Origin of the sequence: Paenibacillus jiangxiensis (assembly GCF_046098255.1) — a bacterium.
GTDB lineage: Bacteria > Bacillota > Bacilli > Paenibacillales > Paenibacillaceae > Paenibacillus > Paenibacillus jiagnxiensis.
The window spans coordinates 230,686-288,356 of the sequence record NZ_JBJURI010000004.1 but is presented as its reverse complement, the minus strand read 5'-3'; the positions used below and the strand labels follow the sequence as shown (position 1 = coordinate 288,356).

The 57,671-nt window shown below is 48.1% G+C and carries 54 protein-coding genes and 2 pseudogenes (2 of these 56 only partly in view); 11 read left to right on the top strand and 45 right to left on the bottom strand.

Annotated features, from left to right (window positions below; translation table 11 throughout):
- Positions 1 to 557, bottom strand: part of the annotated coding region (locus ACI1P2_RS06455; protein ID WP_355317941.1) for an RNA-guided endonuclease InsQ/TnpB family protein (this coding region is incomplete at its 3' end). The annotated region extends 258 nt beyond the left edge of the window; 557 of its 815 annotated nt are in view.
- Between the two features lie 214 nt (positions 558 to 771).
- Between ACI1P2_RS06455 and ACI1P2_RS06450 the strand changes: the two are divergent.
- Positions 772 to 1,275, top strand: a pseudogene (locus tag ACI1P2_RS06450) (EamA family transporter); the annotation flags it as partial.
- Positions 1,276 to 1,464: 189 nt separating this feature from the next.
- On the opposite strand, the gene ACI1P2_RS06445 reads toward ACI1P2_RS06450, so the two are convergent.
- From ACI1P2_RS06445 to ACI1P2_RS06335, 23 genes are all read right to left on the bottom strand, one after another.
- Positions 1,465 to 2,859: a glycoside-pentoside-hexuronide (GPH):cation symporter gene (locus tag ACI1P2_RS06445; protein ID WP_355317940.1), complete on the bottom strand. Its 1,395-nt coding sequence runs from the start codon at positions 2,857 to 2,859 to the stop codon at positions 1,465 to 1,467.
- A 276-nt stretch (positions 2,860 to 3,135) separates the two neighbouring features.
- Positions 3,136 to 3,789 carry a GntR family transcriptional regulator gene (locus ACI1P2_RS06440; protein ID WP_355317938.1) on the bottom strand — a complete coding sequence of 218 codons (654 nt, stop codon included), beginning with the start codon at positions 3,787 to 3,789 and terminating at the stop codon, positions 3,136 to 3,138.
- A 36-nt stretch (positions 3,790 to 3,825) separates the two neighbouring features.
- The gene (locus tag ACI1P2_RS06435; protein ID WP_355317936.1) at positions 3,826 to 4,482 is read right to left on the bottom strand and encodes a class II aldolase/adducin family protein; all 657 of its coding nucleotides are present in this window, start codon (positions 4,480 to 4,482) and stop codon (positions 3,826 to 3,828) included.
- A 19-nt stretch (positions 4,483 to 4,501) separates the two neighbouring features.
- Positions 4,502 to 5,875, bottom strand: coding sequence for a four-carbon acid sugar kinase family protein (locus tag ACI1P2_RS06430; RefSeq protein ID WP_355317934.1), 1,374 nt, complete (start codon positions 5,873 to 5,875; stop codon positions 4,502 to 4,504).
- Complete coding sequence (locus ACI1P2_RS06425; RefSeq protein WP_355317933.1) at positions 5,872 to 6,810, bottom strand: sugar phosphate isomerase/epimerase family protein; 939 nt, start codon at positions 6,808 to 6,810, stop codon at positions 5,872 to 5,874. The genes ACI1P2_RS06430 and ACI1P2_RS06425 overlap by 4 nt, the downstream gene beginning before the upstream one ends.
- Positions 6,811 to 6,819: 9 nt before the next feature.
- Positions 6,820 to 7,848 carry a Gfo/Idh/MocA family protein gene (locus ACI1P2_RS06420; protein WP_355317931.1) on the bottom strand — a complete coding sequence of 343 codons (1,029 nt, stop codon included), beginning with the start codon at positions 7,846 to 7,848 and terminating at the stop codon, positions 6,820 to 6,822.
- Entirely contained in the window at positions 7,824 to 8,960 is a 1,137-nt protein-coding gene (locus ACI1P2_RS06415) for an isocitrate/isopropylmalate dehydrogenase family protein (RefSeq protein WP_355317929.1), read from the bottom strand. The genes ACI1P2_RS06420 and ACI1P2_RS06415 overlap by 25 nt, the downstream gene beginning before the upstream one ends.
- A gap of 55 nt (positions 8,961 to 9,015) precedes the next feature.
- Complete coding sequence (locus ACI1P2_RS06410; protein WP_355317927.1) at positions 9,016 to 10,272, bottom strand: hypothetical protein; 1,257 nt, start codon at positions 10,270 to 10,272, stop codon at positions 9,016 to 9,018.
- 113 nt (positions 10,273 to 10,385) lie between these two features.
- Entirely contained in the window at positions 10,386 to 11,111 is a 726-nt protein-coding gene (locus ACI1P2_RS06405; protein WP_355317925.1) for an amidohydrolase family protein, read from the bottom strand.
- 241 nt (positions 11,112 to 11,352) lie between these two features.
- On the bottom strand, positions 11,353 to 12,957 hold the full coding sequence (locus ACI1P2_RS06400; protein ID WP_355317924.1) for a response regulator: 1,605 nt from the start codon (positions 12,955 to 12,957) through the stop codon (positions 11,353 to 11,355).
- Between the two features lie 154 nt (positions 12,958 to 13,111).
- Positions 13,112 to 14,215: an IS200/IS605 family element RNA-guided endonuclease TnpB gene (tnpB, locus tag ACI1P2_RS06395; RefSeq protein WP_408976150.1), complete on the bottom strand. Its 1,104-nt coding sequence runs from the start codon at positions 14,213 to 14,215 to the stop codon at positions 13,112 to 13,114.
- A 4-nt stretch (positions 14,216 to 14,219) separates the two neighbouring features.
- Complete coding sequence (gene tnpA, locus ACI1P2_RS06390; protein ID WP_355317922.1) at positions 14,220 to 14,621, bottom strand: IS200/IS605 family transposase; 402 nt, start codon at positions 14,619 to 14,621, stop codon at positions 14,220 to 14,222.
- Positions 14,622 to 14,763: 142 nt separating this feature from the next.
- A complete protein-coding gene (locus ACI1P2_RS06385) occupies positions 14,764 to 16,614 on the bottom strand; it encodes a sensor histidine kinase (protein WP_355317921.1) in 1,851 nt (616 codons plus the stop codon).
- 26 nt (positions 16,615 to 16,640) lie between these two features.
- The gene (locus ACI1P2_RS06380; RefSeq protein ID WP_355317919.1) at positions 16,641 to 17,489 is read right to left on the bottom strand and encodes a carbohydrate ABC transporter permease; all 849 of its coding nucleotides are present in this window, start codon (positions 17,487 to 17,489) and stop codon (positions 16,641 to 16,643) included.
- Complete coding sequence (locus ACI1P2_RS06375; RefSeq protein WP_355317917.1) at positions 17,486 to 18,436, bottom strand: carbohydrate ABC transporter permease; 951 nt, start codon at positions 18,434 to 18,436, stop codon at positions 17,486 to 17,488. The genes ACI1P2_RS06380 and ACI1P2_RS06375 overlap by 4 nt, the downstream gene beginning before the upstream one ends.
- A 44-nt stretch (positions 18,437 to 18,480) precedes the next feature.
- The gene (locus tag ACI1P2_RS06370) at positions 18,481 to 19,815 is read right to left on the bottom strand and encodes an ABC transporter substrate-binding protein (protein ID WP_355317970.1); all 1,335 of its coding nucleotides are present in this window, start codon (positions 19,813 to 19,815) and stop codon (positions 18,481 to 18,483) included.
- Between the two features lie 113 nt (positions 19,816 to 19,928).
- Positions 19,929 to 21,665 (bottom strand): hypothetical protein, encoded by a 1,737-nt coding sequence (locus tag ACI1P2_RS06365; RefSeq protein ID WP_355317915.1) that lies wholly within the window; start codon positions 21,663 to 21,665, stop codon positions 19,929 to 19,931.
- Between the two features lie 24 nt (positions 21,666 to 21,689).
- Positions 21,690 to 22,562, bottom strand: coding sequence for a carbohydrate ABC transporter permease (locus ACI1P2_RS06360; RefSeq protein ID WP_355317913.1), 873 nt, complete (start codon positions 22,560 to 22,562; stop codon positions 21,690 to 21,692).
- A gap of 20 nt (positions 22,563 to 22,582) precedes the next feature.
- Positions 22,583 to 23,485, bottom strand: coding sequence for an ABC transporter permease (locus tag ACI1P2_RS06355; protein ID WP_355317911.1), 903 nt, complete (start codon positions 23,483 to 23,485; stop codon positions 22,583 to 22,585).
- A gap of 71 nt (positions 23,486 to 23,556) precedes the next feature.
- Complete coding sequence (locus ACI1P2_RS06350; RefSeq protein ID WP_355317909.1) at positions 23,557 to 25,140, bottom strand: extracellular solute-binding protein; 1,584 nt, start codon at positions 25,138 to 25,140, stop codon at positions 23,557 to 23,559.
- A gap of 279 nt (positions 25,141 to 25,419) precedes the next feature.
- Positions 25,420 to 27,672: a helix-turn-helix domain-containing protein gene (locus ACI1P2_RS06345; protein ID WP_355317907.1), complete on the bottom strand. Its 2,253-nt coding sequence runs from the start codon at positions 27,670 to 27,672 to the stop codon at positions 25,420 to 25,422.
- A 45-nt stretch (positions 27,673 to 27,717) separates the two neighbouring features.
- Positions 27,718 to 27,900: a hypothetical protein gene (locus ACI1P2_RS06340; RefSeq protein ID WP_355317905.1), complete on the bottom strand. Its 183-nt coding sequence runs from the start codon at positions 27,898 to 27,900 to the stop codon at positions 27,718 to 27,720.
- Positions 27,893 to 28,762 (bottom strand): AraC family transcriptional regulator, encoded by an 870-nt coding sequence (locus ACI1P2_RS06335; protein WP_355317903.1) that lies wholly within the window; start codon positions 28,760 to 28,762, stop codon positions 27,893 to 27,895. Before ACI1P2_RS06335 ends, ACI1P2_RS06340 begins: the two co-directional genes overlap by 8 nt.
- Before the next feature lie 136 nt (positions 28,763 to 28,898).
- Between ACI1P2_RS06335 and ACI1P2_RS06330 the strand changes: the two genes are divergently transcribed.
- A complete protein-coding gene (locus ACI1P2_RS06330; protein WP_355317901.1) occupies positions 28,899 to 29,996 on the top strand; it encodes a glycoside hydrolase family 88/105 protein in 1,098 nt (365 codons plus the stop codon).
- 98 nt (positions 29,997 to 30,094) lie between these two features.
- Here the strand turns inward: ACI1P2_RS06330 and ACI1P2_RS06325 are convergent, their stop codons facing one another.
- The 10 genes from ACI1P2_RS06325 to ACI1P2_RS06280 all read right to left on the bottom strand — a co-directional run bounded on the left by ACI1P2_RS06325 (position 30,095) and on the right by ACI1P2_RS06280 (position 41,993).
- Positions 30,095 to 31,588 (bottom strand): MDR family MFS transporter, encoded by a 1,494-nt coding sequence (locus ACI1P2_RS06325; RefSeq protein WP_355317899.1) that lies wholly within the window; start codon positions 31,586 to 31,588, stop codon positions 30,095 to 30,097.
- 61 nt (positions 31,589 to 31,649) lie between these two features.
- A complete protein-coding gene (gene helD / locus ACI1P2_RS06320; RefSeq protein WP_355317897.1) occupies positions 31,650 to 34,067 on the bottom strand; it encodes an RNA polymerase recycling motor HelD in 2,418 nt (805 codons plus the stop codon).
- Between the two features lie 678 nt (positions 34,068 to 34,745).
- On the bottom strand, positions 34,746 to 35,405 hold the full coding sequence (locus ACI1P2_RS06315; RefSeq protein WP_408976153.1) for a glycosyltransferase: 660 nt from the start codon (positions 35,403 to 35,405) through the stop codon (positions 34,746 to 34,748).
- 88 nt (positions 35,406 to 35,493) lie between these two features.
- Positions 35,494 to 36,315 (bottom strand): energy-coupling factor ABC transporter ATP-binding protein, encoded by an 822-nt coding sequence (locus ACI1P2_RS06310; RefSeq protein WP_355317893.1) that lies wholly within the window; start codon positions 36,313 to 36,315, stop codon positions 35,494 to 35,496.
- Positions 36,315 to 37,169, bottom strand: coding sequence for an energy-coupling factor ABC transporter ATP-binding protein (locus tag ACI1P2_RS06305; protein ID WP_408976149.1), 855 nt, complete (start codon positions 37,167 to 37,169; stop codon positions 36,315 to 36,317). The genes ACI1P2_RS06310 and ACI1P2_RS06305 overlap by 1 nt, the downstream gene beginning before the upstream one ends.
- Positions 37,166 to 37,909 (bottom strand): energy-coupling factor transporter transmembrane component T, encoded by a 744-nt coding sequence (locus ACI1P2_RS06300; RefSeq protein WP_355317889.1) that lies wholly within the window; start codon positions 37,907 to 37,909, stop codon positions 37,166 to 37,168. Before ACI1P2_RS06300 ends, ACI1P2_RS06305 begins: the two co-directional genes overlap by 4 nt.
- Complete coding sequence (locus ACI1P2_RS06295; RefSeq protein ID WP_007432050.1) at positions 37,906 to 38,529, bottom strand: ECF transporter S component; 624 nt, start codon at positions 38,527 to 38,529, stop codon at positions 37,906 to 37,908. The genes ACI1P2_RS06300 and ACI1P2_RS06295 overlap by 4 nt, the downstream gene beginning before the upstream one ends.
- A gap of 14 nt (positions 38,530 to 38,543) precedes the next feature.
- Positions 38,544 to 40,679 carry an ADP-ribosylglycohydrolase family protein gene (locus ACI1P2_RS06290; protein WP_355317886.1) on the bottom strand — a complete coding sequence of 712 codons (2,136 nt, stop codon included), beginning with the start codon at positions 40,677 to 40,679 and terminating at the stop codon, positions 38,544 to 38,546.
- Positions 40,680 to 40,805: 126 nt separating this feature from the next.
- The gene (locus tag ACI1P2_RS06285) at positions 40,806 to 41,702 is read right to left on the bottom strand and encodes an AraC family transcriptional regulator (RefSeq protein WP_355317884.1); all 897 of its coding nucleotides are present in this window, start codon (positions 41,700 to 41,702) and stop codon (positions 40,806 to 40,808) included.
- Between the two features lie 129 nt (positions 41,703 to 41,831).
- Positions 41,832 to 41,993: a hypothetical protein gene (locus ACI1P2_RS06280; protein WP_355317972.1), complete on the bottom strand. Its 162-nt coding sequence runs from the start codon at positions 41,991 to 41,993 to the stop codon at positions 41,832 to 41,834.
- A gap of 605 nt (positions 41,994 to 42,598) precedes the next feature.
- Here ACI1P2_RS06280 and ACI1P2_RS06275 point away from each other — a divergent pair.
- Positions 42,599 to 43,396, top strand: coding sequence for a WG repeat-containing protein (locus ACI1P2_RS06275; protein ID WP_355317882.1), 798 nt, complete (start codon positions 42,599 to 42,601; stop codon positions 43,394 to 43,396).
- 21 nt (positions 43,397 to 43,417) lie between these two features.
- Here the strand turns inward: ACI1P2_RS06275 and ACI1P2_RS06270 are convergent, their stop codons facing one another.
- Positions 43,418 to 44,617, bottom strand: coding sequence for a macrolide family glycosyltransferase (locus ACI1P2_RS06270; protein ID WP_355317968.1), 1,200 nt, complete (start codon positions 44,615 to 44,617; stop codon positions 43,418 to 43,420).
- Positions 44,618 to 44,764: 147 nt separating this feature from the next.
- Positions 44,765 to 44,974 (bottom strand): hypothetical protein, encoded by a 210-nt coding sequence (locus tag ACI1P2_RS06265; RefSeq protein WP_355317880.1) that lies wholly within the window; start codon positions 44,972 to 44,974, stop codon positions 44,765 to 44,767.
- A 12-nt stretch (positions 44,975 to 44,986) separates the two neighbouring features.
- Here ACI1P2_RS06265 and ACI1P2_RS06260 point away from each other — a divergent pair, with 12 nt between their 5' ends.
- Complete coding sequence (locus ACI1P2_RS06260; RefSeq protein ID WP_408976152.1) at positions 44,987 to 45,298, top strand: TetR-like C-terminal domain-containing protein; 312 nt, start codon at positions 44,987 to 44,989, stop codon at positions 45,296 to 45,298.
- 103 nt (positions 45,299 to 45,401) lie between these two features.
- Here the strand turns inward: ACI1P2_RS06260 and ACI1P2_RS06255 are convergent.
- Positions 45,402 to 45,652: pseudogene (locus ACI1P2_RS06255) on the bottom strand (transposase); the annotation flags it as partial.
- Between the two features lie 152 nt (positions 45,653 to 45,804).
- Complete coding sequence (gap, locus tag ACI1P2_RS06250) at positions 45,805 to 46,806, bottom strand: type I glyceraldehyde-3-phosphate dehydrogenase (protein WP_355317964.1); 1,002 nt, start codon at positions 46,804 to 46,806, stop codon at positions 45,805 to 45,807.
- 107 nt (positions 46,807 to 46,913) lie between these two features.
- Between gap and ACI1P2_RS06245 the strand changes: the two genes are divergently transcribed.
- A complete protein-coding gene (locus ACI1P2_RS06245; RefSeq protein WP_355317878.1) occupies positions 46,914 to 47,768 on the top strand; it encodes an AraC family transcriptional regulator in 855 nt (284 codons plus the stop codon).
- Between the two features lie 177 nt (positions 47,769 to 47,945).
- Here the strand turns inward: ACI1P2_RS06245 and ACI1P2_RS06240 are convergent, their stop codons facing one another.
- On the bottom strand, positions 47,946 to 48,356 hold the full coding sequence (locus ACI1P2_RS06240; RefSeq protein WP_355317876.1) for a MerR family transcriptional regulator: 411 nt from the start codon (positions 48,354 to 48,356) through the stop codon (positions 47,946 to 47,948).
- 302 nt (positions 48,357 to 48,658) lie between these two features.
- Between ACI1P2_RS06240 and ACI1P2_RS06235 the strand changes: the two genes are divergently transcribed.
- The gene (locus tag ACI1P2_RS06235) at positions 48,659 to 48,994 is read left to right on the top strand and encodes a YciI family protein (protein WP_355317874.1); all 336 of its coding nucleotides are present in this window, start codon (positions 48,659 to 48,661) and stop codon (positions 48,992 to 48,994) included.
- A gap of 162 nt (positions 48,995 to 49,156) precedes the next feature.
- On the opposite strand, the gene ACI1P2_RS06230 is transcribed toward ACI1P2_RS06235, so the two are convergent.
- A complete protein-coding gene (locus ACI1P2_RS06230) occupies positions 49,157 to 49,540 on the bottom strand; it encodes a RidA family protein (RefSeq protein ID WP_355317872.1) in 384 nt (127 codons plus the stop codon).
- Between the two features lie 105 nt (positions 49,541 to 49,645).
- On the opposite strand from ACI1P2_RS06230, the gene ACI1P2_RS06225 reads away from it, so the two are divergent.
- Positions 49,646 to 49,984 (top strand): winged helix-turn-helix transcriptional regulator, encoded by a 339-nt coding sequence (locus ACI1P2_RS06225; protein ID WP_355317870.1) that lies wholly within the window; start codon positions 49,646 to 49,648, stop codon positions 49,982 to 49,984.
- Between the two features lie 53 nt (positions 49,985 to 50,037).
- On the opposite strand, the gene ACI1P2_RS06220 is transcribed toward ACI1P2_RS06225, so the two are convergent.
- Both ACI1P2_RS06220 and ACI1P2_RS06215 read right to left on the bottom strand, forming a co-directional pair.
- A complete protein-coding gene (locus ACI1P2_RS06220) occupies positions 50,038 to 50,520 on the bottom strand; it encodes an anthrone oxygenase family protein (RefSeq protein ID WP_355317869.1) in 483 nt (160 codons plus the stop codon).
- A gap of 18 nt (positions 50,521 to 50,538) precedes the next feature.
- Positions 50,539 to 50,769, bottom strand: a complete 231-nt coding sequence (locus ACI1P2_RS06215; protein WP_355317867.1) for a DUF6597 domain-containing transcriptional factor — start codon at positions 50,767 to 50,769, stop codon at positions 50,539 to 50,541.
- A 203-nt stretch (positions 50,770 to 50,972) separates the two neighbouring features.
- On the opposite strand from ACI1P2_RS06215, the gene ACI1P2_RS06210 reads away from it, so the two are divergent.
- Together ACI1P2_RS06210 and ACI1P2_RS06205 are read left to right on the top strand one after the other, a co-directional pair.
- Positions 50,973 to 51,419: a VOC family protein gene (locus ACI1P2_RS06210; protein WP_355317865.1), complete on the top strand. Its 447-nt coding sequence runs from the start codon at positions 50,973 to 50,975 to the stop codon at positions 51,417 to 51,419.
- A gap of 1 nt (position 51,420) precedes the next feature.
- A complete protein-coding gene (locus ACI1P2_RS06205) occupies positions 51,421 to 52,026 on the top strand; it encodes a TetR/AcrR family transcriptional regulator (protein WP_355317863.1) in 606 nt (201 codons plus the stop codon).
- Between the two features lie 104 nt (positions 52,027 to 52,130).
- On the opposite strand, the gene ACI1P2_RS06200 is transcribed toward ACI1P2_RS06205, so the two are convergent.
- Positions 52,131 to 54,434 carry a beta-L-arabinofuranosidase domain-containing protein gene (locus tag ACI1P2_RS06200; RefSeq protein ID WP_355317862.1) on the bottom strand — a complete coding sequence of 768 codons (2,304 nt, stop codon included), beginning with the start codon at positions 54,432 to 54,434 and terminating at the stop codon, positions 52,131 to 52,133.
- A gap of 21 nt (positions 54,435 to 54,455) precedes the next feature.
- Positions 54,456 to 55,685, bottom strand: a complete 1,230-nt coding sequence (locus ACI1P2_RS06195; protein ID WP_355317860.1) for a dicarboxylate/amino acid:cation symporter — start codon at positions 55,683 to 55,685, stop codon at positions 54,456 to 54,458.
- 363 nt (positions 55,686 to 56,048) lie between these two features.
- Between ACI1P2_RS06195 and ACI1P2_RS06190 the strand changes: the two genes are divergently transcribed.
- Positions 56,049 to 56,891: an AraC family transcriptional regulator gene (locus ACI1P2_RS06190; protein WP_355317858.1), complete on the top strand. Its 843-nt coding sequence runs from the start codon at positions 56,049 to 56,051 to the stop codon at positions 56,889 to 56,891.
- 161 nt (positions 56,892 to 57,052) lie between these two features.
- Positions 57,053 to 57,283: a hypothetical protein gene (locus tag ACI1P2_RS06185; RefSeq protein ID WP_355317856.1), complete on the top strand. Its 231-nt coding sequence runs from the start codon at positions 57,053 to 57,055 to the stop codon at positions 57,281 to 57,283.
- Between the two features lie 256 nt (positions 57,284 to 57,539).
- On the opposite strand, the gene ACI1P2_RS06180 is transcribed toward ACI1P2_RS06185, so the two are convergent.
- On the bottom strand, positions 57,540 to 57,671 hold the 3' portion of the coding sequence (locus tag ACI1P2_RS06180; protein WP_355317854.1) for a hypothetical protein. 90 nt of this gene lie beyond the right edge of the window; the window shows 132 of its 222 coding nt (coding positions 91-222); its start codon lies beyond the right edge, outside the window; the stop codon is at positions 57,540 to 57,542.

The window sequence follows — 57,671 nt, the reverse complement described above, 5'->3', positions numbered from 1 at the left end:
AGATGCCGCGGGTTGTCCACCTTCGTCTCATCGGACAGCGCCGCAAACGTGCGTAGCCCAACGTCGATGCCCACGGCTGTTTCCGCCGTCTGGCCTGCTTCCGCTGCCTCTATGCTCACGCCGATCCCCACGATCCATCCGTCTGCATGCCGTTTTACGTTGATTTGGGTCACATTTGCCCGGTCGAACGGACGATGTGTACGCAGGCGGACAAAGCCGATTTTGGACAGATAGACGTATCCATCCCGGGCGAAAGTCTTGTCTACCGCACCAGGCTGAGGGTACGTAAAGGAGAGATATCGGTCGGCTGACTTATAGTGAGGAAAACCCGCATCGCCGCGAAAGAACCGCTGATAGGCATCATCCAAACGACGCAGGCAATCTTGTAACACTTGCGAATGAACTTCTTTATATTCGGGAAATTCCTTCTTGAAGGCGGGCAATTCATTTTGCTGCTTGGCGTAGGTGACGGTTTTGCCCTCTTGGTTGTAGACGGTATCCCGTTGCTCCTTCGCCCGATTGTACAGCTTCCGGCACAAGTTCAACGTTCGAATCATGAGTTCTTCTTGTTCGAGGGTCGGGTAGAGGCGAAATTGATACGTGATTTGCACGAAGGGTCACCGCCTTAATAAGAACGTATATTCCCATCATACCACACAAAGATTCGACTAGGAAAGCGCGCGCCTCATACAATAGACAGGTGCATGTAGGCTTCGCCTAACCGAGATTCATCCCCTACCTGCAGAGGAAGGGGACTTCTCACGGAAACATGTTAAATTTGCGTATGCAGCAGGTTTTACAGTGTCAGCAGTAACTGGAGGCCAGTATTTTATCGGAGCTGTGCTTACTTGGCTTGTTGTTTTATTTACCAAAAAGAAAAAGCTAACCCTTATACAAATTTCAAAACTGATTCTATCTGGAATTCCATTCGGGTTAACAGGTATATTCTATTATCAAGCCTTACAAACCCTAAACGCTTCGCTGGCCATTGTTTTTTTGTTTCAATTTGTCTGGATCGGAGCTCTGCTGGAGTGGGTATTCCATAAGAAAAAGCCGACAAAGAGTAAGCTTATTTCCATTGCGTTGCTTCTCATGGGTTCCATTTTGGCTGCCAATGTACTGTTTCAGGAACACATGGCGTTATCGTGGCTGGGAAGCTTCTGGGGATTGCTTGCGGCATTAACCTTTTCCACATTCATACTTTTAAGCAGCTCTGTCGAAAAAGAAACTCCGCCCATTTTAAAAAGTGCCCTTCTTTCCACAGGGGGAGTTTTAGGTGGGATTGTTAGCAGCAACATTCGAACAAAAGATCTGTAAATATTCAGAAGACAGCCAGTTAGGGGGGATGATTTTTCCCGTGAAAAAATCCCTTCCGGGAGGCAGCGTTAGAGACACCTTGCCAGATGTCTTTTTCGTTCTCTACCGTGAAGGGATATCACCAGACTGATGGTTTGCTATTGTGTGTTATTTATTGTTGTTGACTCTTCTTGCTTCCAACTCCGATACAATGACATCATGCGGCTTTTCCCACTTATAGACAAAAGCCATAATAAGGATGGCTACTACACCCAAAATAATAGGCAGCCAGATGTAGCTTAATGATATCATTTGCAATGCTGCAGAGGTTTGCTGTTGGTTGGCGATATAACCACCAGCAGCAAGCAGCCAAACCGGAATGGCTGCCCCAAGACCTGAACCTAATTTATTGGCAATCCCTGAAGCGGACATAAGAATTCCTGGAGCACGGACACCAGACTTCCACTCACCATAGTCAACCGTATCAGCCTTCAAAACAAACAGCAATCCTGCGGGAAAGCCCATACCAATCGACCCGATGATTGTGCCCGCAATGATTAAAGATACATTTGCGCCAGCCATATAGATAATTAACTGGCCCACGATATTTATAGCAATCCCGGTAATCACCAAGGCTTTTTTACTATATTTCTTCGTTAAGAAAGGGATAGCCAATATACCCACAAGTGAACTCATCGCAAGCGTATTGACGATAGAAATGATGTCAGGCTTGTTGATATAATACGTCATATAATAAATACCTGCTGACAATTTCATAATATACATGGTGTAAAAAGTAATCCCGAATAAGGAGACGCCTATCCACGGGAAGTTTCCTTTAATCGCTTTTAGCCCTTCTTTTACAGGAATGGACTCATTTCCGGATACGCTCTGTACGCGTTCTCTGGTGTTGAAGAAGGTGACTAAGAATAGGACTAACGCGGTTAGCGAGAACAGTGTCATTGCATAGAAAAAACCTTTTTGCTGATCGCCGGCGCCAAAGTAAGCTACAAGCGGCAGCAGAGTCAAGTTTACAATTAATCCGCCGATTTGTCCCCCGAACATCCTGAAGGTATTGGCAACGGTTCTTTCCTGAATGTTGCTTGTCATACTGGGCAGCATGGTCTGTAACGGGTTATTCACTGCTGCATATAACACGTTGGCTGCAATATAGAAGATATAGACATAGGCCATTTTACCGGAGGCGCTTAACTCAGGGCCCATGAACAGAAGAATGGAAACGATGGAGAATGGAATACATGACCATAAGATCCAGGGCCGGGATTTCCCCCATCTTGTGTTTGTTTTGTCAATCAGGATTCCCAGAATCGGGCTGTCGATCATATCAACAATTCTTGCAATCAGCATAAGAGTACCGACTGCAGCGGCACCAATTCCATAAATATCTGTAAAGTAAAAGGTTAAATACGTAGTAATAACGGTATAGATTAAGTTGGAACCGGTATCCCCCAGACCGTAACTGATTTTTTCCAGCAAGGGGATCTTTTGATTATTGCCAATCCCCCGTGACTCGGCCAGCTCATCCTTTATCTTTACTTCCATTATGTTCACTCCCTGAATTATGATTAAAGCGTTTACATTTTAGGTGAATATGAATACCTTTAAAAGGCTCTCGGGATAGGAGATCAGCATGTTCCTGCGCTCTTATTTTGGTTGTTATCTGACGTTATTCAAGATTTGCCTGTTGCATTGAAAGGTTAGCGTGGGACGATCGATTCCAAACAACAAATAAGGATGGATAGTAATGTAATATTTCGCACCTGTTTGTTGCTTGGAATAATGACCGCAGAATCCATTCGTACCCTTTTCTGCCTGAATTTAAAAGTAGATGGAGGAATCCCCTGATTTCAATACGGCGATTGTCGCCCGAATATGATTTCTCATCAATTCTTCAGCCAAGTCGCCGTCCCTCTTCTCGATTGCGTCAATGATCGCCATATGCTCAGGATATGTCTCATCAGGCGAACGATATAGACCCTTCGTAAGGCTGGTTTGGATAACTTTGCATGACTCCAATGACTTGGATAAATGAAAATCTTTGGTTTCCGATGCGATTAAATTGTGAAATTTCTTGTCGGCTAAATAATAGGCATCTTTGTCATGTTCCTGCCTCTTTTGATAGGCACTTTGAAAGATGGCCCGCATATAGACAATTTTATCGTCTTCAATGACAGGCGCCAACAGTCGGCAGGCCAAACCTTCCAACACTGCACGCAGCTCGAATACGGATATCATGTCCTCGAGAGTAAATTTTTTCGCATACCAGCCCTTCGACGTCCTGTATAGAAGCCCCTCCATCTCCAACTCCGCCATTGCTTTGCGCAGAGGTGTACGGCTGACACCCAGTGTCTCAGTCAGTTGGTTCTGGATAATCAACTGATCTGGAGGAAATTCGCCATTTATAATCATTTCTCGCAGTCGCAAGTACACGGTTTGATCCAGGGTATCCTTAACTATCCCTATATTGTTCATGCTCTCATCCTTCTATATTTTATGGTTGCACTCATATTACCATAAACGGGGAGGCTTGTATCCGGAATGATCGAGAAAATCCTTTGCTGTGTCCGAGCCTAGAACAGCAGGATTCAAGCCTGTCATTTTAGTAATGGCAGCCATTTTGCAGGTCATTTCAATGGTCTCAAGACACATCCGGGCTTCCTGCATAGAAGTATCAAATACGATAACCCCGTGGTTTTTCAGAATAATCACGTTAGCTTCTTTGGCTTTTTCCCCAACAGCTGCCCCCAATTCCCTGCTTCCGGGATGATAATAGTCCACATAAACGATGCGTTCAGCATAATACATGCTCTCGATAAACAGCTTGCTTTCGATCTGTAAGTCTGAGCACGCAGCCAAAGTTGTCCAGAATGGAGAAGAGTGAATCACGAACCCGGCATCGGGACGTGCTTTATAAATTGCAGCATGCATCGGGATTTCCTTGGATGGCCGCTTCCCGCCCCCATCATACCATCCTGAAGATATCGTCACTTTAACCAGATCCGCTTCATCCAGATGTCCCATGTACGTGCCAGATCCCGTTATTAGCATCGTGTAATCATCAATGCGCTTGCTTATATTGCCCGAATTTCCCCAAGCCAGCCGGTAGTTCATCATATACTGTCCAACATCAATAATCTCTTGCCATGACGTACTGATCGTTCTCACCCCCTTCTCATCTTTTCCTTTATAGAAGTTCTTTCTTCACTCTTAAAAAATAATCTTCTTGTCCAAGCTGTCCCCCTTTGAGAGCAAGCTCTAATCCGTCTACAAGGGGATCGCTGGAATAGCATCGGTTTAAAGGCGCGCCAGGCGCGACCGGAGCAGCTATTTCCATTGCAGAGACTCCAAGCTCCTTTGTTGCGAATCCGGAAGTATCCCCGCCGGCAACGACAAATCTTCGTGTGCATTTCCGCGTAATAATGCCCTTCATGATTCGCCCCAGTAGTTGTCCAAGCAACTTCCCGCTTTTATCTGCCTGGACTCCTGTGGATCTCAGAATTTCTCTCATCTCCGGAATTGAAGGATCATGAGGACCTTTCGCGGTATACAGAATGACGTCTTTGCCTGCACTCAGCAGTTTCTCCGTTGTGTCCAATATGCTTTCCAGGGCAATCTCGCCAGTATCCATATTCAAAAGGTCCTTTAACGGGAGACGTATGGAAACGAACCCTTCCTTCTCTGCCGCTTCAATCTGCTTTTTCGTAATGTCAGAGGCGCTGCCAGAGAGTACTGCTATTGGATCGGATTCATCCGTGGTTGCATGATTGACAGTATAGTCTGGGACACGACGCTTTAAACCGAGTATTGACTCCCATATTCCGGTCAACGCATGTTCTATCCCGGAGGAACCGACTACAAAGAGTGGCGTGTCGGCCTGGGCCAGTCTCCATAGAATCTTCCCGGCAGCCATGGTATCACTTTGTTTCAGCGAGTCGAACAATATGACAGGGTCCTGCTTGACGGTAAAGCGCTGCCAAACCTCTTCATCATCGCCTTCCAGATCAAGAACGGACATCAATCCGATCGGCAGATCCGTTTGTTTCCCAAGGTGAAGCCGAAGATCTGCCTCATCCATGGGAGTAGCCGGATGAACGGACATGATGGGATGACGGTCCAATCGATGGATGGCATCTCCGGCCGCCGCGAAGTGCTGACCAAATACCGTATACCGGGCTAGTGGAGGTGCGCCGGCCAAAACTGGCGTAACCTGTTGATGAGTGAAATAACTTCTCCCGATGTCTATGACGCGCCCGATGCTTCCGATCTGTGGCGCAGAGTCAAACGTTGAACAGACTTTGTAGTGAACAACAGAGGGCCGATAAGCCAGCAAACGCTCAAAGATCGGAACAAGCTCTTCCTCTAGCTCTTCACTTTGCAAGGAACGGCTTATTCCCGCAATGCCAATGCAATCAATATCCGGATAATTTCTCTTCAGTTCTTCCGGATCAGGCGGATCAAGGAACAATACCGTGCGGTATCCTCGTGTTGCCAGCATTTCCATGGCATCTGTGGATCCGGTAAAATCGTCGCCATAAAAAGCCAGCAGCAACGAACTCATATCATCTCACCAACCTTCCGGGCATCGACTTTAATATTTTGCAAGGCTTGGATCAGCGTACGCTTCGCGCCTACGATCAACAGTCCGGGTTCTTCATCAGCCGCTGCCATGATCTCTATGCCCAATCCAGCTTTACGTTCAAGGGTTAAATAGCCGACATCATGGAGTGCTTGCAGGAATCGGGTTACCTCGGTTACATGATGACAACCATTGGGATAACCGAAATACGGATGTTTGTCTCCATACCGCGCATCATCCCGTTTAGTGGAGCAATTGCCAATATGCACGTGCCCCATCCATGCCTTTGTATTGAAGACAGTATCCTCAATGGTTTCCCCCAGCAGCGGCACATGACTCAAATCAACAAGCAGTGAAAGGTTTGTTGTTTGTTTTTCAAGTTGCCCCATCAATTTTGCTGCCATCATGCTGTCACCAAACAACCTTTTTTTGTCTACATCAGTATCGAATAATTCCAAATCAAGCTGAAGCTTTCGCTCTGCAGCTGCCTGATCCAGAAGCAGCAGCGAATCGCAAAGCCGATTCAATTGATCCTCGGTTTCTTCTTGTGGAGCTTTCGGACCGCTGATCACGGCTACGCGATCTGCCCCCGATTCAACTGCTTCATCCATGGCCTCAATGATTCGGTTAACCGCAAGCATTTTCTCCGCGGTATCCGAAGATTGAAGATCGTATCCGTTACCGAAAATAAGAGGCTGCAGCAAATAGCTGGCTTTCATATTGGTAATGCGCAACCATTCGTTAAATTGCTGTCTGCGCTGCTGATCGGCAATGGGAGCTATTTCAATTCGTTCGAAGAATGGATCTTCCAGCACCGAACGAACAGAGTGTTCCCATTCTTTTACATCCGAAGCGGAAGCCGGCCACAGCCCGGGATGAACGATGCTGATTTCCAGCTTTTCTCTCCAATTTCCCATGGATACCTCCTAAGAAATAGAAACGACTCGCCGTTCACTAGCCGATTGATAACATGCGTAAACGATCCGTTGGGAGATCATATATTTCTCGCCTTCTGTCTCAAAATAATCGTTATCTGCTGAGAGCAAGCCGTCGATAAAATGCTGATGAGCAGAAATTACGCTGCCGCCTTTCCATCCGTCCGGAATGGCATAAGCATGCTCTTGCTCTGTCTCGCCGCGTAATGTAATGAAAATACGGCCGTTTTCATCAAGCCTCAAATTGCCAAGCTCGCCCTCCAGGTTCATCCAGCCATAAGTTGGCGGGCGAACCTCTGCCGTATAAACCACCCGGTTGGCATCATAAATGCCTGTCATCCCATTGACGAAATTGAACAGCACCATCGCATCATCCTCACCTTTTATCAAAGGATTCCAAGTTCTCATCTGGCAGTACACGCTCTCGATATCTCCGAATAAATACCTGAAAGTGTCGATCCAATGTACCCCGGTTTCATATAAGAGAAACTTCTCCATGTCTTTAAAATAAGGCTGCAGCGGATAAGGAGATGGGCCGAAGCCATCCCCGGGACGCATCGAAAAATAAACCCGAAAGAGGCGTCCAAGCTGTCCTGAATCAATGATCTTGCGTATTTCTCTATACCAACCTTGCCAGCGCCAATTCTCATTAATCATGACTGGTACGCCTTTATCTCTACAGTAGCGCACCAATTGCTCACTTTCTTCCTGACTGGGAGCAACAGGCTTTTGGCACAAAACTGGAATCCCTTGATCTGCAGCGATTTTGGCATATTTAAAATGAGAATCCGGTGGAGTACAGATATCCAGAAAATCCGGTTTTAGCTTATGAATCAGCTCATCAATATCCGAGTCTGCTCCCCAATGGGGAATCTGATGAGCCTCTGCCAGCCTTCTCGCTCCTTCCGTATCCTGGCTGACAACTGCTATGATCGCGCCGCCCTTAACTTGTGCCCATGCGTCCATTTGAATTTGAGCAAAATGTCCTGAGCCTACTATGATTCCTTGGAGACGCTCCACGGCTGTGCCTCCTCATGCTGCTTGATTAATTCCCGAACAACCGCATCTCCCACTTCCGACGTCGAGGATTTGCCCCCAATATCTCCAGTGCGAATAACGCCTTCCTTCAATACCGCTGCCACTGCCGCCTCGATGTCTTTCCCCGCTTGCATTAAGCTGTTATCCTGATGCTGTTCGCCCAGCCAATCCAGCATCATCCCGCCAGACAGGATGGTGGCAATGGGGTTGGCTATTTGCTTGCCTGCGATTCCTGGCGCCGAGCCATGCGAGGGCTGGAACATTGCATGACGATCCCCAATGTCACCCGAAGGCGCAAGTCCGAGTCCGCCAATGGTCGCCGAAGAAAGATCGGACAGGATATCTGCAAACATATTTTCGGCAACCAGCACGTCGTATTGGGAAGGCTGAATAACTTGATAGAAAGCCATGGCATCCACATAAGCATAGTCTTTTTCGATACCGGGATAATTTGCCGCAACCTCGTCGTAAATTTTGCGGAAGTAGGCATAAGAGCTCAACACATTGGCTTTATCCACACAGGTTACCATCGATTTGCCGTCCACCGGCCGGCCTTGCCGTTTGGATGCCAGGCGGAACGCATAGTCGACAATCTTCTTCGTGCCGGTCTTTGTAATGATAATGGTATCGGTTGCTATCTCGTCACGGACATTACAACCTCCGGTTCGCGATGCGTACAAACCTTCGATATTTTCTCGAACCACCACGTAATCGATTCCATTTCCCTGATCGCGAAGGGGGCCGGGTACTCCTTCATAGAGCTTCACAGGACGAACGCCTGCATACAGATCCAGGTCGAATCGCAGCCGGAAAATCACGTCCCCATTGACTTCCCTGCCATCCGGATGGCGGGCTTCGAACAATCCTATTGCCCCCATCAGCATGGCATCGGCTGATTTGCATTGAGCAAACTGCTCTTCGGTCATGGCTTTCCCCATCTTCAGAAATTGACCGGAGCTCGCTCCGTTATTTTCAAATTCAAGATCAAATGTGCCATGCATCTGCTGTACAGCGCGTAATACCTTTAATGCCTCCTCCGTTACTTCAGGGCCAATACCATCTCCTGCCAGCACGGAAATATTGTATCTGCTCATTTTTCTATTTCTCCTCGTCTCCAAGTATGGTTTGTTATCCAAGCTTGTGCCTGTTCTATTTAAGAAGCACTTTCTTTTCGAGCACGTCTCCGGATTTTAGATGTATAACGGCCTTCCATTCCGTATCCTCCGGTTTTTCGAGCGTAGGGCTTTGATACCAATTGAATACAAAGTTCATCAAAAACGGCTCATCGTAACTTTGATATTCCAATTGACCGTTCCGGAAAAATTCTACATAATCGATCGTTTCCGGATATAAGCTGGCCAATCGTATCCACCGCTTTCCATCGAGGGTGATCTCCTTTTCCAGACCTTGCAAATAAAACTGCTCCTCAAAAGGGATCTCCGGCAGCGAAATTCCAATGATATTGGCCATACGGTGTGCGAAAAAACGATCTTCTCCATCTGTAATCCGCCAGTCTGTCGGCGGCTCCTGTTTGGTCAAGTTGTTATAATAGCCCCATGATGTATGCAGGCGAGCTGCCACTTCCATATTGCCTACAGCCTGAGAGTCCTCATTACAGACAATCGGAGCATTCGGGGCCCATTTCCTAAGCTGGCAAACATCATTATAGTACTGCTGCCTGGTTCGGCCATTTCCGTGGTAGAATACAACATCACTCTCTTTTGCCACTTCTTCGCTGATAAAACTGGCGGTTGAACTGCACCCTACAGGAAGTCCGCCAGATTCATGTCGCGCTATTTCCATTAGAGCTACGATCCCCTCGGGATATTCAAGCAATGAATGCTTCTTGGTCAGATCATGCTCATTGGCAATCTCGATGATCACATTCGTATATCCGCCTTCCCTGAGGAAGCGTGATGCTGTACGGGTTGCTTCCAATACGGCACGCCCATTCTTCAACTTTTCCGCCTGAAAAAAATAGAAGAAGCTTACGATAACCACCATCCCAATCTCATCAGCTGCACGGATTAAGCGGTCCAACCGATTGGCGTATGCAGGATCCAGGCTAGTGCCGTCTTCGCCAAAGGGATTATTGTGTAACATCTCGTTGAACAATGTAAAACAAGGTCCACCGCCTTGCAGGCCTACCGTAAATGCGCGTAGACCGTGCGTGTACCATTCCGGAAGAGCCGCGATCAAATCATCTGTGTTCCGCTCCGGATCAAACGTCCGCCCGAAACGATGGAAGCGGCTTGGATCTTCACTGTCATCGAAGATTCCCTGAATAAATCTGGCGTTCATTAACAAGCCATGTGCTTCCGGCCGGCTGCCCTTGATTTCTTCATACACTTTTTTGCCATTGATATAAAAATCCGTTCCTTCGATGCTTAGTACGGTTTTACCCATGTTGATTACTCCCTTCTGGCGAAACAAAACTTAGTGCGAAGATATCCGTTTCCCCTCTAATCATTCGACTCACTTCCTCAAAATAATCATTATGCCGGTTTTTCCTGTTATCTCTATTCCAGGCCATGCAGTCTAAAGATCCGTTTGGGATTTTCGTAAAAAATGGCTTCCAACTGCTGATCCGTTAATCCAATATGGTGGTACTTGGCCAGCTCCACTGGAATATTGCTGATATGATCGGAGCCCATAATAATTTTTTCTACCCCTACTTGGTCAATCATCTTTCGCGTCATATAAGTTTGGCACCATGACGGCTCAAGATAGATGTTCTCACAATGCTTTGCCGTGACCAGTGCTTCATCCGCATACACAGCAAATCCCGCATGACAGAGAATAAAAGAGACATTTGGATAACGCTTAGCCGGATCCATCATCAGCGACGGCAGAGAAAAAGGATTTCCTGTTCCGGTATGAACCAAAACTGGAACCTGGTATTGATCGGCCATTTCGTAAATTTTATCGCAATGTTTGGATAGCGGGCTGATGTTGTGTCCTAACGGATGCAGTTTGATTGCGACAAATCCAAATTGCTTGATACAGCGCTCTACTTCTTTTACATAGACCTCTTCTTCCAGCCAAGGGTCCGGACTGGCCATTCCGTAAATTCGCTTTGGATACTTTTCCATCATGTCAGCAATGCGAGTATGGACATCGAAAACATTCTCCAATGTTGGTTGAGGCATGACGAAACCGATTGCAATTTCGAACTGATCCATTGCTTTTATCAGATCCTCTTCCGTTGTACTCACTCCCGAAAACTTGGAAAGACCCAAATGCATGTGAGTATCAATGATCTTAATCAGGAATCATCCCTTCGCATATTTTTTGTGTATACGTTGTATACAATGTATACAGTGATTCTAATCGCTTACATTTTCGTTGTCAAACATATTTTTTAAACCCTTTACATTATTTATGAAATCTAAACATGATGAAGCGCTTAATCCTTCTAAGCTTAAAGCTTCTCCTGAAGGTTAAGCGCTTCATTTCATAATAAACAGTATCCTCCATAAACCATGCCTAACAGACTTCGGATGGGCTTTTTCCGGTAAGCATTTTGAACACCTGGCTGAAATAGGTGGCGTTCCGAAATCCCGTCATCTCGCTCACCTCATACACCATGTAATGTCCCGACTCCAGCAGCTCCATCGCCCTTTGAATCCGGTATTTATTGAGATAGCTTACGAAGTTCTCTCCCGTTACCCGTTTGAAGAGCTGACTCAAATATTTGGGATGAACATATAATCCCCGCGCGATGGCCTCAAAGCTGATTTCTTCCGCATAGTGCTCTTCCACATACTGTTTCGCTCGGGCCACGAGCCTGTTGTTTTTCTTCTCGGCCGTCTCTTTCCGTGTCTGCTCCAGCCAGCATTGGATAATGCCGTCCATCCAGCATATCAGATCCGGCAGCGCGTATTTAAGCTGAATACCTCTCAGAAATTCACCCATTGCCAGCGGAGGGTCAAGTCTGGGGTAGCGGCGGTTCCAGCTATGAATCAGTGTGTCGAACAGGCTCACGGCCACCACCTGTACATCCTGAATGCTGGTACATCCCCCTTCCTCTATCAAGGCACGAATCCTCTGCCATATCTTTTCTGCCAGATCAGGCCGCATATCGGCCCATGCTTCATTCCACTGACGTAGGTGCATGGAATAGTCGGGAGCTGACGGCTCCGTCCACCCGGACGCCTCATAGCAGTACACACGGCTTCCTCCCTGGAATTCAGCCGCTTCAAGCGCCTCCCGGCTCTCCAGATAGGAATCCATCAGCTCGCACAGATGAGTCTTGCGGGTTCCGATACCTGCGCTCATCTCCATTTTTAAATACGTAAATACTTGGTCGATCATGCGCTGAAGCAGCGGCTCCAAAGGCTGCGTCGCATGCTCATCCTCAAGCAGCACAAGCACGAACACCCGGTCCGAGTAATCGAGCACCTCGATTTGGCCACCTGCCATCGTGTGCACGAATGTCTGTACGGTCTCCCGGATGATGTCCGCTGCCCCATAGCGAAGCAGCTGCCAGTCCCGCTCCTTCATCCGTGTCAGAAATTCGGGACGGTTAAGCTGGAGGCTGACAGCACGTACGCGCTCAGGCCTGCGGAGCCCCACGTAATCCATGCGTTCGGGGGACAGCTCCTCCTGACGATAGCGCGTGGTGAGCAGCTCGTGCAGAATCTGTTTTCTCAAATAGGGAAGCACACGTCCAATCTCCTGCCTATAGTTCTGCTCCAGCCGCTCGTGCCGCTCACGCACATCCAGCTCCAGCAGCACCTCGCGCAGTACGGCCTCAATCTCTTCCACTTCGGCAGGCTTCAGCAAAAAATGATTCACCCCCCAGCGCATCGCCGCACGGGCATTCTCGAACTCATCATATCCGCTCAGGATGATAATTGGCAGATGCGGATGATCACGCCTCAGCGTCTGCGTAATCTCAAGCCCTGTCATGCCGGGCAAATATACGTCCGTCATAACCAGATCAGGCCGCACATGGCGGAACAGCTCCAGCGCATCGGTACCGCTTGAAGGCGTGCCTGCGATGCGCAATCCAAGAGATGACCAGTCAATGTGGTCAGTCAGCGCCCGGATCATATGCGGATCATCATCCACCAGCATGATGGTTTTCATGCGCTCTCACCACCCAGCCAAAGATTCAACTTCTCCTCATTTTGAAACCTCTCATGGCTAAAGCCATGAGATTCCTGGGTAATCCATTCTACTGAACAGAATTAGCATGTGATATGCCGCCAGGCTATCCCCGCAGTCCCTGCGGTTCTTGCAACTATTCATTCAGAAGTCTTTTGCCTTCGGCAAGAATGTTTCTGCTTGCATTGACATCCCGGTCATGGTGGCTGTGGCATGCTGGACATTCCCACTCCCGTAGACGAAGATCCTTGACCTCTTTATGTTGGTAGCCGCAACACGAACAGATTTGAGACGAGGCGAAGGTTTTACCTACGGCTACAAACCTGCGTCCGTACCATTTAGCCTTATATTCAAGCATTTTCCCAAATCGCTTCCAAGATACTTCGCTAATGGCTTTGGCCAGTTTGTGATTCTTCATCAGGTTAGATACCTGCAAATCTTCAATCGCAATCAGGTCGTGGCTTTTGACGATATGTGTTGAAATTTTTTGCAGGTAGTCTGTTCGGGCATTGGTAATACGTTCATGGATGCGTGCCACCTTCACCCGTTGTTTATTACAGTTGGCGGAACCTCCCACCCGTCTGGAAAGAATGCGTTGTTCACGAATGAGTTTTTGCTCCATCTTCCGTAGAAATTTCGGATTCTCAAACACTTCACCGTTAGATAGAACTGCGAAATCTTTAATCCCCACGTCAATCCCGACTTCCCGGTTGGTTTTTCGCAGGGGCTCTATGTCGGTTTCCACTAACAGCGAAACAAAGTATTTTCCTGAAGGATTGCGCCTAATCGTTGCACTGATGATGCGACCTTCGACTTCTCTGGACTTCGCAAATTTCACGAGCCCTAATTTGGGTAGTTTCACTTTATTACCTGTGATCGAAATATTGCCATTGGTGTAGTTGGTTTGATACGACTGCACCGGATTCTTTTTACTCTTAAATCTTGGCGCATCATTCTGTTTTCTGAAAAATTTCTCAAAGGAATCGGCCAGATGCTTCAAAGCATTTTGCAAAGAAAATTTATCCGGTTCTTTGAGCCATACGAGTTTTTGCTTCAATTTGGTTAATTTAGCAGAGCATTGGGTATACGACAATCCTTTGCCTGTACTGTGATATGTTTCATTCCATAGTCCCAGAAAATGATTAAAGACAAAACGGGAACAGCCGAGCGTCTTGTTAATGAGAACGATCTGATCCTGGTTGGGATAGATACGAAACCTGTAGGCTTTATGAACAAGCATATTCTCACTTCACTTTCTGATCTTGAATATACTTCCGGATTTGTTCTTCGGTATGCTCGCTAACGGTCGCCACAAAGTAAGAGGGATTCCACAAGTGACCTCCCCATAGCTTTTTCTTGAGCTGCGGAAATTCTTTAAACAGAAGTCTTGCGGAAATCCCTTTTAACACTTTGACCATGTTGGGTATGGAATGTTGTGGCGTGCATTCGACCAGAACATGGATATGGTCTTGATCTGTTTCCATTTCAGAGATGGTAAAGTTGTAGTCGGACGCGACTTGCAGGAGAATTTCCTTGAGTCTAGCGTCCACTTCATCCGTGAGGACTCGGTGTCGGTATTTCACGCACCATACGATATGGTATTCGAGGGCGTAAACATACCCTCTGCCACGTCTAGTTTCTGCCATAGTTTATCACCAAGATTATTTTACCATACGTCATAGAAAAACACATCGGAAATATTGATAAAATGTAGATTATAAATAAAATCATATATACCATATGTCGGTTCATTGACATGTCAAATGACATGCCTGAACCGAAGCTTTCTTACTCATGACTAAAGTCGCGAGTTTGCGAAAACTCTTTATCAATGCACGGCAATGTGATGGTTACCTCCACACCGCCCGAGTCGGCAGACCTCAGCAGTACACCATAGGCCGCTCCGCAATACAGTTGAATGCGCTGATGCACATTACGTACACCAATGCCGCAGGCCTCCTCCAGCGTCCATCCCTCCGGCAGCCCCTGCCCGTTATCCGTGATGCGAATGATTACTTTACCCTGCGGACCGCCAACATCCGCCTGCATCTCCACCCGGATGCGGAGCGCTTCCTCAGTCGGATGACCATGCATGACGGCATTTTCAATGAAGGGCTGCAGTATGATTTTCGGAATGTAGCAGCCGCGCACACGCGGATCAATCCGTTCCTCGTAATCAATGGAGAAAGGCAGACGTTCCGCCTGAATGCTGACATAACAGCGGGCATGCTCCAGCTCATCCCGGACCTGGATGAACAGCCTGCCCCCGCTCAATCCGATGCGCAGCAGCTTGCTCAGCTGCACAATCATGCGGCTGATATCGCGTGCCTGATAATCCATGGCACGCCAATGGATCATGTCCAGTGTATTGTACAGAAAATGCGGTTTGATTTGCGCCTCCAGCAATCCGGTCTGGGCTTCCCGCTTCGCCCGGCTCTCCTCGCGAACCTGATCCATCAGCCCGGTCAGCCGGGAGGCCATATGGTTGAAGCCATTCGCCAGATGGACATATTCCTCGGTGAAGGACAGCTCGATACGCGTGTCGAAGTCTCCTCCTTCCAGCTGCCGCATTCGACGGATTAGCTGCCTCAAGGGCCGCACGATACCGCGCACGAACAGCCAGGCGAGTACGGCCGAGCACATGAGCCCCAGAACGGCTACCCCCAGAACCTTCCATCCTGCTGTTTTTACCGGAGCAAGCAGTGTATGTACGGGAATGATTTGCACGAGACGCCACTGCAGCATGGCTGGCCGGGAATAGAGAACAAGCTGCGAGCCGCCCGGACCGGAGACCACCTCGAATCCGTCCCCGCCACGCGCAGCGTGTTCCTCAAGCCAGGCCTGATTAATGACGGGTTCCGGCTCTCTGCCAACTGCCATTTCCGGGTACGACGAGTCGTCAGAGCTACCAGTCGTTTCCGCCATTTCTGTTTCACCCATCTGCATGATGAGGCTGCCCGCTGTGTCCACCAGCAGGACTTGTCCATCAAGCACAAACGGCAAATCGGCAAACCTGCTAATGATGTCCTCCCGGCTTAAACGGATCAGAACGAAGGCCACGGTGCCTCCGTGGCTGTCGAAAATGCGCTGGGCATATCCGATCAGCGATTGGCCCGATGCATTCTCCTTTAACGGCACCCAGGCTGCATCCGCCTGCTCCAATGCACCGAACCATGAATCGGAGGTGATCGTATCCACGGGATAGATGCGGTCAGCCGTCGCCACGGTCACGCCGTTGAAGGCATCGGTGTACAGCTCCACGGAGGTGATGCCTTCACTTACCACCACGGTATGCTCCAGTATTTTGGCGGCTTCACGCCGCTGGTGAATTTGTGTCAGTCTTCCTGCCCCAGTCGTATCCAACAGATTTGACAGCTCGCGGTTGCTTGCCAGGGAGTAGGCCGTACCCGTCACATTTGTTATGAAGTCAAAGCCCCGCCGCGTGCTTTCATTGAGCAGGGCCAGGCGCGCCTTGCTGATCTCCGTAAACGTAACCGTCGAGAACGACTGGTAGGCAAGCCACACGATCACCGACACGAGCAGCAGATTAAACGCAATAAAGCAAGTCACCATCAACGTGGTGAGCTTGCTTTGCTGCAGCTTTTGGCGGATGAACAAGGACCAGCTTCGTTTCCTCATGCAGTATCCCTCGCTTCGTCTTGGAATTACCCTTTGAGCCCGGAGGTCGCGATGCCTTCCACGAAGTACTTCTGACATACGATGAAAACAACAAAGCATGGCACCAGCGAAAGTATGGACATCGCGAACATCGGTCCCCAATCGGATTGGGAGCTGGAATCCAGGAAAAGGCGAAGACCGAGCGGTACCGTATACTTGCTTACATCGCTCAGATAGATCAGCTGGCTGAAGAAGTCGTCCCATGTCCACAAAAAGGTAAAGATCATCGTTGTCACCAGCGCCGGAAAAGCGAGCGGAAGGATGATCTTGGTGTAAATGCTAACCAGTCCGCAGCCGTCGATCGTAGCCGCTTCGTCCAGCTCTTTGGGCAGTCCGCGGAAGAACTGCACCATCAGGAAAATGAAGAAGGCATCCGTTGCGAGCCATTTCGGCACGACAAGCGGCAGATACGTATTTATCCATTCCAGGTGGTTGAACAGAATATACTGTGGAATGAGCGTTACGTGATGCGGCAGCATAATTGTCATCAGCATCAGCCCGAAGCAGATCGATTTGAAGCGAAAATCGAGTCTGGCAAAGGCATAGGCGGCCATGGAGCAGGAAATGACATTGCCCAGCACCGCCCCGAGCGACAGCATGACCGAGTTGATCAGGAAACGGGAGAAGGGATTGCCTTGAATCCCTGTCCAGCCGTTCACATAATTGCTCCAGTTCCATTCCCTCGGCCAAAACCACGTTTCCGTAAAAATCATATGTCCCGGCTTGAACGAACTGCCGAGCATCCAGAGCACCGGATACAACATGACAAAGGCAATGGCCGAAATCAGCACATGCTTCGTGACGATCCATGCCGTAGAGCTGCGTTGTCCGATCATGATTTTCCACCGTCCTCATAGTGCACCCACAGCCTGCTGCTGCGGAACACGAGCAATGTAAACACGCCGATCAGAATCACGAGTATCCATGCCATGGCGGAAGCATACCCCATCTGGTAGAACGAAAATCCTTTTTTGTAAAGGTACAGGGAATACATCAACGTCGAATTGACGGGGCCGCCGCTGCCGTTGCTGACGACGAAGGCCTGTGTAAACGATTGGAACGACGTGATCAGCTGCATGACCAGATTGAAGAAGATGACCGGTGACAGAATCGGCAGGGTAATGCTGAAGAATCGCCGGACCGGGCCGGCTCCGTCCACGGCTGAAGCTTCCTCATATTCCGGTGGAATCTGCTTCAGGCCTGCCAGGAAAATAATCATGGACGAACCGAACTGCCACACGGACAACAGCACGATAGAATACAGGGCATATTTCGGGTTGGCGACCCAATCCGGAGCCTGGATGCCGATCATGGCCAGCAGCCCGTTCAGCAAGCCGTCGCCGCCCAGCATTTTGCGCCACAGCATGGCGATGGCCACACTGCCGCCGAGCAGTGTAGGAATGTAATATACGGTACGGTAAATACCAAGCCCGCGAATGCCCTTGTTCAGCAGCAGCGCTACGAGCAGTGCGAAGATCAGCTTGACCGGTACGGAAACAGCAACATAGGTAAATGTAACCTTCAGGGACTGGATGAACAATGGATCCGAAGTAAACATCGTAATGTAGTTATTCAGACCAACCCACACAGGGGCGGTCAGGATACTGTACTCGGTAAACGAAATGTATAATGAGGCAACCATGGGACCAAGTGTCAGCAGCAGCAGACCAACCAGCCACGGAGCCAGGAACAGGAGAGCTGCCCGGTTGTGGGCATATCTCCGCTTCACCCCCCGGGCCGCCACACGCTCGGCTCGCGTATGGCTGACCTGTGTTGTACTCATGCTATAACCTCCCCGCTCATTTAAGTTCAGACGAATGCAAGCTGTTACTGCCCTGAGGCAAGTGAGGTCTTGGCGTTCTCAATGAACTGTGCAATGACGTCCTGAGCGCTGCCCTGTCCGAATGCGATCTGTTCGCTTGTGGTCTTGAAGCTTGAATCCACTTCCGAATATCCTTGCGGGTATGGCGGATCAATCTCGCTGGAGTGTTGTGACACAAGGTCGATAAATTTGAAAATCTCCTTCTCCGCGTCTGACAGCGAAGGCTGCAGCTGCTCACGAACGCTGGAGTTGACAGGCACGCCGCGCTCCGAGCCCAGAATGGCTGTTGCTTCCGGATCATTCACCATGAAGTCGATAAACATGGCTACCTCTTTGGGGTGCTTCGTTTTGGCATAACCGGAAATGAACTGGCCCGGCTTCAAGTATTCACCGATTTGCTTTTCTCCCACACCATGGGGAATGACCTGAATCGCCAGCTTGTGGTCCTGATTTTTGTTGACCTGCTGGAATGTGAGCAGCTGGTTCGACCAGGTAAACTCCATGGCTGCCGTCCCGACAGAGATCGGTCGTGTCTCCAGCGCGCTGGTCGTGGAGGCCGTTACTTCGGCAGACGTGGCGCCGCCGTTCTTGCGGAGCGCAGCCCACATGTCAAACCACTGCTGCAGATCCTCGCTAGTAGCCGTCAAGGTTCCTCCATCGAACAGCCCCTTGCCCTTTTGGCGGATAAAAATTTCGAACATGTTCGTCGTTCCCGAGATATCCACCGAGCCGTAAAAGCCTTCGCCCTTGGCAGCCGCGATCTTGGCGGCGATCTCGCCGAAGTCCTCCCACGTCCAGCTTTCTTTTGGTTCCTCGATGCCCAGCTCTTTGAACAGCGTGGCATCGTAAATGACGCCAGGAGCGTTCACGCCAAGCGTGATGGCGTACAGCTTATCGTCAACCGTCCCGGCTTTGAGCATGCTTTTGTCATGCTCTTCGGTGCGCAGCTCCTTGCTCTCCGCATAAGGTGTCAGATCCAGCAGCGCACCGCGCCGGGCAAAGTCGGTCAGAAAGGCATAATCCATCTGCAAGATGTCCGGGGCGTTGGAGCCGGCGACCTGAGTGGTCAGCTTGTCAAAATAACCGTCCCAACCGGAGTATTCCGGTTTGATCGTAATACCGGGGTGCTTTTCTTCAAACAGCTTGATGACCTTGGTCGTCAGATCATGGCGGGTCTGCGAGCCCCACCACGTCATGCGCAGCTCGATTTGATCGGTGCTTCCTCTCTGATCCTTGTCACCTGGCCCGGATGATGTGCCGGAGGTTCCGCCCGAACAGGCTGTAGCGAACAATAACAGGGTCAGGCAGCACAGGGTTGCCCACTTTTTCATATGCAACATCAAATGAATTTCCTCCCCTTCTCTACTTGTAATCGCTTACATTTGTATTGTAACGGGATTCCTCCGCTTAGGACATAAACAAAAGTAAGCTATCCTGTCAAAAAAGTAAGGGGTTAAATTGGAGATAGAGTGATGGTAAACGTTTTGTCAAACGGGGTCAGAAAGTTGACCAACACCGCCTTGCAGTTATCCTGCAGCTTCGCCTCGCGCACCGTGGCAGCCAGATGGCCCAACTCGCCCCCAGTCAGTTCAATCCAGTCCTCGCCGCATACATAGCGGAGGTTCCCACCGCTCCAGAGATAACAGTTTTCTCTTACTGTCTGCAATTCTCCCGAAGTGAAGCTTCCTTCCCGTCCAAAAATGAAGGAAAGCTGTGTCATGACTTCCCCTGGCTCATCCCCATGCAGCCGGAGTGTCCAGCCCTCTTCAGTGCGTTGAACCTCTGCCTCCACACGGAACGTTTGTTCATGAGTAAGCGGGCGGATATGGTGCGGGAGCAAATACCAAGGGCTTATTGGCGTTTTAGATGTCGGCGGAAGCAGTGCTCCTTCGACTGGACCGTAATACCCCTTCTTTTGCTCTCCTGCCAGACGGTATCCTGCGGGCAGCTTAGTCATTTCCTGCATCGGCACATATCCCGGGTAAAAATAAGAAGCCAGCTGCACGGCCAGCAGTCTCACCGCTCCATGGCGAAGAGCAAAAAAAGACGGCGTCTCCGTAATCAGCGTCACACTGGTACCGCCGTCTCTGTAGCGGGCAACAGGTGCGCCAAAATCGGTATGTAAACGGCTGTGGAAGATCCGCCCTTGATGGCCGGCGTCCTCCATATTCTGCAAATAGCCGTGCCGCAGAAAATCGCCATTCAGTATTTTCTCGTATTTCACGGGAAGGTCCTCCGTTGCCTCAAACGGCTGCTGAAACTCCGGCTCCAGCAGCATGCGCACAAGCACATTGACGGAGGAGACACCTGGATCAGCTAGCGATCGGCCGGCCCATTCAGCCATGCCCGCGAACACAGGATCCTTGTCATGACGGGCCAGAATTGCATAAGGCAAATAATACGGAGACAGATCGTGAATGCTTCCCAAATCCTGCCGCCCGGAGTAATCGGTAACGACCTCTCCTGAGGGATGGATCAGATATACCATCATGTGCAGATTCAAGCGGACCGGATCGAGCAGCTGCGGCCGATCCAGCAGACGTGCGGCATGAATAAGCATGATGTCACTGACTGCGTTGTAAATCCCGTTGCTGCGCTCCGTCCATTCCCCGTCCGGTGTAATGTCCATCCCTTCTGCCAGCCACTGATCCGCCCTTTGAACGGCCTCTTCCAGTCCAAACAGCTTATACAGGAAGCCAAGTGCAGCGCACAGCACCCAGCGGTGATTCGGCGTATGCACGCCCCCCGTAAGCATGACGGGAATGGTTCGTTTAAGAAACAGCAGCATATTATCCAGCACAGGCTGCAGCGGCACCCACTCCTGCTGCGTCAGCAATTGGTACAGCTGAGCGTAGCCGACGACAACAAACGCTGTGTCCGGCGGAGAATGGTAGTTGGTCCAGCCAGGCGAGATAGAGCCATCCTCATGCTGTGCGCGCAGCACAAACTCCGTCGCCAGCAGCAGCCGCGCCAGCAGCCGCTCATCCCGGTAATACGCAGAATCGGGATTCACCAGAGCAGCCCCCCAATAACACATGTCGGTTGGCGTGCCGGTGGTGTGATTGACCCAGGCAATGCCCGTCCCCGGATCAAGTGTCCCCCCATAATAGCGGCTTTGCGGATCAAGCACCTGCCGGGATAGTCCTGCCTCCACCGCTCTGTCATTACTCTCCGCCAATTTCATGTACATTGTCATTCCTCCCAATCTTACGGTTCAACCTTTGACGGCACCAAGCATGACCCCGTTGACAAAATATTTCTGCAGCCACGGATAGACGAGAAGAATCGGTACCGTGGCGAAAATGACCGTGGCCGCTTTGAGGCTCTCCGGTGTCAGCGGGGTCCGGTTCGCACCTTCCAGCTGCGTCAGTTCAGAAACCATATTGTTCTGTACCATCTGGAACAGCTTAAGCTGGAGTGGATACAGGTCCGGGTTATTAATATACATGAGGGAATCCTGGAAGCCGTTCCACCGTCCCACGGCATAGAAGAGAGCCAATGTGGCCATAACCGGCATGGACAGAGGAACTACAACACTCAACAATGTGCGGAAATGGGAACTGCCATCGATTTCAGCAGATTCCTCCAGACTGGGAGGAATGTTGTTGAAAAAGGAAATGAGAATAATCAGGTTAAAGGGGCTGACCAGGCCTGGCAGAATAAGCGCCCACACCGAATTGAGCAAATGCAGATCGCGGATCAGCAAATATTCGGGAATAATGCCGCCACTGAAGAACATCGTGATAATAATCAGGTACATAAAAAATTTGCGTCCCTTGAGCTTTCTTTTGGTCAGCGGATAGGCTGCCGCGATCGTGAAGAGCATGCACAGCAGCGTTGTGCCAACCGTCAGAACAATCGTGAAGATGAGCGAGCGGATCATGGCATTATCGGAAAATACTTTAATGTACGCACTCCAGTCTAACTCAACTGGAAAAAGTGTAACTTCTCCGGAAGTGATGGCCCGGTTTGAACTGAGCGACACGGCAATTACGTGCAAAAACGGAGCCAGACAGAACAAAACGAACAAGGCAACAAACGTAATATTAACGATATCGAATATCCGGTTTGAGGTACGTTCACTCATAGCACTCACTTCCTTCCTGATCACAAAATACCGTCTCCGGTCACTTTTTTCGAAATATAGTTGGAGCCGAGAATGAACACCAGTCCCACCACGGCCTGGAACAATCCGACTACGGTAGCCAGCGTATATTGCCCGGATTCCAGACCGACCCGGTACACAAAGGTGCTGAGCACATCGGAATATTCCCGCACAGCTGTATTTCCGATAATGTAAGGGCGGTCAAAGCCAATGCTGACCATCTTCCCGAGATTGAGGATCAGCAGCGTCACAATGGTTGGTTTAATGCTGGGAAGTGTGATATAACGGATTTTCTTCAGCCTTGTCGCTCCATCCACTTCAGCAGCTTCGAACAGCTCCTTGTTAACACCGGTCAATGCTGCCAGGTAGAGGATGGTTCCCCAGCCCGCACTTTGCCAGACTCCTGTGAACAAATAAGTGATCAGCCACGGATTTTTTTCGGTCAGAAACGGGATCGGAGCGAGACCCAGGCCTTCCAGAACACCGTTTACCATACCAGACTGATTGCCGAACAACTGATAAACGATGCCCCCGATGATCACCCAGGAAATAAAATGGGGAATGTACAAAATGGTCTGCGATATTTTTTTGAACCATATCGACCGGATTTCATACAGCATAATAGCCAGGATGATCGGGGCTGGGAAAGAAACGAGCAAATCCAGAAAATTCAGCATAAAGGTATTGCGCAGGGTGCTGTAGAACTCTCTCATTCCAAAGACTTCGCGGAAGGCGTCAAATCCGATCCACTCACTGCCCCCAATTCCCTGAAACAGATTGAAATCCTTAAAAGCAATCTGCACACCATACATCGGACCGTAACGGAAGATCAGGAAATAGATAATAGGCAGCGAAAGCAGCGCGTATAATTGCCAATACCGTCTAAAGTAAGTCGCTTTGCTCAAGTCGGGTTCCTCCTATGGGTAAAAACCGGGTGGAGAGGCATTCCCCGCCACCCGGTTTTACATATATTAGCCTACTGCGCCGGAAGCTCCTTAAGCGCCTGCTCGAGCTCTGCTTGCAGCTCGGCTCCGCCCAGTGACATATAATCCTTCATTTCCTGCTCGTAAACCGCTTCGAATTCCTCCGGCTTGGCCATCGCCGTTTTAACAATAATGACGGATAATTTGTCATTGAGTGTGGTGCCATATTGGGCTTCGGCTTCAATCGGCCTGCCGAAAACGATAGGGCCAATCGTGTCGGTGTTCGCGATCGCGATCGATTGCTTCAGCATTTCCTGGTTGCGCTCCGGGAAGCCGCTCACCCATGCTTTTTCGTTGGTGGCCTGGTCCCCGATGTTTTTGCCGTTGGAGATGATGACCATGTCGCCAGCGTTGTAAATACGGTTCACAACTTCTTGGGAGGCATCGGCTTTAACGACCGGAATGCCATCGATCAGATCATAGTTTTCCCCTTCAACGCCGCTGTACATATCGATCAGATTATTGCCTGATGCCATCCAGTCCAGATACTTAATCGCCTCCACCGAGCGCTTGCTGCTTTTGGGAATCATGATGTACATGCCGTTCGAGGCATAGCGGGATTTAATATGCTTGTTATCAACTTTGGCGTTGGTTAAGACATCTACCGGAACCACTTTGCTTCCCTCTACATTTTTGTAGAGATTATCCAGGGTGCCATCGGCATAGAACAGAACATCTACGTCCTCCGACCAGTAACCAACATTACCGTTCTGAATATCCTTGGCCAATTGGGTTTTATCCTCGTCCAGGCTGAAATCCTTGCTGATCAGCCCCTCGTTATAGAGCTTGTTCAGAAATTGCATCGCATCCTTGAAGCCCTCATGAAGTGGCAGCTCATAACGCTGGCCGTAAGTCAGATCGCCTCTGACCGGCTTAATGAAGGAATAAATCAAAGTTTCAAACTGGGCCGGAGCCAGTGCCATGCCCATCGGGATGTTTTGGCTGCCAAGGCCCCCCGGGTCCTTTTCTTTAAACGCTTTCAAGGTTGTATACAGCTCATCGGTTGTCGTTGGTACAGGCAAGCCCAGTTTATTCAGCCAATCCTGGCGGATGTATGAGCTATAGCGGCCCGTGATCGCCCGTTTGCCGGGGATCGCGAATTGTTTGCCATCAAGCTGGCCAAAGGCAAGCGTTTCCTCACCAATAAATTTCTTCAGGTTCGGACCATATTCATCGAGTAATTCTCCGACATCGGTCAGACCGCCCTGCTGCGCATAGCGGTAAAACACGCTGGAATCATACGTAAAGACGATATCAGGTACATCGGTATTGCTTGCCATCAACACGTTCAGCTTGGAAACTTCCTCAGAGCGCTGAATCGGTACAAACTCGACATCAATGTTATGCGGATCGCCGAACCGCTCCTGCACCAGTTTCGTCAAATAGTTGTTGGTAATGGTATGCGGTTCCGGGCTGTTCCCGCGGTCAAACACTTCAACCTTCAACGTGACTCGTTCGCCGTTTTCCCCTACTGCCGCCGAATCTCCGTTTGCGCAGCCGGCCAGCAGGGATACCCCCATTACCGCAGCCATTCCGAGCCCGATCGTCTTCTTCCGAACTCTTTGGAATACGTTCATTCTCCCATCCCCTTCCCCTTTGCGTATTTTAATTGTGATGTTCCCACAGTATTTCATGCATTTCAGCGGTTTGACAATAAACCTGTTTCAGATACTGCCAATCGGACTTTCTGTTTATCCATACAACCATTTTCGTATAATAAACCGCTTTCAAAAGAACGCAAATAAAGACCGCATCCATGTTTGCCTCCTTCTGACGGAGGAGTACGAGCAGGAATGCGGTTCCGAAATAACAAGTATAAGATCAGCTGTTCATGTTCAATTTAAAGAGCATGCGTCTCATGTTCTGGAAATTGGGCGGACGCGATGCAAAGAGCGGTAATCGCCCGGCGTGATTCCGGCTACCCGTTTAAATACTCTGCCGAACGTTATGGCATTGGCGTAACCCACCTTGAACGCGATATCCTTTAAGGAATACTCCGTCTCAAGCAGCAGCTGCTCGGCTTTCTTCATCCTCAACTCCGTAACGAAATCCACAAATTTCATATTAAATTCCGTTTTAAAAAGATAGCTGGCATATTTGCCGGATACCTGAAACCGGTCGCTTAAATGCTTCAGGGAAAGATCGGAATTGGCAAAGTTCTCTTCAATATAATTCTTCATTTCGTTGACCATTGCCCGGTAGCTTTTAGTTTCGCTGGCAGAGACATAGGTGCGGAATAAACCGGTTAAATATTCAAACAGAATGCCCTTCACCTCATGAATGGACTCCGCCTCTTCCAGCCGCTTCAGCTGTATCGAAGCTTTTTCCGTCGACAGTTCATCCTGCAGCTGCTCCGACATTACAGCCACTTCCCGGCCCAGCATTTGCAGCATGGCCTGGATTAGAGAGCGAATATCATCGTCCTGCAGAAAATCCTGTTCGAACGCTGTAAAAATTTCTTCCAGCCGCTCCCGCCACTGGACGCTTGACATCCGGAACTGCTTGACAAACTCAGCAATCATTTGTAAATACTTGTAAGTTTCAATTAAAGGCTGGCGCGCTTCCCCGCATTCCACCAGAGCAATATCTTCGTGCTTCAAGAGCTTGTGCTGCATCACATTGTCGGCTGCCGCATAAGAATCCCGAATCGCACCCGGTCCGGTTACCGCCGGTCCAATACCAAAGCTGAGGGAGATACGTAAATTCTGCTCTACCCAGGAACGGCATTCCTCAGCGAATATACGGATTTTCTCCGTCATCTCCTCATCGCTTCCGGCTGACAGGAAGAGAATTGCTGCCCGGTCCGTGCTGATCCACTCCGCCCAGCCCTGCATATTCACCCCTCGCGCCAATTCCTGAAAGACATTCATCAGAGCAAATTTGAGCGTGTTCTGGTCGTCCCTAGTATAACGATCCTGAAACACCTGCTCGTATCGGTTGATTTCACTGAGCACAACCGAAAAGCGGGATGAGGAATGAACATCTGTGAGCGGTGACAGCTCCTCCATCCGCTGGACGGCATTGTCCATCCGCTCATTGCGCAGCAGATCGGTGAATAGCTTGCTGCGCTGCAGCAGCAGGTTTTCTCTGCTCTTCTTGTCATAATCCGTCATATGGTTGATTAGATCTTCCAGCACCCCGTCAATGAGCCTCATTTCGTCTGGTCTGTAGGTGGAATGATCCATGGTCCGGATTTGATGGCCTTCAATGCGGTTCATAATCACCTGAATGGGCTTGTAGTTGCGCCGGGTAACATAGATCAGGTAAATAATCGCACAGACAACCGTTCCGAGAGCAATAGCCACCCAGAGATAGGAAATCACAGACACCCAGCCGAACAGATTTCCTGCCTTGATGCCGCTGGAGAACGTCCAGCCGAGTCTTTCCAGATAGATCGTGTTCAACTGTTTTCCATTTTTGGCGCCTTCACTGTCCGAGTGTGCGTGGTACACAGTCTGTCCGTCACTGCCAATAATGGTAAGGAAGGATAGCTGTTCGTTGACCATACTGTCGACCATATGTTCAATTCCGCTCATTTTGATATTGATGACAAGCATCCCCTCCGAGCCAAAAGGCAGGGGCATTCCTTTATTTATGGTAAGCACACGCACAGGCGTACGCTGCACGAACTCGCCCTTGTATTCCCTGACAGGTTGCCAGCCTTCCTGCAATGAACCCGAGACCATACTGCGAATCCAGTCTTCGTCTGCAAATCCCGAAAGATCTTTTAGGCCTGTTTCTGTTAAAACGCTTTCATTTTTCCTGTCATATAGATAGATGGATTGAATGTAGGATGATTCGTCAGTCAGATTGCGCAGGCTCTGGGCAACCGCATATATTGTCCCCGTATCCGTCTGGCCTTTACTGTTGAAATAACGTTTATAGGCATCACTGCGTTCAGCAGCCGCCAACACTGACAACTCAACTTCCTTTATCGTCCGGTCTACATTATCCACGATATAGCTGGTGGAGATGCGGTCCGCTTTCCTGGTTTCCATCCGTGAAATATCATTGATAAACACAAAAGAGGCAAAAATCAGGATCGTTACGGTAAGTAAAAAAATAGGAAAGTAGGACAGCAGCAATCGGCGATACCAGGTACGGATCAATAGACATCCCCCTCCATATAAGCATTGCTTCGCGCCGCGTTGCAGTTATAATAACGCGGAGACATAATTCCTTTGGATATCTATAGACAGCTTGCGAATTTCATCAAGGTTGTCGTTAAATCGTGTTACGTACTCACCATTATAATCCAGTCCCGAGAAGTTTTGTTCAAAACTGAGTATATATTCTTGCATCAGTTTGACTGCTGCCAGTTTACTCTCATCATTCATTTCTTCTTTGATTTTTCGTATGCCGCGTCTCCCCTTTCCCTCTATAATGCAATGGAGCATTGCCCGTGACCGTCTTGAATACTCGGCCGAAATGCGTCACGCTTCCGAAGCCCACCTTCCTTGCGATCAAGTTCACCTTCATGGAAGAGCTTTCAAGCAGCTTCTTGGCTTCCTTGATCCGTACGCTGTTCACGTACTCCACAAACGCGAAGCCTGTTGCCTCCTTGAAGGATCGGCTCAAATAATAAGGACTGATATAAAACCTGTCCGCCAGCAAATGAAGCGACAGTTCCTCCATGTAATGCTTGTTGATATAGCGGACGATCTCCGATACTCGTTCGTGCATGGGACTTGGCGATGTCAGCGGCTCCGCATCATGCTGCCGGAAGTGCCTGCAGCACAGGATGAGCAGCTGCACGGCGAGCGTCTGGGCAAACAATTCGAAGCCCTTTCCGCGTTCCTGCATCTCCTGAATAATCGCTCTGGAAAGCGTTTCGATTGACTCCTTAGTGCGCAAGGAACCGTTCATGACCAGATAATCCCGCTCCAGCAAAGGCTGAAGGGCTTCCTTATGAGAACCATCCGGCGAAAAATACCGCTCATGCATATTGATAATGAGCCGCTCATGCTTTGGCCGCTGCGCGTTGGTTGTACGGTGCAGAATGTTGGGAGCGATTATGACGACATCGCCTTCGTTAATGGTAATCGTCCGGTCTTGAATAAAAAATTCCCGCTTGCCGGACATCAGATAATAGATCTCGTAAGTGCTGTGAAAATGGCTCACCGGCATATGATGGCTTAACGCTTTCCGGTGGGATACCTGGAATGTGCCTTCATTATTTTCGAAATACAGATCTCCCAAACCGCTCCCCTCCCCACTTTCTTACCTGTTGTTCATTATATCGCAAGAAATAAGAAAAAAAGGAGATATCCCGCAAAACATGTACATATTCCGATGCTAGAATGGGAGTACAAACAACCAAGGAGGAAGGATGCGCATGCAAACTGCTTCATCCATTATGAGCCCCATTCAATGGGCGCTAAAAGCCTGCGAAGCGTTAATGAACAAATTCGAGCCGGAACAACTTCCGCCGGACCGATTCCACTACCATCAAGGCGTCTTCCTGTCTGGCATGGAGAAATGCTGGCGGCAGACCGGAGATCAGAAGCTGTACGACTACATGAAAGGGTGGGTTGACAGCCAGATTCTGGAGGACGGCAGCATCAAGAAGTTTATGTCCGACGAGCTTGACGACATACAGCCTGGCGTGCTTCTCTTCACCCTCTACGAGCAGACGGGAGACGAGCGGTACAAGAAAGCGCTGCACACCCTGGTGCCCTTGCTGAAATCTTGGCCGACAAATCCGTCCGGCGGATTCTGGCACAAGGGACATTGTCCGAATCAAATGTGGCTGGATGGCTTATATATGGCCGGACCGATTGCCGTGCAATTCGCCAAAACATTTGGCGGCAGCGATTATTTTGACATGATGGCCTTCCAGGCGCTGCTCATGGAGAAGCATACGAAGGACCCTGTCACCGGTTTGCTGTATCACGGCTGGGACGAAACCAAGCAGGCCAAATGGGCAGATCCCGTCACGGGTCTCGCCCCAGAGTTCTGGGGCCGTGCCATTGGCTGGTATCCCGTCGCCTTGCTTGAAATGTTCGAATACATGCCGGAGGATCATCCAGATAAAGCAAATCTCGTAACCATTGTACAGGATCTGCTTATCGCTCTGACGAACTACCAGGATCCCGCCACCGGATTATGGTATCAAGTCGTCGACAAAGGCGACCGCCCGGATAATTGGCATGAAAACTCCTGCACGTCGCTGTATGTGCATGCCATTGCCAAAGCCGTTCGGTTCGGCTATCTGGACGCTCAATACATGGAATATGCCTGGAAAGGCTACCAAGGCGTAATCGATACGTTGAAGTTTGACGACAACGGCAACGTCGTGATCGGCAACATTTGCATCGGCACGGGAATCGGCGACTACGCCCACTATATCGCCCGTCCAACCAGCGAAAACGACCTGCACGGAGCAGGCGCCTTCATCCTCATGTGTGCAGAGATGAATCTGGCGGGAAAATAGGTGTCATCATCGAGCCGTCGTATCAGTAGCAAAAAATAGCCTTGACCGACTAACGGCCAAGGCTATTTGCATACGGGCGAATCGGTGCCGATTCGCGATTAGTGGTTCATCATCGCCGGTTCCGGATTGTTCTCGCCGTCGGTTCTGTCTTCTTCCTGCTGCTTCGGTTTACGCAGAAGGAGCGTCAGTGCGACACCCGCGGTCACGAGGCATGCGGACAGGAAGAACGTGTCGCCATAACCCGCGACGACGGCGTTCAGCGGATTTGCGTCTGCTCCCGCGCCTGTGGCGTGGGAAGCGATTTGTGATGTGAGATAACCCGTCAGGCCCGCCACCGCGAAAGAAACGACGACTTGCTGAGCAGCTGCTGTCAGCGGTGTAACACGGCCCACCAAACGGCGAGGGGCAGAGTTCAGGACATGCGTGTTTAACGGCATCATGGAGAAGCCCATGCCGAGGCCCATGATGCAGATGCACAGGATAATAATCCACAGCGGGGTATCCACCGATATGCCTGATAAGACGAACAGGGAAATGGATACAACAGAAAGACCGGTGAAGGCGAGCGGACGCGCGCCGATCTTGTCGAACAGCCGGCCGCTGATGGGCATGCTGATGGCTGCACAGAGGGCAAAAGGCATCAGGGTCCAGCCTGTTTCAAACGCGGTGTAGTGCATGACGCCTTGCAGGTACAGCGGTACGATCAGCATTGCGCCGAACAGCGCGAGTTGTACGATCCACGTCAAGATGATGCTGCGTGTAAAGTCGGACGACTTGAACACTTTCAGCTCCAGCAGCGGCTGCTTCTGTGCCAGTTCCACGAAGATGAAGAGAATGAGCGCAATGCCGCCGACCGCCAAGCCTGTAATGGTCGATGTCCTGGCCCAGCCGGTGCCGCTTTCGCTTACGCCGTACGCCAGCATGGAGAAGGCGACCGGCGCAAGGCACATGCCGATGACGTCCAGATGCGGCGCCGCATGCCGGTCGGATTTCGGCAAATATTTATACCCGAGAATGAAGGCGATGATGCCGATCGGCAGATTGATGATGAAAATCCAGTGCCAGCTGACAGAATCGACCAGCCAGCCGGATAACACCGGACCGAACGCCGGCGCGATCTGCATTGGGATGCCGAGTAAGCCCATAACAGATCCGAGTCGCTCCGGAGGTGCTAACTTGAACACCATGGCCATTCCGATCGGGGCCACCATGCCGCCGCCCAAGCCTTGAATGATGCGGTAAATGATCAGCTGTTCCGGCGTTTGTGCGATGCCGCACAGCACGGAGCCAATCGTGAACAGGGCGATCGTAATCAAGAAAACTTGCTTGGAGCCGAATTTATCGGTCATCCAGCCTGCAAGCGGAATAACGGCGGATAAGGCCAGCGTATAACCGGTGACGGTCCATTGGATCGTCTTCAGATCGGTATCGAAGTATTCAACGAGCTTCGGAATGGCATTATTGACGATGGTGCTGTCCAGAATAACCATGATCATGCCGACAATAATCGCCATGAGTGGTGGCAGAATGGCCTTTAATGAGAAGTCGTCCCCGCCGGCTGCCAGCGGTTTTGCTTGTTTAGGAGTTGACATAGATCCCTGCTTTCTGCTCATCGAGCTGTGTTTGGATGAAAATAATGGTCACTCCCGATCGTCAATATGCTGCTTTCTCATATAAATTTGCAGGCAATGCCTGCACAAACGGCGACCAATCACCCGTCGTGTACAGATGAAGCCGGTGCATGGCCCGAGTGCACGCCGTATACAGAAGCTTGCGTTCGTTGTCCCTGCCGTAAGCTTGAGGTGAAGCCTCATAAATCAGAACTGCATCAAACTCAATGCCCTTGGCGAGGTATACGGGAATGACCATCACTCCTTTCTCAAAGGCAATCGTCTCCTTCGTAATGAGCTGCAAAGCTTCGCTTCCTTGCATCCGTAATAATTCAATGGCTGTGCGGCTTTCTGCCGCAGTCTTCGTAATGACGGCAATAGAGTCGAAGCCTTCGGCTTTAAGTGCCGCGATGTCTTTCAATATTCGCGCGTCACGCTTCTCTCCGTCTTCTAACCCGGCAAGAAGAGGTTTCGGTCCGATCCTTTCAAAGGGCACGATTTCCGATTCATCAGAGAGCAGTTCCTTCGTAAATTCCACAATCTCCCGGGTTGAGCGATAACTGCGCACAAGACGGATCAAGCTCGTCTCGGCTTCGCCATAAAGCCGAAACAGCGGCGAATCGGACTCCTGCAGGTTTGTAGCCTGCATAAAGATCGCCTGCCCGAAATCGCCAAGTACCGTCATGCGGGCACGAGGGAACAGTTTTTTGAGATACTCATATTGAAACGGCGAATAATCCTGCCCCTCGTCGACGAAGACATGCCGAATCTCCGTGTTCGTCCGAACGCCTTCGATCAGTTCTTTTAAATACAAATACGGAGTCGCATCCTCATAAAATAATTCGTGCCGGTCCAGCTTTTCTTTGGTTTGCTTGCAGATATCAGGCCAGAGAACAGGGATCTCGGCCTCATTCGTCTTCTCCCGGTAAGCAGCTTCATCGCCAAACAATTGGGAATACAGGCCTTGGACATCAATAAATGAAAATTTCCTCACGCTTTGCCTTAACGGTTTGAAGCTCATCTTCACGATCCTTTGGCTGAGCAATTCTTCTTCCTGCTCGGCAAAGTCAAAGTCGCCCTCATCTCCCCTGCGCTTGTTGCTTATTTTCTCGTAAACAGCGGCGTAATGCTCGGCAATGTCAAAGACTTCCCTGTCCTTGTGCAGCTCACCGAAAACTTCCGCATATTGCTCGTTGTCGAGATATTGAAGCTCCTCCTCTACCCAAGACGCCCAACGCTCTTTGCGTTCCAGTTGTGCCAGTTCCTTCAGTAGCCATTTCTGAAGGAGTTCGACACGATTGGCCAAGCGCAAAGAGGGATCGTAACTGTAAAATTGCGATCTCATCTGCTCCGCGGTGATCAGATCGCGGTCCCGAAACCGGATGCTGTTGAAAAGCATGCCTTCCCGACCCAGCCACAACGCATAGTTTTGCAGAACTCTCGAAAAAGCCTCGGACGCCTTGTATTTCATCCCCTGCAGGCGAGCCTCATAATTGGCAGTTGATTGTGCGGTCAGCACATATTCGATCTGATCGAAGGGATCCTCCAGACGTAAGGATGAACCAAGCCAATATTCGAGATATTCCTGCAAAGTCGTCTGCTGCATGTTCTCCTCGCCGAGCTCGGGCAGGACAGAGGAAACATAACTGTTAAAAATCGGATTCGGCGAGAAAAGAACGATCTGATCAGCCTTAAGCGAATCGCGGTGTTTGTAGAGCAAATACGCCACGCGCTGCAAGGCCGCGGAAGTCTTCCCGCTGCCAGCCGCCCCCTGCACGATAAGCAGCCGGCTATGATCGTTTCGGATGATGGAGTTTTGCTCCTTCTGGATGGTGGATACGATACTCTTCATTTGCGAGTTCGCGCCTTTGGCCAGCATTTGCTGGAGCAGCTCGTCGCCGATCGTTACGCTCGCATCAAACATATTACGGATTTGTCCATCGTGAATCTGATACTGCCGTTTCAGCTCCATCGTACCCGTGATCCGCCCGCCCGGCGTGTCGTAAGAAGCTGCACCGGGGGAATGGTCATAGTAGAGACTCGCGATGGGAGTGCGCCAATCATACACCAGGAAGCTCAATCCATCTTCCTCGACGAAGGAAGATACGCCAATGTATATCTGCTCGCTCAGGTTCAGGCCGTCCTCCAGAAAGTCGATGCGCCCGAAATACGGTGATGGGAGCAGCCGATTTAAGCTCTTCCATTGTTGCGTCAGAAGCCGGTGGCTGCGCTCCCGCTCGGATAACACCGCGGCCTGTTGTTTAATCGTATAAAATGTTTCTTCAAATTCTTCGTCCGAGCCCGTGTTAACCGTAACTTCTTCCCAGAACCGTCTGCGGATCTCAGCAGCCTGATCGTGAAGCCCGGCAACCTTCGGTTCCAGATCTTCGATCCTTGCTTTCAGTTTGTCCCTAACCTGATCCAGCCGGTCTTGTTCTGTCCGCCATTCCTTCTCCTCCATGTTTTTTGAACACACTCCTTTTCAATCCAGTCTGAAAAAAAGAGCATTGACAAATCAGAGGTCACTGGTGTAGAATTAATTTAGGAAAAGTAATTAAAATACCAGTCTTAACATGATTTTTCAACTGCGCTACCGATTATAACATAGCGTTTTTTCGTGTTCAAACCTTTTTTTTATCTCTTGGCTTATCTGCCAAGTTTTTTTATTTTACGGGTCAGTCCATAAAGACCTGTCGGCCACACAGCCGATTAAACCTGTTTTCCTTCTGTCAACGAACATAAATAATCGCCGCCCTGCTTCCGTCTTAAGAAGCGAGCGGCGAAGTTACTTTTTAGGACCTTTTGCCTTGCTGTTCTATTCTTACAAAGAGTGGATATTCCAAACTTTTTTTGCTTAAAATACGACGGTTTCGGGAGTAACGCCTTTTGGATGTGTTTATTTCTATTTTAAACGAAATGTTCAAAGTTACCGAAGCCAATATTGTTTTCTTTAAAACGATGCTTAGTCAGAATGGTCGACCTAACTTCTCCACTTATTTGTAACGTGTTGGACTTGCTAAAATATATTTAACGGTTAGACTGCATGATTTGACTAACCAATTAAAAAAGCTTTTTATAGTCACCCTTTCGGGCGATTATAAAAAGCTTAATCTGCTTTACAGCGCCTAATGCGCTCTCTTTAAAATTTTCCAGGAAATTGCTTGACAATGCCTTCTGTCAGGATATCCGCTAAATGGATCATATGGATTTCGTTTTTGTCGGTTGCTGCAATATCCGCTTTCCAATCCCCTTTGAGACGGTCTAGAACGATTTCCGTAATAAACTGGAGGTGTGCATACAACATATCTTGCAGCACTTTAAACTGCCAGTTCGGATTCGCTGTGCTTAAAAATTTGGCGATATCGTCGGCATTTCTATGCCAATCCGCCTCTAGCTTTTTCACATCCGCCTGATTTCCCGCTTTGGCCGCCGCCACAATTTTTACTGCGATCAGAATATGCTCTCTCAGCAGATCGGCCAGCTTATTGCCAGCGGCTTCTCCATAATAAGGTTTGATTACATTGCCTATGTCCTGCTGGTTCTGCAAAAGCCGGGCCAATACGTCCTTCTGATCTGGAAGATTCGATAGGGCGCTGACAATATAGCTTCTTGTCCATATCGTATGGTTGATCCAAACCTTCTGCATATCGGTTTTCAGCTGTACCATTTTGGGACTGAGGCAAACCACCGAACCCTTCTTCTCGGCCTCCTGCGCTTGCACGGATACTACTGGTGTCATGCTAACAACAAGCGCCAAGGTTAACAATAATGCCGGCAAGCATTTCTTTCTCACATTCATCTGCTCCTCTGTACATTTGGAATAAACCATATTATGGTTAAAATATCCGATTTTATACAGAGCATTTTTCACGTCGTTCCGCCATACTTTAATTCCGGTTCTCTTTTTGATTCGACCTGCCGTACTCCACAAATTCGTCCACTGTGACAATCTGGCCGGACCAATGTAATACGGATGCCAGTTGACTTACAGGCGGAGCCTGAATATGGCTTTCCTGCATCAGCGCAGGATTCCAAAAGATTTCCTGGGCGGTGCTGTCCGAAAGGACATGTCCATTCGTCATGATAATAACCCGTTTGAAATGATTCGCCACATAAGTCATATCATGTGTTATCGTAATGACGGTTTTGCCTTCCCCTGTCAGATAATCAATGATGCGAGTCAGCCGCTCCAATGAACGGCCATCCTGCCCTGCGGTCGGCTCATCCAGAATAATGACCTTGCTCTGCATCGCAATAACCGCTGCAATGGTCACAAACTTACGCATCGAATAAGGAAGACTGTAAGGATGCAGGGTCGCATATTCCGTCAGATCTGTCAGTTCCAGCGCTGTTGCAGTTATTTTCTTGGCCTCTGCAGCATCAACGTTAAGGTGTCGCGTGCTGAAAGCAATCTCTTCGTAAATGGTCTCATGGAACAGCTGATCATCGGGATTTTGAAAAACGTATCCGACCTTCGCAGAAATTTGCGCCGTTGTGTGATCTTTCGTATCCCATCCATCTACGGTGACGGTCCCCGATGACGGCTTCAAAAGTCCGTTCATCAGCTTCACGGCGGTTGTCTTCCCGGCTCCGTTTTGTCCAATAATGGCTGCCTTTTCCCCTTCCTGGAAGGACATCGAAATACGGTCTACTGCGTTTGTACCATTCGGATAACGGAAAGAAACCTGGTCCAAGGACAATATAGCCATTATTCAGTCCCCCCTTTTTTTAGCTGCGAAAATACAAGTTCTGCCTGCTTCCGGGTAATGGGAACCTGATTGGCGCCCCCCTCCCCGAGCAGCTTCAGTCCCACCTCGGCATACTGGGGCAGTGAACCCCCGTGCTCCATGACTTTCGGATTGCTCAGGATCGACTGGGTGTCTCCCTGCATGACGACTTGTCCGTCTTCCATCACGATGATCTGATCTGCATATTCCGCAATCCATTCCATCTTATGTTCCACGAGAATGATGGTCTTGCCCCGCTGCTTCATAAGATCGATAATACGGAAGATTTCCTCGGTGCCCTGTGGATCAAGCTGAGATGTCGGTTCATCGATAATGATCACCTCCGGGTCCATGACGATCACAGAGGCAAAAGCCACCCGTTGCTTCTGCCCGCCGGATAGTTCCATCGGATTAGACTCCGCGATCTTCTCCAGCTTCAGCAAGGCAATCACATCTTCAACTTTCTTGCGGATTTCAGCAGGTTCCATCCCTAAATTTTCCAAACCATAGGCAATTTCCTCGAACACCGTCTCCTTGGCTCCGCTAATCTGTGTAAAGGGATTCTGAAACAGGTAGCCGATCCGGGAGGCAATGTCCGCCAGCTCGTATTGCAGCAGATTTTTCCCAAAAAGCTGCACTTCCCCTTCCAGCTCTCCATTATAGAAATGGGGAATGAAACCTCTGAACACGCTGCACAGCGTCGTTTTCCCTGCACCGTTGGCGCCGATGACCGCGTAAAAAACACCAGCTTCAATGTTCAGTGTCACCTGCTTCAAGGATGTCCAATTGTTAATAGGGTATCTGTACGATACATTTTTCATGGATAACAGGCTCATCCCATAGCCCCTCCCTTCCAGATGATCAATACAAGCAGCAGAAGCAGCACGATCCTTACAATCGTATCCAGCGGCCCTTTGGGCAATACAGTCACATTCGTTTTTTTACGCTGGATCGTAAACGCACGAGATTCCAGTGTAATTACACGTTCCTGTGTATTTTCAAAAGACGAGATAATCAAGGTGCCAAGCACGGGGACGATGGCTTTGGCCCGGATCTTCAGGCTTCCTTCCGTCTCCACCCCGCGCGAACGCTGCGCATCCATAATGACATTCAGCTGTTTCCGCATCTGCGGAATGATTTGCAGCGTAGACATAATCACGTAAGTGACCTTCTTCGGTGTTCCCATCTTTTCCAGGGCGATAATCAGATCCTTCGTCTTTGTAATTTGGAAAAACAAGATAATCGAAGCTGTGATGGCAACGATCTTGGATGTCAACAGCAGACTGTAGTTCAAACCCTCCAGTTTCAGACTGAATATCCAGCCTGACCAGAGCACCGTTTCACCCGGATAGAAGAAGCCTTGAATAATAAAAATAAAGAGCACAATCAGCGTAACACCTTTAAAAAACAGACTGCAAAAGCCTTGGAAAACACCAGCCAGCAGTGCAATAACCATACATATTGGAAGAATGGCATATTGATAAGCATATCCCGGTACGATCAGAATGGAGATGAGGACAAAAAGTACACCCAGCAGCTTGGTTGTCGGATAGAGTTCAAGAATGGACTTTTTCACTTCACCTGATCTCCCTTCCGGTTCATTTTTTTGGAACGCATATAAATGTCGCCATAATGCATTTTAGACAGAAACTGTGGGGTCATTTTATATACAATCAGGGAGCTTGCCAAGATCGCCAGCACTTTATCAACAACACCGAGCAGCAGCGTTTGCGAAAATACGGCGGTCCAAATCTGCTTGCCCGTGGCCAGCAATGTGGCCATCACGATATCACCACTTTGGCCTGTTACTCCACCAAACAAAATGACTTGAATCGGACTGGACGTCGCCGAAGAGACGACGGCAATCAATAGGCCGGACACGATGATTCTCCAGGGCTTCACCAGCATCCGATACTTGGACAGGTAACCTGCGGTCAATCCGATCGCCATCGATGTGATGGCAAAAGGGATCGACACCGGATTCAGCATCCCATTCACGACGTTGCCAAGTCCTCCTGTAACCAGTCCCACCCACGGCCCTGCCACCATAGCTACGATACATGTCCCAATTACATCCAAATAAATCGGCATTTTCAAAATGGTCATCAGCTGATAAGCCACAACATTAATCGCAACCCCAATAGGAATCATCGTAATCGCCAACAGTGTAAAATCTTTTTTCAGACCCCGTTTCATAGCTGTCCTTCTTTCTATCGTTTATTGGGATGAATGTGGTAATCGGTATAAGCGGTCCGGCTGCTGTCCATCGTTACGAATCCAACTTGACCGCTCATATACGGGTTCTCATGATCGATATAGTCCATCAGAAGTTCTCCGTCTACAGAAATGGAATAATGATTGCCGGCTGCGACGATCGAAATCCGATAATCCGTTCCGTGCCGCCACATGAAAGGAGCCTCCTGCAAAGTACGCCAATTCATTCCTTCTTTTTTCAGCAGAGCCAGGTGGCCTTGCTTGAGCACCACGGCATAACTTCGAGCTGCCCCCTGAACCCGGAACAATACTCCATGGGACGAGCCGATGACCGGACGAATGGCAGCCGCATACGTGTAATCCCTAAAATAATGGGCCCCTGTATAGGCTTCCGCAGATTCGCCAGCCCCGCTTCCCGTTAGAAGACCGTTCTCCAACGTCCACAAGCCGCGGAGATGGGTCAACTGTCTGACCTCCTGACGTAATGTCGGCCATACCTCCAGCTTTTCGGAAGCAAAAGAAATGTCGATCTCAGGCTCGCCCCATAATTGAACATCATCTATATAAGCTGTTAAGGACTTCGGCTGCCCAAAGATTTCAGCCAGCGGAATCCATTCCACACCAACCTCCGACAATACGGCTCCCGGGATCGATGGAACCTTCCAGGTTAGCGTTGTCCATTGCTCAATAGGCAATACCGTGCGCTCCCCGTATACCCGGGTTCCATCCTGAAGGTTGTGCACATAAAGACGTGCGGCGACTTGCTCCTCATCTCCCTGCGAAATGTACACACTCATGGAAATGCTTTGCCCGGGATAAAAAACCGGTGTAAAGCTCGGGTCATAACGGCTGTCATTAAAATCCGCCGGTGTGTAATATGTCTTGAGATAGGTCCGGTAGCTCTCTCCCCCTACTAACGAGCTTATAGTCACTTGCAGAGAACGTTTTCCACTGAAAGCGATCCTGTCCGTATTTTTACATACCATCGTTACAGGCAATGCTTGCGGATAATGATTACGGAAGGCATGCGTGGAGCCAGGAAGCTCAAAATCAAAATGTGCGTGTACCCCCGGCTCGTCCGGCAGTTCCTGTCCCAGAAAATAGCGTTTGGAAATCGCGGCTGTCTGTTGGGCGACAGAAGCAATATCCTGAATGTTTCGGGAGCCTACAACACTGGAAGCGCATACAAAGTCATTGATCGGTGTTGTCCATTGCTCACCAATACCGGTTAAACCCGTCAAAACTCCTACAATGGCTCCGACATTGCCGACATTGCAATCGGTGTCCCATCCGCACATGTTGGTAATATTTATAGAATCAGAAAAATCGCCTTCGCCATACAGCAGCCCCAACACAACAACGGCTGTATTCGGAATGATGTGGCATATACCCGGATAACGATCATACCCGTAATGGCTTTGAATATAGCGTAAGCATGCCCGCCAGTCCTGGGGGTGCTCGTTATGAAAACGGATGATATCCTTGACAACCTCGCTGTAGCTGCTGTCTTCAGGAATTGCTGTGAGTGCCCGCTGAATGACTTCTTTTACCGAGGAAGACTCAAATGCTGCAGCACAACAGGCTGCTACAAATCGCCCTCCATAAATCCCGTTGCGGTCATGGGACACGGATGACATTTTCTCGGCCAGATCCGCGGCTGCCTCTGTGTCACCCGGGGCCAGAAAACCCCAAATATCACTGAAAATTTGACCGCCGATCTGCTCCGCCACCGCTTGCGAATTCTGCTCCTGGGAGCCCGATTGCGGAGCTGTCATCCCATGCTTCAAATTTAGGTAAGCAGTATGCTCCGTGGATATGCCATAACCTCCCCACCAGAAAAAGCCGTGGCCATCCGCAATGTAGTTCAACCATACCCTGCCCATATCCTCTGCGGTGACCTTTTGATTGAGAGGCAAATCTGCCAAAGTGTTCATAAAAAAAAGCGGTCCATTAATGTCATCGTCAGCCGCAAAGTTTTTAAAATCATATAAATAATCCGTGATCTCTCCAAAAGCCCTTTCAATCCGTTCATACGTCCAGTTTTCTATATTCGCGCCATGACGTACGCCTATCACTTTACCAAGCCAGCCCGCATACACTCGTTCTATATAATCCGCATGGTAAGCAACCATCCCCAAGCCCTCCTTGATCTTAAAAGTTTCATATCCTGCCACTGTGCGATAGGATGGTGATTCCCATCGCTATCATCCTCAGAATTCTAATAGTAAAGCCTGTGCCCTTATTATAAGTAAGCGTTTTTATTTTGACTTCTCATTAGCGTCCACTAACTTCTCAAAATCCTCACTTAATCCGTTCATTTCACGATATTCTTTCGGAGAAGAACCAGTATTTGCCTGAAAAGCACGATAAAACGAAGCCATACTCTGGAATCCACAGTCAAAGCAAATATTCGCGATCAGATCATCGGTGGTGACCAGCCGCTTTTTCACCTCACTCAGCCGAAGCTGAGCGAGATAATCCCGCAGACTTTTCCCTGTGTACTCTCGGAATAAACGCGATGTCCGGGCCTGCGACCAACCTACTGTCAGTGCTACATCCGCAAGCTGAATATTGCTGCCAAAATGCCGGTGCACATATTCGAGCATCTGTCTCAGCTCCCGGTACGAATGATTCATTCGTCTCCACTGCTCGCTTGAAATGGAGCCGATGTAATTTCTAAGCAGCATCACACTAATATCAATTAAAATGCTGCGCGTCCTGGACAGGTATCCTACATCCTGCTGTGACAGTTCTTCATGGATGGTCATGATGCGGGGCTTTAACTGATGAGCAAGACTCGTCTCTGCGGGAATATGATTCTGAAATTTCTCAGACTGATAGCTATAGGGAAGCAACAGCTTTTCATCTTCAAGGAGCAGTATACTGGGGTCAAAATTAATGAAGATAAACGTACTGGGATCGGCTTCGTCGGATTGCGCAATGTGCAGCTCGGTCTGGTTCACGATGAAAATATCTCCCGGGCGCACGTTATAGCATTTTTGCTCAAAGTAAAAAACGCCGCTGCCTGAAATGCAGCAGCCGATTTCCAGGCTGGTATGCGTATGGAATGGCTCCAGCGTGGTTTCCGGAGTCCACTGGAACGCAACGATTGGAATATCATGGGGATAGTCAATATGTAATTTCAAGTAAGTCACCCTTTGGTTAAAGTTAACCGTCATTTTACATAATAGTACACTAGATAACGAAGGATATTAAACCCAACATGTAAAAAACAGATCACTTAATGAGCAATAGATATCATTAAGTGATCTGTTTTATGATAATTACTTCAAGTATCTTCCCGTAATCGACTGCTCCGCATGGATGATCTGGGCAGGTGTGCCTTCGAACACCACCTGGCCGCCCTTGCTGCCTCCGTCCGGTCCCATATCGATGATCCAATCCGCCTGGCTGATCACCTCGAGGTTGTGCTCAATGACGATCACCGTATGCCTTAAGCAAACAAACCGGCTGCAAATTACATGCAGTCGGTTTATGTTGTTTGTCGTGAGCCATCGGGCGAAAGTTTGCAAAACTTCAATAATTGGACGCCATTCAGAGAGGCTTTGATTATAGGTCAGCATTTGGTGTCGTGTCAATCCACTTTGCGGCCTGCATGGCCTTTTTCCTTTTACGAGAATCAAGAATTTGCGCTAGTTTATGACGTTCCCGCTTACGATCTTCCAATAACAGTTTGACTCCCCGAATCAGAAGTCTGTATCTCATTTCATCGTCATGACCAAGCTTGTGCATTTCTTCGAAATAATTCTTGTTCAATTACAATCTCACTCCAGACCTCTCTCCGATTTTATTAAATCGTACCATATGGCCCTAGACATTTTCTAAACATGACTAATTGAACTGCCATTACAAGGTCTTATGGACTATAAATGTAATGAGAGCTGGGTAGCTTCGCTTATCTTCGACAAGTTTAGCCTGTTTGGCAGGCCCAGAATGACCAGATGAAAATAGAAAAAATTTCAAACCCAAGAAACCTTCCTCCATTTTTTTCGTCTATATGGAGATAAATCAACTGCAGAGGAGCTTATGTATGCTAAAAAGGTTCGGATTAGCTGTATTGATTTTTACCGTAGCTGGTACGGGGTGGGCTGCTGCCGACAGTACAACGGCTCTTGTGGCTTCAAAAACACCGGTGGATTTTAACGTGGCCCGGCCTGAAAGCGATGGTGCTTTTCATGATGGCTTGTTAGTCGCCGAGACCTCTGCCGGAAATCTGGTGTTTTATAATCCCAAAGGGGAGAGAGCCTTTTCTCTGTCCGCCGAGCTAAAACCGGTTGGTGATTTCCATGACCAGCGCGCCATCGTCAAAAATACAAAAACCAATCTCTATGGATACATTAATACCAAAGGGGCACTGGCCATTCCCTGCCAATATTCCGAAGCTAATGTGTTTAGCAATGGAAAGGCCAAGGTCACCGTAGCCTCGAGCAAAGAAAGCGTCTTTATTAATCCTGCAGGAAAAATTCTCACTCGGTTGAAAGAAAATGCCGAATCAGAATATGTATTTACGGATGGCTTGGCGCTCGCCTACGCCTCCAACAATGGCAAGGTCGGATTTATTAATACTTCCGGTCAGTTGGCCGTTCCGTATCAATATAAATATAGTCGTGCTTTTTCGGACGGCCTGGCTATTGTTCAGAATGGCAAAGGGCTGTACGGGTATATCAATACCATGGGAAAGGAGGTCATCCCTCCTCAATTTAAATCCGAGGGAGACTTCTCGGAAGGGCTGGCTCCCGTCCAAAATGCCAAAGGAAAATGGGGCTTTATTAACAAACAGGCAAAGCGTTCATTTTGTCCAAACATTCTGTTGAAAAATAAAAAATGAATCATCGTGCGGGTAAAACCTTTAACATGTTCTCCTTGTAAATTCGAAAATCTCATTGACGGCTTGATGATACCCGCCTGATTGTCGAAAGGATTCCCCTATGCTTGTAGCAGCTTTCTTGAAAGACGGGAGGCTTAACACATGATCCGTGGTTTCCCGCAGTTGATTTACAGTCAAGCTTTGCATTTGTAATTTCATGCCTGCTCCGATATTGGCTACTTGCTCCGCAATGATCGGCTGATCTGCGCTTAGCGGGATTACAATGAGCGGAACCCCGCAATAGAGGCCCTCATGTGCACTGTTCATGCCCCCATGTGTGATAAATAATTTAGCATATTGCAGGACCTCAGTTTGCGGCACGTAATTTTTTACGATGAAGTTTTCAGGAATTTCCCCTAAATCAGAAACTTGGGCTTTATTGCCGATAGACATAACAATCGTGTGATCCGTGTTCCCAAATGCCTCAAAACAAAGCTTATAAAAATCAATGGCCTGGTTAAAGACGGTGCCCAGTGAAATGTAAATGGGGCTCTTCCCCTTGATTGCAGTAAAGTCGAAGTTTTCTGGAGTGAATCGTGAAGAGATCGATGGGCCAACAAATTTATAAGTTTGGTCGAATGCTTCCCCATCAGGTTGAAACTCCCTTGTTGTATAAACGATTGTAAGCGGAGCTGGATTACAAAACACTTCGTAAGGAGATTGGATATCCACGTCATATTTTTCCTTCACCATTGCCGTCAGGCTTTGAAATCGATCGGTTATAGGTTTAACTGTTTCTGCAGGGACTTTGATAGAGAATTGTTCCATCATTGTATCGAATGATTCTTTTGTCTGCGCAAAAGAACTACAGGAGTTGATTGCAGGAAGCTTAAGAATCTGAGCAAGCAAACGTCCACAACCAAACATGGAGTCATGGATGATGTAATCAAAATGCTCCCCTTTGATCTGTTCAAGCACGCTGGGTATGACGATATCTGCCGTAAGTAAAAGACCGTTGATTCTTTCGAGTAAATAATTTCTTCCACCCGAGATAAAGGCTTTGATAAATTTCTGGTCGTCAAATGTTCGTACTGAAGCACCCGTCTTCTCAATACGTTCCCGAAAAGCTTCTATACAAAAGTACACCACCTCTTCTCCGCGCGAAACAAGCTCTTGCACAACCCCAATAGTCGGATTGATATGCCCTTCAGATCCGCCATTAATAAACAAAACACGCGCCATTTTCATCATTCCTCTCCTTTATCATTACCCTCTTCCTTCAACTTTAGATGATAATGCTAATTCCAGCAAATAACCGCTTGTGACATTCAATACAACACAATGTTCTGATCGTCACTCTCACTATGCTGTATCGCTTCAATTGGATCTTTAATGAAAGTGTCGCCTGCGCATTGCAGTACTCATCCAGTCAGGAGTCCAGGTCTGCTCTTTGTCATCGATACGTTTGCCCGGTGGAACAATGGCATCGATAGCATCCAGCACATCCGTACTGAGTCTCGTCTGCGAACCGGACATATAGGCCTTTAATTGTTCAAAGGTACGTGGTCCCCAAAGAGTTGATGTGACAGACCGGATCAAGCGTATCCTCCAATCACAAATGCTTTTCAATATTTGCATATGCATGCCAGCCTTTTCAAGACGCTGATTTGTTCGGGAGCCCCAACAGAATTGAGAGAGCGGCTTCAGTATTTAGTAGGCACTCGCATGTATGAAAATCTTAAACAAAACCAAGCTTGTATGAATGATAAAAGCGAATTATCAGAATATGCTGTTGCTTACCTGGGAAACGCGCAGTTTGGATTGATTCAACATTGGTTTATGACTGATCGTGCCATTCCCCCCGAAGATATAGCAAGGTTATTAACCGTATTTATTCGTAAATCATCATATCTTGTTGATTAATAGTAACCCAACTTTCTCGTGTTACTTTCTCACAAAGCGTCAGTATGGTAGCGTCAAGAATTTTGTGTAAATAGAATAACCTTCTTTTGTAGATGGCCTCTGTTTAATCCGTGGTTGTGAACATAGCCTGTAGTTCAGCCCGTGCCTGGTCAAAACCGATGTGGCAACGGGTTGCAAAGCGCTGGTTGTAGCCCTCAAATTGAGCAACTAAGAATTTTCCCAGTGCTTCTTCGTGTGGAACTGCTCTTTGCGCTTGGTGTAATTCTTAAATTGCTTGTTGAATGACTCAATGAGATTCGTAGAGTAAATGCTTTTCCAGATGGCCTCTGGAAAGCTGTAAAACATGAAAATATAGTTCAGGTTTCAACAAATGAAATATTGGTGAAGAAAATAAATAGCTTTCCATCCACAAGTCCCTTTAAGTAAAAAAGCTAGCGCCCGAAGCGTTAGCTTTTTTACTATTGATGATGTCCTAATAGGTGGCAAAAGGACTAGTCTGTTAAACATCATAATTCTGCAAGGTATTTTGCGGTACGAATCATCTGGCTTGTAAAGGAATTTTCATTATCGTACCACGCAGCGATTTTTACCAGTGTATCTGGCCCTAACTCTGTTACCTTCGTCTGGGTTGCGTCAAACAGGCTGCCGTAAGTCATGCCGATGATATCAGACGAAACAAGCGGTTCATCTGTATATCCGTATTCATCCGATTGGGATTGCTCCATCTTCTTGTTGACCTGCTCCGCTGTTACGGAGCCGCTCACAACTGCGGTCAATTCTGTCAGTGAGCCTGCCATAACCGGCACCCTTTGCGATGTTCCATCCAGCTTGCCATCCAGGGACGGGATCACAAGCCCGATTGCTTTTGCTGCCCCGGTTGAGGTTGGGATGATGTTGCCCGCCGCGGAACGCGCCCGGCGCAGGTCGCCTTTGGCGTGAGGGCCATCCAGCGTATTCTGGTCGTTGGTGTAGGCGTGTATCGTGGTCATAAAACCCTTTTTGACGGGTGCAAGCTCGTTCAAGAAATACGCCATTGGCGCAAGGCAGTTCGTCGTGCAGGAAGCAGCCGAAACAATGGTATCGTCCTTAGTCAACGTGTGTTCATTGATACCAAAAACGATGGTGGGAACATCCTTTCCGGCGGTGGTGGATATCAGTACCTTTTTGGCACCTGCTTCAATATGTGCCGCTGACGCTTTTTTTGATGCGAAAAAGCCTGTGCACTCCAGAACAACATCAATTTGTAATTCTTTCCACGGAAGTCTGGCGGGGTCTTTTTCAGCATAGATCGGAATATTCACGCCATTCACGGTCAAGCTGTTCTCACTATAATCAATCTTGGCGTCATAACGCCCCTGCGTTGTGTCGTGCTTCAGCAAATGCGCAAGCATCTGCGGACTTGTAAGATCATTGATGGCTGCAACTCTGTATCCTTCCGTATCAAAAAGCTGTCGAAATGCGAGTCTGCCAATTCTGCCAAAACCATTAATTGCGATATTAATTGCCATCATCATAACCACCTTTCTTTGTCTTCATTCAAATTATATCCCTTGAATTTTTGTGATACACTGTCATAAGTGAAGCATTTAACTATACTATCTGTCAGGTGAGAACCATGCCGCAAATTGACCGCCATAAAAACAGGACTGTAAATATTGAATTTGTAGCTGCCGAGGATTTTACTCATTTTCCCTACCCGGAGCGGTTGACTCTGGCTTTTGTTACGAATGGAAGTATAAAAGGGATATTGAATGAACGCCCGGTCACCATTTCAGCACCCGCTATTCTTTGTTTGTCTGCAGAGGATACGTTACAAGTTTTAGATAAGCATAACGTTTCTGCATCATCGTTTTGTTTTCATCCGGATTTTCTTGATTCGACCCCCCTTTCTGAAACACAAGATTACTTTCCGACCAAGCTGAAAATACAAACAGGTCTTTCGCTGTTTCGTAAGTCTCCTGTACGAACCGGGATACCTCGTATAACTGAGAAAGCATATCCACAATTATTTGAGTGGTTTTTTGTGATTGGCACAGAGGTGTATGCACAAAGCGATGCACTCTGGGCATGCAGAATCAAAAAATACCTTATACAAATATTGGGGATGCTTGAGGATTTGAACCGATACAGCGAACAATCCCCTGTTGATTTAGTTCTGGAATATATACACACAAATTATTCCGACAAAATCACCCTGGAAGATTTAACGAAATGCGCGTACTTGAACCGCGTTTCTCTCAATAAGATGTTTCAGGAAAGATGCGGATGTACGGCAATGGGCTACTTGCTGTCGCACCGCTTGAAGGTTGCGGGGGATCTTCTGACTCATACAGACATGAGCTTGAATGAAATTGCACGTGCTACCGGATTTGAGTATGACACTTACTTTATAAAACAATTTACGGCCAAAAGAGGCTTGTCTCCTACAGCATATCGGGAAGCCTCCCGCAAGTTCTCTGCTGCCCAATAAGGGACCGCTTCAGTAGGTAATTTTTCGAAACTGCTTCTGAATTTAACGCAGTCAAAAGATACGCCCCCGATGACCGGCTTGGGGCACAGTCATACACAAACAGAAAGGCCCTACTAACCACTATTTCCTTTCTCAAGATCCTTGATCAAGAAAAAGAAAATGGCTTGTAGGGCCTTTTTATGTTTTTGGAGAGGTTTTGTTTTTGTCCTGTTGTAGTTTATCTGAGTCCTCTAGATTTTTGAAAAAATTGATTTTATGGTCGATTTTCTCCAGCGTCATTTCAAGTTCCTTCATTTGATCAATAACTTTCCTGCGATAAGATTCCATGAATTCTCGTCGTGCTGTTATTGTAGAGACTTCACTACTGCGCAAGGCGGTAAAGTGCTGCATCTCACGAATGGGCATCCCCATCGCTCGCAAGTAACTTAAAACTTGAAACCATACGATATCGGCCTTTGAATACTGACGATATCCATTTTCGTCCCGTTCTATACCGTCAATTAACCCGATTTCCTCATAGTATCGCAATGTATGGATGCTTAATCCCGTCTCTTCAGAAACTTGTTTGCTCGAAAATTTGTTTTCCATATTTTTATTATAACATTGGTTCGAACTATATTGCTATCGGGTGCACTCTATACTTTATCATTGCACTTGTCAGTAATAATTTTCATTTTAGGAGGAATTCATATGCGTGTTTTTGTCACCTGAGCAACCGGATTCATCAGATCTGCTGTAGTTCGCGAGCTCATCGAGGCAGGGCTCCGACAAGCCATTCGTGGTCACCTCGGGGACTCACGCTGGGTCGTCTCGGGACGGAAGAGATCCGGAAGGAGACGGGCGCGCATGACTATGAAATACAAATTTAAGGTAATGGAGGTTTTTTTGTAATGTCTGATAATACAGTAAGCAACAATCCAGGAAAAATGCACTTCATGTTATGGTCTACACCCCCGAGAACGGCTTTTTCTCAGGATATGACCGATATGACCGAAGAAGAGCGCAACATTATGCACCAACATATCGCCTATTGGACGGACTTGCAGAATCAGGGAATTGCTTTAGTTTTCGGACCAGTATTAAATCCGAAATCTCCGCATGGGCTTGCAATCATTGAAGTTGAGAACGCAGAGCAAGTCTCACGACTCATCACAGAAGACCCCGCCTTAATTGCAGGATTGATGACTGCCGAGTTCTATCCGATGAAGGCTGTGTTACCGAAATAACACTCTTCACTCTGAAGTAGGTGTAAAGGGGGCTAATACGACAAAAGTATTGGCTCCCTTATTGCGTTTGAAAAAACACATAAAAGTGAACAATCACCTACTGATGTGTATGTCTCCTACAGCCCCGACTGCCCTGCGCTGCGCCGCACCATATCGGCTGAGTTAGCCCGTGTGTGCGACGGCGCTGACTTCTACCAGTTGCTCAGGGAACGCCAGGTATGTCACGCCAATCATACTGCCGGCTGGCCGGTGTTCTCCCACGTATTCCTTGAACATCTGGATGACTTGCTCGGAATGCTCCGGCGCGTTTGTCAGATAGAGCTCCACATAAGCGAGGTTCGACTTCGTTACACCAAATCCCGCCAGCACACGATCAAGATTTTCCAGCGTCTGCCGGGTCTGTGCCTCGATATCGCCCTCGCCCACGAAAGTCCCCTCCGTATCGTGGGAAAATTGTCCCGAAATGTAGATGGTGCCGTTAACGCTGTAACCCTGGGTGATGCCGTGATCCCAAAGATCGTGATTATAGGTTTTGACATTAGCCATTTTGTTTTCTCCTTTACTTCAAAGTAAGGTTAGTATAAACTGAGCACAAATTAAAATGTAGTACGCACTTTTTTGACAGGTACTACCCGGAAGGATAGTGTGAATATGAGCATGGCTGATTATAAAGGAGAAGGTAATATTCTCGAGACACCTTTTGGTTATACATTGTCAGTGATTGGCGGTAAATGGAAAATGCTCATTCTTTATCTGCTGGCAGAAAAACAGCCTGTGCGTTTTAATGATATGAAAAGACAAATAGGAGCCATTACTTACAAAACATTGAGTTCACAGCTTAAAGAGTTGGAAGCAGATGGTATGGTAAATCGGAAAGAGTATCCGCAGGTTCCCCCTAAAGTCGAGTACAGTCTTACAGAGAAAGCGGAATCGCTATTACCTATTATGGAACAGCTATGTGACTGGGGAGTAAAACATCAAAATAATTGAATCCAGTTAAGAGAAACCAGGGATGAGAATTGTCCATAATTTATACTGACACATTAGTACTTGCGAAGTGCAATGACAAACAAAACAAGTGCAGCGATCGAAGCCATCGTCCGCACATGATTCCACGGCATCCAACCGGCGATATAACGTCCCCACACCCCGGCTGCATCAGAGCTCCCCGGGGTTATGGTGGCTAATTCGTTGTTCAGCGGTACATTAAAAATAGCCGTCACCAAAAATGCGCCAACGATGATACACAGGCAGCCTGCCAGTACATATCCCGCCCCTGCCGTTCCAAACCGGGCACATGAAACAATACCCAGTATCAAGCATAGAGCGGTCGTACCCATAAACACGACGATAAATGATGATTTTACGATAACATCATTTATAGACTGCATGGCGTATATGCTCTGCCCCGCCGGTAGACGGGAGAGCGCGGTCATGACGAATGTCGAGAAAGCGAAAAATATACCCGCCAGCAGGCCGGATCCCAACGCTGCAGCAAAGGTTAGGTAATAAAACAGGTTAGTCATTTCCATCCCCCTAAATGTTTATTGTCCTATCCAAAGGTCTATCGGCACTATAACGGGCCCGAACCCCAAATCCGGACTGTGACGGTCTTGAATTCGGATCTTATCTTCCCCCAGTTCAATGATGAGGTCTACCGTTCCTTCCGGAAGGTTCAATTCATTGGAGCCCTCGGTGTTATCTCCGGAATAGAACCACAAGTACTCCACGAACATCGACAAAGGCAGACCAGGTTTGTAGGTTGTAAATATCATGCTATCAGCACCACCCTTGCCACGGAAGTTTCTGTTATCTGTTTTTACTTATTTTCATTTTCGAATTGTCATAAGCGCGGGTCAAGCTCTTATTGAAAAATCTTTTCTGCCCGCAATATTATGGACATCCCATTTACATACATACTGTATGTATGTTAAAGTGACGGCATCAGTGATCCTAATCATAAAGGAGAGGTTTTCTTATGATGCTTTCGAGTTTTTATCCCGTCATTATGACGGACCGGGTTGCCGCCAGCTCTGAGTTTTACATGAACCACTTCGGGTTTGTTCCGGTATTTGAAGCCGACTGGTATGTAAGTTTAAGGAAAAACCATCCGGATCAGACTTTCGAGCTTGCCATTTTGGATGCCTACCACCCTACGGTTCCCGATCTGTTCCGCAAAACAGTGCAAGGCGTTATTCTAAACTTCGAAGTTGATAATGTAGATGCCGAGTATGAAAGGCTGATCGTTAAGGCGAAGCTGCCGTTACACCTGGATATTCGCGACGAAGCATTTGGCCAGCGTCATTTTATTACTTCCGATCCGAACGGCGTGCTCATTGACGTCATTACCGTCATTCCTCCTACCGAATCTTTTGGCGAGCAGTACACCGAGAATATTTGGTCAGATAAGGAAAATGGCGAATGATATGAGTGAGTATACCCCGAAACTGTCCAAAGCAGTACAAAAAAAGGTTACGATGCTGAAGCTGATGGAAGTGGCGAGAGAACATTTTTCCGAGCAAGGCTATACCGCCGCCCCGCTGGAAGAAATGGTCAAACAAGCAGGCCTAACCCGTGGTGCACTGTATCACCATTTTGGCAGTAAGGAAGGGCTGTTTCTGGCCGTGCTTGAATCCATTCAGCAGGAAATTGCAAAACGGATAGAGACGGACGCAGCTGCAAGCGACGATCCTTGGGAGCAGCTGCTCCTTGGATGCCGGGCATTCGTAAGCGCCGCGGTAGAGCCTCAGAATCGGCGGATTTTGCTGTTAGACGGTCCGTCCGTGCTGGGCTGGGATGTCTGGCGCAGGACAGATGAGCAGAACTCGATGCTCTTGCTTCGGGAACAACTGCAGCTGTTGGAGCGACAAGGATATTTGAAATCCGTATCTGTCGACGCTTTGACGCATCTCCTATCCGGCGCAATGAACGAGGCCGTACTCTGGATCGCAGAAACACCGGACAGGATGCAATCGCTCGAGGAGAGTATAACAGCAATTACGCTGCTGTGTGAGGGCTTCAGGAAGAACTAGCCTCTATACGATCGAGATTGGTAAAAGGCCGCTTGCCCTTCCAAGAAGGACAAAGCGGCCTTTTACAGCTTTGTTCAACCCACAGAAAATTTCAAAGAAGGTAATCAGCGAGTAAGTTTAAAATACACATGATAACGTTCATCTTGAATTTGATACAGGGGGACAAACTTAACTTCATCCAGAACAAACGTCAAAGGGTTATCCTTTTGCTGAATGATTTCTTCCAGAAATTCTTGTTCACTGGATGTCCAGGTGATATAATCCTGTTCCCCGCTGATTCCCGCCAGCACGTACGGTCCATAAGCGAGACTTTTAAGGGTATGATCATCGGGAGCGCTCGCAAGTCTCAAGGAGCAAGGCAGTGTCAGCTCGATTTCATCCTTTTTCCATACTCTGCGAAGTTTTACATATCCATGTTCATGCTCCAGATCACGAAGAGGCTCTCCGTTGATCTTGACTTGAACGGGCCCTGATACCCAATCGGGAATTCTGAACAATAGGGTCGATTCAGCGCCGCCCTCGATATTAAAGCGGACCGTTTCCAAGCTTCCCTGATCCCGCTTCTGCACTAGACTGAGCCCCTGTTCGCTCCAATCCAGTTGTGATGGAATATACAAGTTCACATACAGTCTGTCTTCATCATGGAAATAGATAGCTTCCTGGTATCTAAAATGATTTTCCAGACCCGTTCCATGACAGCAGGTATTCTCATGGGTATCGAATTTCTTGACAGATCCGGGCGCGAGCGGCATAAAGTAGGTGCTGCCACCCTCCGCTTTTTGGCTATTCTCTGAGGCAAGAATATGGTTATAAAGCGCCTTCTCATAATAATCCATATATGTTTTGTGCGGGTTAAATTGAAAAAGCTCTTTGGTCAGCTTCAGCATATTATAGCTCGCACAGGTTTCCGCCGTTTTATCGCTGAGAAAACCGGCAATGGCGTTTGGCTCTTTGAACATTTCCGTCTCTCCGGTGCCGCCGATGGCATAAATATGATTTTGCGTCACCATCGTCCAGAAGTTCTCTGCAATTTCGTAATAATCCTTGTTGCCTGTTACTTCAAACAGTTTCAAGGCTCCGATCACCTGCGGAATGTGCTGGTTGGCATGCATATTTCCGAGCGTGTCCACATTCTCCTTCATGGGGAGGAACAGCTTTTCATTGTCAAAATATTTCGCTGTGATCAAATAGTTTTCATTGCCGGTGATTGCATATAATTTGGCCAATACCTCATTCATTCCGCCAAATTCCCCGGCAATATACATGGACCACATTTTATTCAGCTGCTCTCGCGGAAGCCGGCTTAACCGGTTGTGGAGCCATTGGCCCAGCTTATCGCAAATGTCCAAAGCTTCCCGCTGCCCTGCAAGCTCGTAACAATCCAGCAGCCCGGCCATAATCTTGTGCAGCGTATAATAAGGAGCCCATATTTCCGGATAAGTCGTATACTGCTCCAGCAAATCGAACTGCTCTTCCGAATACGCGCTCAGGAAACCCTGGCCATATCCCCTCTGTTCAGACATGGCTGTTTGGCATTTGCCCAATTCTGCTACCATGTATTGAATTTTCCCCAACAACCCGGAATCTCCTGTGGCATGATAAGCAAGCGCCAGCGAGGAAAGGTAATGCCCGGTGGTGTGCCCCTTCAGATTGCATTCCGGAGCATCCCACCCCGTCATTGGCTGCGCGCCTTTGGTGTCACAGGCCGCCGCCTCTCTGAAATTGTACAGCATCTGGTCATCGTCCACGGACCGCACATATTGCAGGAAACGGTCCATGGCCGCTGCAAATTCGCTTTCCTTTTCCAGCCTTACGTCGTGTCCCTTAAATTCTTGGACCCGCTTGGTGAAATCGGCTGTTTCCTCAGCTTCATTCACCACTTGAATCGTGGCCAGTGCTTTCAAGGGACTTCCGTGCACTTGACCGTGGATTGAGAAAGTTCCCGTTTGCCGATAATCTTCCTCTTGGACCGGGTCCCAGGAAACCTGGCTTACCGTATGAATTCCGGTATTATTTTTCACAATGACCACGGTTGGCAGCTCCGGCTGATTCCCAACGTTCGTGTGCACGGTTAACGGATTTACCGCAACGATCTTTGCTTTATATTCTTCCTGGAGAACCGTTGCTTCAAAGGTTTTGCGAGTTACCGCTCCCTCATATGTCAAGGTTGCGACAAGGGCAACTTTCCGGTTGCCTATCCCAAAGGTAGGTCTGGTAACCTTGCCTGTATGACTTATAAAAAGAGTCTCTTTCGATTCCCACTGAATGGTTGAACCATGCTTACCCTTCAGTGGAAGATTCAAATCGGCTTCTACTGTATTCAAGTTTCCCAAATAAATCGCATTGCCGTCCAGTTCCGTTATTTCTTTTGCTTTTGCCGATCCGGCGGCATTTTGCCCCAGTTCCATCTCCCATCCGCCTTTCTGTATTTACGCCTGTGACACAGCGCCTATTTTTTGTTTGATCCAGTTCTTGCCTTCAATAATCCGTGAAATCACCATGCTAATGGCCGGATCACCGGTTACATTCACCATCGTGCACAGCGGGTCTGTAATGGTTCCCAAAATAACCAGGATCGGAACCGCTTCCATCGGAAAGCCGAAGGCGGTACAGATGAAGAGTTCACCAATAAAGCCGCCGCTCGGAATCGTGCCCACAATAATTCCGCTGATCAAGGCTACCAGAACGGCTTTGACCATATCTCCCGTGCCCATTGTCATATTGAAAATCCCAAACATAAAGAGAATTTTGATCATTTGTACGGCGACTACACCATTTTTATGCATGTTTGCGCCTAGCGGCACGATAATGTCTCCGATTTCATCAGGAATACCCATTTGCTTCACAGCCAGTCTGTTCACAGGGATACAAGCTGTACTACTGCAGGTTCCCATCGCCGTGGTCAGCGGCAGCCATATATTTTTCCAAAAACGCTTGATTCCGGTTTTGCCTCCGCCAAAATAAGTGGCCAAAAAGGAGAACAGAATGAAAAACAAGATACAAAATACCACGTAAATAACGGACGCCCGGGCAACGGACCACACAATCTGATTGCCTACCTTGCCGATCAGTGTTGCGAAATAGCAGGCGATGCCCACAGGAGCGTAATACATAACAATGGAAACGATTTTATTCAACACAGAGGATAAACTATTAAGCAATTTGGAGACAGGGGCTCCCTCTTCTCCAATAGAGCTCACGGAAATCCCGAACAGGATTGCAAAAACAATCAGGGCCATCATATGCTTTAAGGACAGCAACTCAACGAAATCGCTTACAGTTATCAGGCCAACAAAATCAAATGAAGCCGCCTGCTCCTGAACAGCCTCTCCAAAGCTGACCTCGGCGTTCAGTGCCGGATTAAAGATCAAACCGGTGATCAATGCCAAAACAGCAGTAATGATGCCCGTAACCACCACGACCAAAAAGAAAATGCCCAAAATTTTACCCAGCTTTTTCAAATTGGTCATGCTTGCTATAGAGCCGGCTATGGATACAAACACCAGCGGCACAATGATCACAAATACCATGTTCAGAAAAACATCGGCAAAGGGCTGCAGGACTGCGGATTTTTCACCCATAATCGTGCCGGCGATCGCGCCTAGTACAACACCGGCAAGCAGTATAATCGAGAATTTATAGTTTTTTAATACTTGCACCCTTCTTCCCCCCAGTAAATTTTGAAATGTCAGGGCTCATTCCGTCGACTGAATGAAAGCGCTAAACCTTCTAAGCGGACCGTCTTATAGATACAAGTATGCCACCCTGGCAGGGGGATTAAAATCATTAAAATAAACAAAAAATATAATGTTATTAGCATCGAAAATATAACATTATTATCATTTTTATTTTTTTAATTGGTGGGTAATATCCGCATTATTGGCTAGTGCTTGGAATTTATTGATCATGACAGCGTTTCCATGCTATGATTTATATAATAAAATTGATTTGAGGTGGCAGAATTGCTATATATCAATTTCACCTGTCCTCCCTTGCCTCATCTGATCGTCGGGGGAATATCGTTGTTCCGGAGAGGAGATCTTCATGAACGCCGCGTTCTTGATCATACGTTTGACCTGATCTTTGTCTTTTCGGGAGCTCTTTATCTGGAAGAAGATGGGCGAAAATATACGATTGAGCCTGGCCAATATTTAATTTTGAGCCCCGGCAAGCTGCATAAAGGCTTCAAAGCCTGCACCTCCGATACGACCTTCTCCTGGGTTCATTTCTACACAACGGGGGATTATTTCTATTCCGAGAATCCCATAACTCATGCCGACCCCAAAATGAACAAAACGAAATATTATAAAAAAGATGTATTTTATATTTCGCTTCCCCAATCCGGAAGGATTGACGACAGTCTGCATGAAATGTTGAAGAATTATATGGACAGCATCTCCCAGGTCAAAATTGACAAATATCATAATGAGAAGCTGTTTTATTCATCGACAAAATCCCAAATCGAATACCAGCAGTTATTTCTGAAAATATTAACGATTTTTTGCGATTTACGAGAACACGAGAAAGAAAAGGAATTGGCGGATGAGATTTTCGATTACTTTTCTTTGCATTATCAGGAGGCGTTTGATTTGAACCAGCTTGCAGCCCAGTATTCCTTTCATCCGGCCCATATCATTCGATCTGTGAAGAAAAAATACGGACTGAGTCCGTTGCAATTGCTGCTCTCCATCCGAGTCCAAAAAGCAATGAAGCTGTTGGAAGAAGAGCGTCACACCGTCGGGGAAATCGCATCCCTTGTCGGCTTTGCCAACGCTGCTTACTTTTGCAAGCAGTTCAAAAAGATCACTTCTTTAACGCCTTTGCAATACCGCAATCAGCAGCGGTCTTTACGCTCTACTGACTAGCGGATTCGACCAATACTCTTAAAAGCAAAAAACGAACTTCTTCCATGTTTTATGTTTTAGCTGATTCACTATAGTTTCTAATCATTAACAAAAAACAACCTCTCTCCTGCCTGTTTATTCAGGTAGGAGGGTTGTATTTTTTTCTAGAGGGAGGTCTACAGATGCTCAAGTTATTACTCGGATGTACTTCCATTTTATCTGCAGTGATAATATTATGTACTGGTTTCTTAATCTCAGCTCTTAAGTCAGTAGAACGTTCTGCTGACATCAATAGTGGAGCATTTCGATATAATATTTTTAATATTCATTTATGGTGGTTTGCGATTCCGGTTCTTCTTATCATAATTGGTTTTTGGCTTGTATATTTGTATAGTAAAGATGTAGAAAAATAATCATGGGGGAGTAACGATCTATCTTTGTTTTCGTTGCTCGCCCTATATTTCTTTTATAAAATGGGACTTTTATCAATATTCAACTAATAATGATCTTCCCCTTTCCTCTCAAGTTCGTCTATTTAATTAGACCATCAAAGACTTGATTTGGTAACAGGAAAGATGTAATACGGGCCTCCCGATATCCACCATGTAGGGGGACTGACTAACCGGAAGTTTTGCGACAATACACAGCAAATACAACATAATGTAAACACTAGTCCTCAACAGCGCGGTTCATCTTGGGCGCGTTTTTTGCATTTCTTCCCTCCATAACGAACGACAAATGCATTTTACCCGGGCCCGAAACACTTCCGGTATTCCCGCAAACAATGATATTTAAAGGGTC

Coding starts and splice junctions, on each gene's coding strand:
- ACI1P2_RS06185 (WP_355317856.1), top strand. CDS start 57,053: ATGCTCAAGTTATTACTCGGATGTACTTCCATTTTATCTGCAGTGATA.
- ACI1P2_RS06235 (WP_355317874.1), top strand. CDS start 48,659: ATGTCTGATAATACAGTAAGCAACAATCCAGGAAAAATGCACTTCATG.
- ACI1P2_RS06380 (WP_355317919.1), bottom strand. CDS start 17,489: ATGATCGGACAACGCAGCTCTACGGCATGGATCGTCACGAAGCATGTG.
- ACI1P2_RS06440 (WP_355317938.1), bottom strand. CDS start 3,789: ATGAACAATATAGGGATAGTTAAGGATACCCTGGATCAAACCGTGTAC.
- ACI1P2_RS06230 (WP_355317872.1), bottom strand. CDS start 49,540: ATGGCTAATGTCAAAACCTATAATCACGATCTTTGGGATCACGGCATC.
- ACI1P2_RS06270 (WP_355317968.1), bottom strand. CDS start 44,617: ATGGCGCGTGTTTTGTTTATTAATGGCGGATCTGAAGGGCATATCAAT.
- ACI1P2_RS06375 (WP_355317917.1), bottom strand. CDS start 18,436: ATGAGTACAACACAGGTCAGCCATACGCGAGCCGAGCGTGTGGCGGCC.
- ACI1P2_RS06245 (WP_355317878.1), top strand. CDS start 46,914: ATGCCGCAAATTGACCGCCATAAAAACAGGACTGTAAATATTGAATTT.
- ACI1P2_RS06385 (WP_355317921.1), bottom strand. CDS start 16,614: ATGAGGAAACGAAGCTGGTCCTTGTTCATCCGCCAAAAGCTGCAGCAA.
- ACI1P2_RS06415 (WP_355317929.1), bottom strand. CDS start 8,960: ATGAGCAGATACAATATTTCCGTGCTGGCAGGAGATGGTATTGGCCCT.
- ACI1P2_RS06400 (WP_355317924.1), bottom strand. CDS start 12,957: ATGAAAACCATCATGCTGGTGGATGATGATCCGCATATGATCCGGGCG.
- ACI1P2_RS06360 (WP_355317913.1), bottom strand. CDS start 22,562: ATGAGTGAACGTACCTCAAACCGGATATTCGATATCGTTAATATTACG.
- ACI1P2_RS06205 (WP_355317863.1), top strand. CDS start 51,421: ATGAGTGAGTATACCCCGAAACTGTCCAAAGCAGTACAAAAAAAGGTT.
- ACI1P2_RS06350 (WP_355317909.1), bottom strand. CDS start 25,140: ATGAACGTATTCCAAAGAGTTCGGAAGAAGACGATCGGGCTCGGAATG.
- ACI1P2_RS06240 (WP_355317876.1), bottom strand. CDS start 48,356: ATGGAAAACAAATTTTCGAGCAAACAAGTTTCTGAAGAGACGGGATTA.
- helD (WP_355317897.1), bottom strand. CDS start 34,067: ATGGAGGAGAAGGAATGGCGGACAGAACAAGACCGGCTGGATCAGGTT.
- ACI1P2_RS06445 (WP_355317940.1), bottom strand. CDS start 2,859: ATGGAAGTAAAGATAAAGGATGAGCTGGCCGAGTCACGGGGGATTGGC.
- ACI1P2_RS06405 (WP_355317925.1), bottom strand. CDS start 11,111: ATGCATTTGGGTCTTTCCAAGTTTTCGGGAGTGAGTACAACGGAAGAG.
- ACI1P2_RS06290 (WP_355317886.1), bottom strand. CDS start 40,679: ATGGTTGCTTACCATGCGGATTATATAGAACGAGTGTATGCGGGCTGG.
- ACI1P2_RS06330 (WP_355317901.1), top strand. CDS start 28,899: ATGCAAACTGCTTCATCCATTATGAGCCCCATTCAATGGGCGCTAAAA.
- ACI1P2_RS06215 (WP_355317867.1), bottom strand. CDS start 50,769: ATGATATTTACAACCTACAAACCTGGTCTGCCTTTGTCGATGTTCGTG.
- ACI1P2_RS06220 (WP_355317869.1), bottom strand. CDS start 50,520: ATGACTAACCTGTTTTATTACCTAACCTTTGCTGCAGCGTTGGGATCC.
- ACI1P2_RS06275 (WP_355317882.1), top strand. CDS start 42,599: ATGCTAAAAAGGTTCGGATTAGCTGTATTGATTTTTACCGTAGCTGGT.
- tnpA (WP_355317922.1), bottom strand. CDS start 14,621: ATGGCAGAAACTAGACGTGGCAGAGGGTATGTTTACGCCCTCGAATAC.
- ACI1P2_RS06315 (WP_408976153.1), bottom strand. CDS start 35,405: ATGAATGTGAGAAAGAAATGCTTGCCGGCATTATTGTTAACCTTGGCG.
- ACI1P2_RS06295 (WP_007432050.1), bottom strand. CDS start 38,529: ATGAAACGGGGTCTGAAAAAAGATTTTACACTGTTGGCGATTACGATG.
- ACI1P2_RS06340 (WP_355317905.1), bottom strand. CDS start 27,900: ATGAATGATGAGAGTAAACTGGCAGCAGTCAAACTGATGCAAGAATAT.
- ACI1P2_RS06210 (WP_355317865.1), top strand. CDS start 50,973: ATGATGCTTTCGAGTTTTTATCCCGTCATTATGACGGACCGGGTTGCC.
- ACI1P2_RS06305 (WP_408976149.1), bottom strand. CDS start 37,169: ATGAGCCTGTTATCCATGAAAAATGTATCGTACAGATACCCTATTAAC.
- ACI1P2_RS06370 (WP_355317970.1), bottom strand. CDS start 19,815: ATGTTGCATATGAAAAAGTGGGCAACCCTGTGCTGCCTGACCCTGTTA.
- gap (WP_355317964.1), bottom strand. CDS start 46,806: ATGGCAATTAATATCGCAATTAATGGTTTTGGCAGAATTGGCAGACTC.
- ACI1P2_RS06225 (WP_355317870.1), top strand. CDS start 49,646: ATGAGCATGGCTGATTATAAAGGAGAAGGTAATATTCTCGAGACACCT.
- ACI1P2_RS06430 (WP_355317934.1), bottom strand. CDS start 5,875: ATGAGTTCGTTGCTGCTGGCTTTTTATGGCGACGATTTTACCGGATCC.
- ACI1P2_RS06425 (WP_355317933.1), bottom strand. CDS start 6,810: ATGGGAAATTGGAGAGAAAAGCTGGAAATCAGCATCGTTCATCCCGGG.
- ACI1P2_RS06310 (WP_355317893.1), bottom strand. CDS start 36,315: ATGGCTATATTGTCCTTGGACCAGGTTTCTTTCCGTTATCCGAATGGT.
- ACI1P2_RS06325 (WP_355317899.1), bottom strand. CDS start 31,588: ATGTCAACTCCTAAACAAGCAAAACCGCTGGCAGCCGGCGGGGACGAC.
- ACI1P2_RS06365 (WP_355317915.1), bottom strand. CDS start 21,665: ATGTACATGAAATTGGCGGAGAGTAATGACAGAGCGGTGGAGGCAGGA.
- tnpB (WP_408976150.1), bottom strand. CDS start 14,215: ATGCTTGTTCATAAAGCCTACAGGTTTCGTATCTATCCCAACCAGGAT.
- ACI1P2_RS06200 (WP_355317862.1), bottom strand. CDS start 54,434: ATGGAACTGGGGCAAAATGCCGCCGGATCGGCAAAAGCAAAAGAAATA.
- ACI1P2_RS06410 (WP_355317927.1), bottom strand. CDS start 10,272: ATGGGTAAAACCGTACTAAGCATCGAAGGAACGGATTTTTATATCAAT.